The sequence below is a fragment of the Streptomyces sp. SID14436 genome, assembly GCF_010548465.1.
Taxonomy (GTDB): domain Bacteria; phylum Actinomycetota; class Actinomycetes; order Streptomycetales; family Streptomycetaceae; genus Streptomyces.
The window spans coordinates 1-49345 of record NZ_JAAGMD010000119.1; the positions used below are offsets into that span (position 1 = coordinate 1).

The window sequence follows — 49345 nt, forward strand, 5'->3', positions numbered from 1 at the left end:
GCGGCGGTGCCGTCGCGCCGGGCGCGCCGCACCCCGTGCTTGGCGAGCAGACCGTTGGCCACGGTCTGCACCGTCCTGTTCGCCGGTGCGGTCATGCCCCGGGACGTGTGAGGGGCGTACCGGGCCTCGTCCCCGTGCACCGTCAGCCAGCCGGTGAGGGTGCGCATGCTCAGGCCGACGCACCGGGGCCCGAACGCGTGCGCCAGGAACCCGGCCCGGCGCCCGCCCGGCGGGAGCAGCCCCGGCGGCGCGGTGAGGCGCAGCCCGGCCTCGTCGTGCCCGGTGACCCGCACCGGCAGGACGACGGGGTGACCGTCCGCGCCCCGGTAGGCCAGCAGGCGGTGAGGGAGGGGAGCGATCTGCCGGGCGAGCCCCGGGACGCCGACGCGTGGGGCGGTGCCCTTCGCGGGGGGCCGCTGCGGGTCGGGCGGACGGGGCCAGGAGGGGCCCGCGACCGTCATCGGCCCGCGGGCCGAGAGGTCGGGCCAGGTGGCGAGCCGTGCCACGTCGATGTCGACGAAGACCCGCTCCTGGTGGTACTCCCGGAGCAGCCAGTCCCACACCGTCCCCCGCTTGGCCCGGCCGAGGAAGTCCTCGGAGGCGTCCATGACGCGGGCGAGCCGCCGGGCCGAGGGTGACAGGTCGACGGACGCGCTGCCCTGGGCGAGTACGTAGCCGTCGTGGGCGGCGAAGCCGTGCAGGCGTGTGTGGTAGGCGACGGCGACGTGGGGGTCGTGCAGGATCCGCTCCAGCTTCTTCGGGAACCCGAGCGAGGTGGTGAAGCCGACCCTGCCCGTGGCGCGGTCCACGATGCCGACCGGGGAGACGCTGGTGACCACCGCGCCTCCGGCCGGGGTGAGGTAGGCGACCGCGACGGTCAGGTCCCCCGCCATCACCTCGTGCGCCTCGTCGGACCAGGACAGCGGACGTCCGGTCATGAGGTCTCACCCCGCAGGGCGCGCAGGTCCTCGGCCGCCCGGCTGCGCATGGCCGGTACGAGGTCCTGCACCGGTCCCGGCATGTCCGCCAGCATCGACCGCACCTCGGCCGGTGTGCCCGCCTCGTCGAGGAAGCCGATCATCAGGTGCCCGGCCACCGGCGGTGTCGTGACGACCACCTGGTGGGCGAACTCCTCCCACTCTGCGGCGGTGATGCGGTCGCGCAGCACCGGGAACAGGACGGGCTCCTCGTGGGCCAGGTGGTCCCGCACGCTGTCCCGCACCGCCACGGCCGCCTCGCGCAGCACGGGACGAACGTCGTCGCGCAGCCCCGCCCGGACGGGGCCGACCCCGTGCCCGGCCGGCTCCGTGTCGGCGCCGGCCGCCGCCTGGCCACCGGTGGTGAGGTCCACGGCGGCGAGGCGGTCGAGCGCGTCGTCCAGACGGTCGTGCTCCTGGCTGAGCCGGTGGAGCAGGTGCTCCGTCTCCGGTGCGGCGGCCACGATCCGCGGCCACAGCAACGCGTCCTCGGTCTCGTGGTGATGACGCAGGTGCGTCACGACGAACTCCCGCAACTCCGCGAGCCTGCCGGGGTCCGCCGAGGGGCGGTCGACGGCGTCGACGAGCAGGTCCGTGGCCAGCCGGTGGGTCGCGTGGGTGAGCCGTGTCTGCGTGATCGCCGGGGAGTCGGTGGAGTCGGTGGAGTCGGGGGAGCCGGGGGAGTCGGAGGCGTGCCGGACGGTCTCGTTCATGAGGGCCTTTCACATGTGAGGGGGGCGGGTCGATTGCAGGGGCGCAGGGGCGCAGGGGTGCAGGGGTGCAAGGGCGCAGGGGTGGGCGGTTTCTGCCGCGTGGGTCAGACGTCGGCGGAGCGCTTCGCGTCGGGCGGCGCGACGGGAGCCACCGAAGTCACCGGACCCGCCGGACCCGCCGGACTCGCCGGATTCACCGGACCCGCCGGATCCACCGCACCCGCCGGACCCGCCGGATCCACCGAAGTCACCGCACCCGCCGGATCCACCCGACCCCCTGGATCCACCGACGCCCCCGGTGCCACCGAAGCGGTGTCCGGGGCGGTGACGGCCCCGGCTGCCCGGGGGCCGCTCTCGCTGAGCCCGAACCGGCTGTGCACCCTGCGCAGGAAGCCCGGGGCGTACCAGGCCGAGTCGCCCAGCAGCCGCATCGCCGCGGGGACGAGCACACCGCGTACGGCGATCGCGTCGATGAGGATGGCCAGCCCGCTGCCCAGGCCGAACAGCTGCATGAAGCTGATCTCGGCCGTGCCGAACGCGAAGAAGCTCACCGCGAGCAGGGCGGCCGCCGCGCTGACGATGCGCCCGGTGTGCCCGAGACCGTCGACCACGGCGGTCTCGTTGCTCTCGCCCAGGTCGTGCAGCTCCTTGATCCGGCTGGTCACGAACACCTCGTAGTCCATCGAGAGACCGAAGGCGATGCAGAACATCAGCACGGTCATCGACATCTCCATCGGCTGGGCCGTGAAGCCGAGCACGGAGGAGAGGTGGCCGACCTGGAAGATCGCGGTCATGACCCCGAGGGTCGCCGCCAGACTGATCATGTTCAGGACCAGGGCGCGCAGGGGCTGCAGGACACTGCCGGTGAACAGGAACAGCAGCACGAAGGTGGTGAGGACGACCAGGGCCGCGGCGAGGGGCAGCCGGTCACCGATGGAGTCCTTCGAGTCCACGAGCTGCGCGTCGGGCCCGCCCACCAGGGGCTCCGTGCCCGCCGGCCCGGCGACCTCCCGTACCTCGCGTACCAGGTCCTGCGCCTCGTCCGAACGGGGCTCCAGACCGCTCACCACGGTGATCCGCTCGGCGTCGGGCCGGCCGAGGGCGGGTTTGCCGGAGCCGTTCTCCGCTTCCCGCCCGGCGGCGTAGGTGCCCCCGCTGGTCTCGACGCGCTCGACCCCCCGGAGTGCGGCCAGTTCGGTCGCGTACGACTCGAGCGGGCCGGCGGCCACGGGTGCGTCGATGACGACGACGAGCGCCGACTCCTCGTTGCCGTCGAAGTTCTCCCGCAGGGCCGTGGAGACCTGCCTGCTGGCCGTGTCCTCCGGCAGGACACGCTCGTCGGGGACGCCGAAGGTGATGCCCAGCAGCGGGCTCGCGGCCAGCAGCAGGACGGCGAGCACGGGCAGCGCGGTGATGCCGGGCCGCCGCATCACGGTGCGGGCCAGCCGGCCCCAGAACGGCTCCCGCGCACCGGCCCGTTCCCGCTGTCCGGGCCGTCCGGCCCACGGCAGCCGCCCGCTGTTCACGCGGTGTCCGAGGACGGCCAGCAGGGCCGGCATCACGAACAGGGTGGCGAGGGCCGCGATGGCGACGACCCCGACCCCGGCGAAGCCGAACGAGCGCAGGAAGTACTGCGGGAAGACGAGCAGCGCGGCAAGGGCCGTCATCACGGTCGCCGCGGAGAACGCGACCGTCCGGCCGGCGGTGCTCACCATGCGCCGCACGGCGTCGTCCACGCTCGCACCCGCCGCGAGCTGTTCCCGGAAGCGGCTGACCATCAGCAGCGCGTAGTCGATGCCCAGCCCCAGGCCGAGGGCCGTGGTGAGGTTGGTCGCCGAGTTGGCCACGTCGGTGACGTCGGCGAGCAGCGAGAGCTGGGCGAACGAGCCGATGACGGCGATGAGCGCGATCGCCAGCGGAAGCAGGGCCGCGACGACACTGCCAAAGACGAACAGCAGCAGCACCAGGGTGAGCGGAATCGCGATGGCCTCGGCCAGCAGCAGGTCGTCGACCACCTGCTGCGACAGGTCGTTGCCCACGGCGGCGCCGCCACCGGCCCGGACGGACAGCCCGCCCTCGTGCGTCGTGGCGTAGGCGTCGATGACCTTCCCGGCGCGTTCCCGCAACTGGGTCTCGTCACCCTCGACGTGTGCGAGCACCATGGCTTCGCGGCCGTCCCGGGAACGCAGGTCGGGCAGGCCCGTGTCCCAGTACGAGACGACGGCGGTGAGCCCTTCCTCCTTCTTGAGGTCCGCGACCAGGGCCCGGCCGCCTTGCTCCGCGGCCGGATCGTCGACGCTGCCGCGGTCCGTGCGGACCAGCAGGATCAGGTTCGTCTCCCCGCCGAACTTCTCGTCGACGGCCTTCGCCGCCCTGGAGGACTGGGAGGCGGGGTCGTCGAAGCCGCCGCCGAGCAGCTTGTCGAACGCGCCTCCGCCCAGCGCCCCCATCAGCGCCACGGAGGCGACGGCCACGACGAGTATCAGCCGGGACCGGCGGATCGCCAGTTCGGCCAGGCGTTCAAACACGTCACAACTCTCCTTCTGAGCACACCCTTGGGAAGGCGACGCGGGTCGGCCGGACGTCAGAGAGGCCGGCGCGATGCTCCAGGAACGGGGAGCCGTCCGGCCGGTCGGAGGGGCACAGCTGTGCGCGCCCGCCGTCGCCGGACTCGACGCTAGTGACGCGACGGAGATTTGAGCAGTAGTAGATTTACTTGACACTGTCAGATTGCCCGAACGCCCTCTGTGAGGTCACCGCATGCCCGCTGCCGCGCCCCCGCCCGCCCCCTCGTCGCTGCGGCAGCGACGCCGGGCCGTCGCCACCCAGGAGATCGTCGACGCGGCCGAGCGGCACATCGACCAGGAGGGAGCCGCGGCCCTGTCCCTGCGGGCCGTCGCCCGCAGCATCGGCATGACGGCCCAGGCGCTCTACCACTACTTCCCGAACAGGGACGCCCTCGTGACGGTCCTGCTGGCCAAGGCGTACGAGGACCTGACCGACGCGGTGCGGGCCGGCGTCGACGCCGCCGAGGACGAGCCGGACGTGCCGCGCTTCGTCGTGGCGGCCGAGGCCTACCGCCGGTGGGCGGTCACCCACCCCGAGCGGTTCCAGCTGCTCTACGGCACACCGCTGCGGAACTACACGGCCCCCGTCGACGGGCCGACCACGCGGGCGGTACGACAGCTGAGCGCGATCTTCCAGCGCGAACTGTTCGGCGAGTTCAGCGCGGAGCGCCTCGCCGCGGCCGGCCCCGTAGCGCTCTCGCCCGGCCTGCGGGCCCATCTCGAACAGCTGTCAGCGGACCCGGACGCCCTGCCCCCGCCCGCGACCGCGCTCCTGGTGAGCGCATGGGGGCACATGCACGGCCTCGTCGTCCTCGAGGTGTTCGGACACACCTCCTTCATCGGCGAGCACCAGGCCGACATCTTCCACATGGCGATGCGCAACCTGCTGGAGGACGTCCACCGCCGCATCCCCGACGGGGCCGGGAAGGGATGACACCGGCGCTGAGTGTGACGGGGATCACCGACGCCACGGCGACGACTTCTCCCCACCCCGGCAGTCAGACCAAGCACAAGCACGAGCACCGCGAGCACAAGCGCAAGCACCACGAGCATGAGCACGAGCACACAGACACCCGCACGCCGAACCGGAGACGAGGCACCGCATGACCACCAACGCCGCGAAGGGACCCGCCAGTTATTTCCCGTCCATCGAGAAGAAGTACGGGCGCCCGATCGCCGAGTGGAAGGACCTCATCCGCACGTCGCCGCTCACCCGGCACATGGAACTCGTCACCTGGCTCAAGACAGAACACGGCCTGGGCCACGGCCACGCCAACGCCCTGGTCGCCCACACCCTGGCCGAGGACAGCGCCGCCGGGTAGGGCGGGAGGCGGCCCGAGGCGTGTCCCGGGAGAGACCCGCCCCCACCCGACCCGATCGGGCACAGCATGTCGGGTCGGGGGAGGGGCCCGCTTCCTAGCGTGGTGAGCGTCATCAAGGAAGGACACCGGAGTGCTGGACCGCCTCAACCAGATCCTGGAGCACATCGAGGACCGCCTCGACCAGCAGGTCGACGTCGCCGAACTGGCACGCCTCGCGGCCACCTCGGAGTACCACCTGCGCCGGATGTTCTCCGCGCTCGCGGGCATGCCGCTGTCGGAGTACGTACGGCGCCGCAGGCTCACCGTCGCGGGGGCCGAGGTGCTCGCGGACCAGGAATCGCTGCTGGACATCGCGGTGCGCTACGGCTACGGCTCCGGCGAGGCGTTCGCCCGGGCGTTCCGCACGATGCACGGCATCGGACCGGGCGAGGCCCGGCGTACCGGCGCGGCGCTCGTCTCCCAGCCCCGGCTGGCCTTCCGTCTCACCGTCGAAGGGAGCAGCAGCATGCGCTACCGCGTAGTGGACCGGCCCGACTTCACCGTCGTCGGTCTCAAGGCCCGGGTACCCCTGGTGCATTCGGGACCGAACCAGGCGATCATCGACTTCGTCCGCGGCATCGACCCGCACCTGTCGGAGCGCCTGGAGAAGCTGTCCGACCAGGACCCGCGGGGCATCGTCGCCGTCTGCGACGACCTGGACCCGAGCCGCGCCGAGGGCACCGAACTCGACTACTACCACGGGGTGGTCACGTCGGCGGAGGCCCCGGAGGGCACCACGGCGCTGCCCGTCCCGGCCGGCACCTGGGCCGTCTTCACCACCTCCGGACCGGCCCCCGAGGCCATCCAGGAGCTGTGGCGGGACGTCTACACGCAGTGGTTCCCGTCCAACCCGTACCGGACCCGCCCCGGCCCCGAGATCCTGCGCACCCGCCTCTCCGCGGACGGCACGGAGGCCGAGGCCGAACTGTGGCTGCCGGTGGAACGGGAGTGACCGTGCCGGACACCGCCGACGGGCCCCCCGGAGGAGGAACCGTGGCCGGCCCCGGCCGGAACGACGACATCGAGCACCGCGGCCGGGTCGCCCGCGAGGACGCCGGTCACCGGGCCGGCACCGAGGACCGTGACGAGGCCGAGCTCCGCGAGGCGGTCGAGCGGGCCGAACGCGCGACGCGGTCCAGCTGGCGGGTGATGGCCTGGACGACAGGAGTGCTCGGCTGCGCCCTGCTCGCCTTCGTCGTCCTCTGCGGTGTCGCGGTCATTGCCGGTGTCTACGTCGTGATGGCGATGCGCCCCTGAGGAACCGTCACGTAAGGAAACCCAGGGCCGGGCGTGGACCGGGAGGGGAGCCGGTCCTCAACCGCTCTGCCTTCGCGGGTGGTTGAGGACCGGCTCCTGAACGGGCCGTCGGGAACCGCGCGCGCCCGCTCACGAGCTGGTGGCGGTCCCGCACTCCGTGTCGTCCGCCTCCCGCATGCGCGTCTCCATCGACTTGCTCCGGTCGTACGGGTCGACCCGCGGACCGTCCGGCGGGGAGGCGGAGCGCTCGGCGCCGAACGGGGGCTCGTAGTACCCGGTGACGGCGTCGCACCCGCCGTTGGTGGTGTCGGACCGGTACGACACGAGGGAGAAGGTGCCCGGCTCGATGACGACCTTCTCCGGGTCGTCCCAGCTCAGGACGACCTCGCGGCGCACGATGGTGCGCACGATCTCGTCGCTCCCACCGGTGGCGGGACGGACCGGATACACGTAGGTGACGTCCGTGCTCACCTCGAGCGCACCGCGCTCACCCTCCCGGTAGGTGATCCGCCCCCGCGTCTTGACGACGTCCCCGACGAGCCGGACCTTCGACTTCTCGAACCGGCTGAACAGCATCAGCGGATCGTTCTCCCGGCTGGGCGTACGGAACGCGGTCGCCACGTACTCCTGCACGTCCTTCTGGTGCGGATTGAGCAGCGCGATCGCCTTCGTCGGCCGCTCCCCGCGCAGTACGCCGGGGTCGAGACTGGACGCGGCGAGGAAGTCCCGGGTCGTGCTGAGCGCCCGGGCGACCTCGCTCTTGCTCATCCAGCCGGTGGCCCGGGCCTCGGGAACGGTGATCCCGGCGGTCCCGGCCTGCCACCGCGCGGCCGGCGAGCCTCTGAACGGCGCTTCCGGAGTGGGGCGTTGAGCCGCCCGTTCCGTCGGCGGCGCCTCGTCCGGCCGTTCCGACTCGGCGGCCAGCGGCGTGCTGTCGCCGCCCCCGCCCCCGAACCACCCGACGACCCGCCCCGGATCCAGGGCCACGACCAGCAGGGCGGCGGCAGCCAGCAGACCCACGACGTACCAGACCTTGCCGCCCCGCCGCCGGGGCGGCCGGTGGCTGCGCCACGGCTCCGGCGGGCCGGTCTCCTCCCGCAGTCGCCGCGCCACCATCCGGGCACGTGCCGAGGGTTCCTCGGGCGCGCCCGGCGTTCCCGCCTCGGCTTCCTTGAGGAACCGCTCCCACTCCTCGTCCGGTATGGACTCCCCGCCCTTGCCCACGCTGGGCCCCCGCCCTTGTCCCGTAGCCGATCCCGTCCCGGGCCGGGGGCGTGTGAACAACCGCCCCACCGGCCACAGAACATGATCTCCACCCGTGGGCCCACGGCTCAAGGCGCCCATGTGACAGTTCTGCTCCGGTCGGACGGCCCCGGAGAGGGCGCGCCTGACCGGAGCAGGACTCAGGACAGGGCGGACGAGGTGGCCCAGTGGGCCAGGCGGACGACGGGCGAGCCGAGGCCCGCCCCGCCGCCCGCGCCGCTCCTCAGATCCCGGCGAACGAACCCTCCGGGCAGTCCCGCAGCCGCAGCCGGTCGGTGTAGGCGGGGCCGTCGCGGAGCACGGCGAGCCGGGCCCGGGTGACCAGACCCGTGCTCTGATCGTCCGCGTCGCACAGGACGAGGTGGTCGACACGGGCACCGGCCATGAGGGACAGCGCCACCTCCACCGTCATGTCGTCACGGACACGCGGCCCGGACGGGCACCTGCCCTCACCCACGGCCCCGGCGACGGTCCGGGTCAAGCGATCCACTTCACGGTGCTGCGCCTGAGTCGGCGTCATCCTGAGCCTCCTGCGGAAGAGTCGGGCGGGCGGGTGGTGGCGGTCCCGGCGGACAAGGGTGCCCAGGTGCCCGGGCCCTGCTGTGGAGCCGTCAGGCAGCAGAATCGAAGCCCTTGCGCGACGGGGACGACCCGCGGCGCGCGCCCTCGCCTGCCGGCCGACCCTGACCCGTGCGGCCCTGACCCGTCCGGCCCTGACCGGCACGCCCCCGGCGACCGCGGCGACGCTGGGACGACGACGCGCTCCGGGGACGCTCCACGGGCGGCGCCGCGATGACGACCGGGACGCCCGAAGGCGCCTGGGCGCCGGTGATACGGCTCAACTCCTCCTCGCCGGACCGCACCTGGGCGATCCGGGGCGTGATGCCCGCCGCGTTCATCAGCCGGTTCATGTCCCGACGCTGGTCGGGGGTCACCAGGGTGACGACGCTGCCGGACTCGCCGGCGCGCGCCGTGCGACCGCCGCGGTGCAGGTAGTCCTTCGGGTCGGTGGGCGGGTCCACGTTGACGACCAGGTCGAGGTCGTCGACGTGGATGCCGCGTGCCGCGACGTTGGTCGCCACCAGCGCCGTGACCTGCCCGGTCTTGAACTGGGTCAGAGTCCGCGTGCGCTGGGGCTGGGACTTGCCGCCGTGCAGGCCGGCGGCGCGCACACCGCTGTTCAGCAGGTGCTTCACCAGCCGGTCCACGGCGTGCTTCGTGTCCAGGAACATGATCACGCGACCGTCGCGGGCCGCGATCTCGGTCGTCGTCCGGCGCTTGTCCTCGTCGTGCACGTGGAGCACGTGGTGTTCCATCGTGGTGACCGCGCCCGCCGACGGGTCGACGGAGTGGACCACCGGGTCCGTGAGGTAGCGGCGCACGAGCAGATCGACGTTGCGGTCCAGGGTGGCCGAGAACAGCATCCGCTGCCCGTCCGGGCGCACCTGGTCCAGCAGGGCGGTGACCTGCGGCATGAAGCCCATGTCGGCCATCTGGTCGGCCTCGTCGAGGACCGTGATGTCGACGTCGCCCAGCCGGCAGTCGCCGCGGTCGATGAGGTCCCGCAGCCGTCCGGGCGTCGCGACGACGACTTCGGCTCCGGCGCGCAGCGCGCCGGCCTGCCGGCCGATGGACATCCCGCCGACGACGGTGGCCATCCGCAGGCCCACGGAACGGGCGTACGGGGTGAGCGCGTCGGTGACCTGCTGGGCCAGCTCGCGGGTGGGCACGAGGACCAGCGCGAGCGGCTGGCGCGGTTCGGCACGCCGTCCCGCCGTCCGGGCCAGGAGGGCGAGGCCGAAGGCGAGGGTCTTGCCGGAACCGGTCCGGCCGCGGCCGAGTACGTCGCGGCCGGCCAGGGAGTTCGGCAGGGTCGCCGCCTGGATCGGGAACGGCACGGTCACGCCCTCATGGCCGAGCGTGGCCGAGAGCTGCGCGGGCATGTCGAGATCGGCGAACGATTCGACGGCGGGCAGCCCCGGCGTGATCGTCTTCGGCGGCGCGAACTCCCCCTGGAGGGAGCGTCCGGCCGACCGGTTGCCCTGGCCCTTCGAACGGCGCTGACCGCCGCCGGAGCGACCCGCTCCGGAGCCGCCACCGAAACGGGCGTGGGCGCGGGACGTACGAGTGCGTTGCATGCGAAACAAAACCTTCCTTGATGCGGCGCGCACCAAGGAATTCCCGCAGCAGACGAACAGCGCAGAGAATCTCGAGACGAGCCGAATTCGATGGGGGCGGACAGGCCGACCGGGAATGATCACCGATCGGTGGTGCGACGGATTCTGACGTCACACGCCCCGGTAAACATCAGCGAGCCGGGGCCCGCACCCCGAGGGTGCGGGCCCCAGCTGGCGAAAACGCGTGAGTGCCGGTGTGTCAGGCGACGACGATGTTCTCGGCCGTCGGGCCCTTCTGGCCCTGAGCGATGTCGAAGGACACCTTCTGGCCCTCCAGCAGCTCGCGGAAGCCCTGGGCAGCGATGTTCGAGTAGTGGGCGAAGACGTCGGCGCCGCCGCCGTCCTGCTCGATGAAGCCGAAGCCCTTTTCCGCGTTGAACCACTTCACGGTACCAGTAGCCATTTGATTTTCTCCTTCGGAGACGGTGTCAGAAATTCACCGTGTGTGAATTCCTGGTCGCCGTGATGATTACCCCGTCGGAAATAAACCTTCTGGCCAACCACACCTGCAACTGCTATCGACAGTAGCACGGTGCGATCGCCCCTGCACCGTCGATAACCACCCTCCGTCCGTCACCGGGAAATACCCGCCACGCCCCGCACCCTATTTCTCCTGCCGCGGATACAGATATGGCCGGCCGCCGGCCCGCACGTCTCCACCCCGCGGATCCGCCCACAGCGCGCTGACCTCCACACTCACCGGCGCACCCCCCGGCCACCGCCCCCGACGGCCCCCGTACGCCGACGCCGCGGGACAGCGCACGGCGCGACTTAGGTCACACCCGCCGGTGAGGCACGCTGGAGGCATGCGGACCCGACCGGTACTGGTCTACGACGGTGACTGCCGCTTCTGCACGTCGTCGGTCGCAGTCCTCCAACGCCTGCTGCGGGCGGACTGCACCACCACCCCTTGGCAGCACGCGGACCTGACCTCCCTCGGCACCACCGAGCAGCGGGCCACGTACGAAGCCCTGTGGATCACCCCCACCGGGACCGTGTACGGCGGAGCACAAGCGGTGGCCAGACTCCTGCTCCGAGCGGGCAAGGGCTGGGCCTGCCTGGGCGCCCTGCTCACCCTGCCGCCGATGCGCCGGCTCGCACACGGCGTGTACCGCCTCATCGCCGACAACCGAGACCGCCTGCCCGGCGGAACGGCAGCCTGCGCCCTCCCACCCGACCGACGGGGCCGACCGTAGTAAGCGACGACAGGAGAGTCCCAGCCCCACCACCCGGGATGCGTCACTCACCCCGACTCCTCAGTCCTGATCGGCCTCCACGCCCGCCGTATCGCCGATGGACGAACAACTCCCGCCGGCCCGCCCGCCCTGCGCATCCCGCCGTTCCGCCGGCAAGCGCCCCCCCGCGGACCGCTATGCGCCGGGAGCCCGGTACTGAACCTGTTCGGCCCGGCGCAGGGCCTCCAGGGTTTCGTCGACCGTCAGGAGCACAGTCGTCTCGAAGGAGCTGAGCGCACCCCCTCCGCTGATCGCCAGGGCGACCGAGGCCATGGACACGTTGTCCGGCGCCTCCCACAGGTTGTAGCCGTCGTGCGTGCCGAAGGCGTACCAGAAGCCGTGGAGCTTCCCGCCCACGGACTCGATGTACGACCGAGCAGCCTGCGCCCGGTCCTCCGGACGGCTGATCAACCGGGCCCACGTCTCCGGCGTGTAGCTGAATCTCGTCAGGTAGAGCGGCATCGTGTCTCCTCTTCGTCTCTACGAGGGATGCCGTGCCGGGCCGCGGTCACACCGCAGGCGCGCCCTGCGTTCCCCCGATCGGCCGGGAACGGAGACTGACCCCGCCACAGCCGGCGGGTGCCAGCCAGGAACTCGGCTCAGACGTGCCTTCGATCCATGTGAACCCCACGGTGCGAGAGTTGTTGGCGTTGCCTTGTCCGTCTGCGCCGTGGCCACGACGAGCCGACCGCGATCTGCACTGCCGTGTCCGTGATCACGGCGGCAGCTGTGTATGCGCACGCGGAGTCGCGAAAGGTGCATGGCCCGGCACGAGAGGGCTCCAGGCTAGACCCAGTTCGCCCAACCGAACGTGAACTTGTATGCGGCGCGCACGGCGTCCCGCCCTCGGCTCCCTGCCGGAAGCGCCCCGCAGAGAGCGGCAACGAACAGAGCGGCGAAGGCCCCTCCGATGATCGCGCCGGTCCGGGGTGACCAGACCACTCCCACGAAAACGCTCGCGATGACCACGATCACCAAGCCCCAGTGCGCAACGGGCAATTCCACGCGGAACAGGTTGCGCATGGCGCTATGTGATGCCCGCACGTCCAGGTTGTAGCGCTCTCTCGCCGCATCAGGATCGGCGTGCGCCCCTTCCGGCCAATGCTGTTGCCCCGACGTCCTCCGCCCGTCCCGCGTGCCATGAGCCTGGCTGCCGTCCCCTCCGGCGGAGCCTGCGCCCACGACCCGACGACGCCCACCGGAGACTCTTCCCATCCGTCACGGCCCCATATGTCGGTGGCTTCGTCTACCTTCCCATCATGACGCTGAACGAAATCACTCGATCTGCGGTTCTGCAGGCCGTTGCGGAGTACGACCGGCTCGGCCGGGACGCGTTCCTGGAGCGATACGGGTTCGGACCGTCGCGCAGCTACCTGCTCGAGATCGACGGCAAGGAGTACGACTCGAAGGCCATCGTCGGGGCGGCACACGGCTATCTGCCCGGACGGGACCCTCTGGGACGCGACGAGTTCTCCGGCGGCAAGGACCATGCTGCCAAGCTGTTGAGCGACCTTGGATTCGACGTCGTGGTTCGCACGGCGGGCTGATCCCTGAAGGGCATTGAGTTACGTGTTGTGCCGTCCCCGACAGTTCTTCCTGTACGCCTGTGTGTAACCCGGTGATGTCAGCCGCCGGATGTCAACGGAACAGCCCCGGCAAGGGACAGACCTCCAGCGGTTCATCCGGCCGGTCCGCCCATTGCCACCATGTGCCTGCCGGCGCACCGCCAGAGAGAGCGACAGACCCTCCGGCCGTCGTCATCTCGTCGGGCCAGCACAAGACCGCCGGAGTTCGAGGGCTGGTTGCACTCAGGACAGGATGGGGCGCATGCGGCGCACCTTAGCGGAGCTGCGTCTTCGTCCCGAAGCAACTCGGGGGCGCCTGAGCGTGAGCCAAATGCATCCTCACCTGCTGTGATGGCGCGCAGGTGTCTGACACTTCTTCGCTGCTGTCAACCGGCCAGAAGCGGACGTCAAAGGCCCCGGACCAAGATCGGTCCGGGGCCTTTTGGCTGGTGCCCCCGGCAGGATTCGAACCTGCGACACCCGCTTTAGGAGAGCGGTGCTCTATCCCCTGAGCTACGAAGGCATCCGGGCCGCGTGCGTCGGCCCCGTGGTCCGCGGGACCACAGGCGTCAGGGTACCGGATCGGGGTCGGCGGGTGGGCCGGTCGGGGCCCGGGGCGGGGGCTGCGACCGGTACTCGCCGGGGTTCCGGGAGCCGAGGGCGGCGTCCTGTCGCGGCCGGGGTCAGTCGCGGGTGACGCGGATGCGGTAGGTGGGGGTGCTGCTGCCGGAGTCGTCGGCGGCGTCGGCGTTGTCGGCGCCGGTGGCCTCGAGGACGGTGATGCGGATGCCTTCGTGGCGGTCGACGAAGCTCTCGCCGGGGGTGAAGGGGGCGTCGGAGAGTTCGGCGTGGACGTTGGGGCTGCGGGTGCAGCCTCCGCTGTCGCGGCGGGAGTCGTAGACGGTGATGGGGCCCATGCCGGTGTCCACGTTGGCGTCGACCTTGTAGATGAGGACGCCGGGGCGGCAGACGGCCTCGTCGTTGCCGGCCTGGGTGCGGACCTCGACGGCGTAGCCGGACTGTTCGTCGAGGGGGAGGAAGGCGAGTTTCGGGCCGCCGGTGTCGGCGAGGGGGGTGAGGGTGTAGTCCCGGGTGCCGGGGGCGGCCGCGCAGTGGACCTGGTCGGTGTCCAGCCAGCCGAGTTTCCATTTGTGCCAGGCGAGCAGGTCGTTGTTGGCGCCCCAGTCCTCGCTCATGATGTCCCAGTGGCCGACGGCGCCGCCGCCCTCGGCGGTGTAGAGGTCGGGCAGGCCGAAGACGTGGCCGTTCTCGTGGGGCAGGACCCGGTAGCCGGTGCTGTCGTAGGAGCCGGAGCCGTCGTCCTGGCGGGAGTAGACGAAGGAGGCGTTGGCGACGGGGACGCCGTCGGCGGTGGGGGCCTCGGTGTTGCCGGCGAAGGTCACGGACAGGACGGTGTCCAGGGCGGAGGGGCCGGCGTTCGGGGTGACCAGGACGTTCACCATGTCGTACGCCCGGAAGTCCACGCGCGGGTCCGCGGCCTCGACGATGTCGCGCACCAGCCGGCGGTACCCGGGGTCGAAGGGGGCGCCGCGTTCTATGCCGTAGGCGCGGAACGACTTGGGCATCCGCAGCCAGTCGGGGATGGGGATGTCGGAGCGGTAGTCGAGGCGGCCGTAGGAACTGGTGCGGAACCATTCCTGGGTGCTGGGGAAGAACTCGCGGTAGCGGTCCAGGGCGTCTCCCTCGCCGACGGCGTCGGAGAAGTCGATCATCAGGGTGAGGGCGCGGACCGTGCCGGTGGAGCGGGCGTATCCGGGGCCCGTCGGCATGCCCTCGGACATCTGGACGTCGCCGGCGCTGCTGATCAGGCACGGGCCGTGGGCGGAGGAGGGGGAGGGGGCGCTCGGTCCGGCGCCCGCGGTGGAGGTGCCGGGGGAGAGGCTGCCGTTGCCGGCCGAGGTGCCGACGGCGAGGGTCAGGGCGGTGACGGATGCCAGGGCGGCCAGGCGGCGCGGCGATATACGTCGGCTGCTCGGCTGCGGCTGCATGCAGGACCTCCGCTCCACACGGCAGCCGCCGGTCTCCGGCTGCACCCTTCCGATCACCCTGCGTCGTGGGGTGCGCGGGCGCCCGTCGGCAGGGCCGATTGTGTGTTTTTCGAGGTCAGGGGGCGCAGAAGGGGCCGTTCGGGGGAGGGCGGGGGCATGACTCAGAGGTGTGAGCCAGGTCACAGAAAAAGATTTCCCGGGCGGGAAATAAGCGGGGAGTGTTTCCCCGTTTAGACCTGTGTTCGCGTGAAACGGGGAGTCACTCCCCGGATCGCGTCACCGGACCTCGATCGTCAGGAGTGCATCGTGCAGACCGCCCACCCCGTGCAGCGCAAGGTGCCCAGGCCGCGTGCCGACGCCGTGCGCAACCGGGAGCGGATCGTCGCCGCCGCCCGGGAGATGCTCGTCGAGTTCGGTGCGGACGTGCCGCTCGACGACGTCGCCCGCCGGGCCGGCGTCGGCAACGCCACGGTGTACCGCAACTTCCCCGACCGCGACGCGCTCGTGCGCGAGGTCGTCTGCTCCGTGATGGACCGTACGGCGCGGGCGGCCGAGCAGATGCTCGCCGAGACCGGGGACGCCTTCGAGGCACTGGAGCGTTTCGCGCACACGTCCGCCGACGAGCGGATCAGTGCGCTGTGCCCGGTCATCTCGAGCACCTTCGACCAGCACCACCCCGACCTGGAGGACGCGCGCCGCCGCGTCGAGAACCTCGTCGCACAGCTCATCGACCGCGCCAAGGCGGCCGGGCAGCTCCGTGCGGACGTGGAGTTCGGCGATCTGCTGGTCGGCATCGCGCAGTTGAGCCGGCCCCCGGCCGGTACCGCCTGTATGCATGCCGACCGTTTCGTCCACCGCCATCTGCAGCTGTTCCTGGACGGGATGCGGGCGCCCGCGCCCAGCGTCCTGCCGGGCACGGCCGTCACCGTGGAGGACCTGCGCGCCCCCTGAGTCGTCGCCAGTGACCCCGACCCCAGACCCACTCCGTCCGAGTCGTTCCGAGGAGTTCACCCGGGCCGCCCCACCGCAGCAGGTGTGAGGCCCCCACCCCACCTTTCCGCCGTCGTCCGACGGCACCGCCCCGCGGCCGTCCCGGGTCCCTGAAGCCCGGTGGACGAGTCCCTACCCGACCACGCCCTTTTTCCTCCGACGTTCCCTCAGCCGTCTCCTTCGGCCTTCCAGCCGACGATCCCTACGGCGTTGTCCACGTTCCCTACGAGAGTTCCTGCGACATCCCTCTCCCTACGCATCGGCGGCGCGTCCGCGCATCCACGCTTCCGCGCCGCCCCGCAGTTCCGTTACGGCCCTTTCCCTTACGACGTTCCGAAGTGGGTACCCCCATGTCTGAAACAGCCTCAGCAGGCTCCACCGCACCGGCGGGACCGGCGACGCTCCGGGCCGATCCCGGCGCGCCGGACTCCAACCGCTGGAAAGCGCTCGTCTTCATCGCGCTCGCCCAGTTGATGGTGGTCCTGGACGCCACCATCGTGAACATCGCGCTGCCGTCCGCCCAGCAGGACCTGGGCATCTTGGACGGCAACCGCCAGTGGGTCGTGACCGCCTACGCCCTCGCCTTCGGCGGGCTGCTGCTCTTCGGCGGCCGGATCGCCGACCTGTGGGGCCGCAAGCGCGCCTTCGTGCTCGGGCTGGGCGGATTCGCCGCGGCCTCCGCGCTCGGCGGGGCGGCCACCAACGAGGCGATGATGTTCGGCGCCCGTGCCCTGCAGGGCGCGTTCGGCGCGCTGCTCGCCCCGGCCGCGCTGTCCCTGCTCGCCGTGATGTTCACGGACGGCAAGGAGCGCGCCAAGGCCTTCGGCATCTACGGTGCGATCGCCGGTGGCGGTGGCGCCGTCGGCCTCATCCTCGGCGGGTTCCTCACCGAGTACCTGGACTGGCGCTGGACGTTCTTCGTGAACATCCCGTTCGCCGTGGTCGCCGCGGCCGGCGCGTACTTCGTCATCCGTGAGCCGTCCGGCGGGCGCAACCGCTCGCCGCTCGACATCCCGGGCGTCGTGCTCTCCACGCTGGGCCTGGTCGCGCTGGTCTACGGCTTCACCCGCGCCGAGTCCGAGGGCTGGAGCGACGCGCTGACGATCGGCATGTTCGTCGCCTCGGCCGTCCTGCTCATCGCGTTCGTGCTCGTCGAGTCCCGGGTCAGGGCACCGCTGCTGCCGCTGCGCGTGGTGACCGAGCGCAACCGCGGCGGGGTGTACCTCTCACTCGGCCTGGCGATCATCGCGATGTTCGGCCTGTTCCTCTTCCTGACCTACTACCTGCAGATCGTGAAGGGCTACTCGCCGGTCAAGACCGGGTTCGCCTTCCTGCCGATGATCGCGGGCATGGTCACGGGTTCCACGCAGATCGGCGCCCGACTGATGACCCGGGTGCCGCCCCGGCTGCTGATGGGCCCCGGCTTCCTGGTCGCCGCCGTCGGCATGCTGGTGCTGACCCAGCTGGAGATCGGCTCCGCGTACGCGTCCCTGCTGCTGCCCGGGATGCTGCTGCTCGGCCTCGGCATGGGTACGGCGTTCATGCCGGCGATGTCCCTGGCCACCCTCGGCGTGGAGCCCCGGGACTCCGGAGTCGCGTCGGCGATGGTCAACACCTCGCAGCAGGTGGGCGGTGCGATCGGCACGGCCCTGCTGAACACGATCGCCGCCTCGGCGACCACGGCCTACGTCGCCGACCACATCGGTGGCGCGGCCGGACCGTCCCAGCAGCAGCTGGTGCGGATGCAGGGGCTGGTGCAGGGCTACACGAGCGCGATCTGGTTCGCGGTGGGCATCCTGGTGGCGGCCGCCGTGATCGCCCTGGTCCTCGTCAACGCCGGCCGGCCCGGTGACGGCACGATGACGGCCTCGTCGTCCGACCCGGAGGCCGACGCCCTGGAGGGTGCGGCGAAGGACGGGGCGGCGAAGGAGGAGGCGGCGGTACCGGTCGTCATGCACTGACGCGACGCGACGCCGGAGCCCCGTGGCGCGGGCCCCGAAGGGGGCGGCCCTGAGGCATCGGCCCGGAGGCGCGGCCCTGACGCATCGGCCCAGAGGCGCGGCCCTGAGGGGTCAGCCCTGAGGGGTCAGCGCAGCCAGGGGAGGTCCGCTCCCGCTTCCGACGGCTGAAGTCCCTCGGCGATGATCTTCATGATCTCGCCGAGGGACTTCTGCTGTTCCGGGGTGAGCCGGTCGAAGACCGCCTGGCGTACGGCCTCCACGTGGCCGGGGGCGTGCCGGGCCAGCACCTCGAAGCCCTCGTCCGTCAGCACCGCGAACTGGCCGCGCTTGTCGGAGGGGCAGTCCTCGCGGCGTACCCAGCCGTTCTTCTCCAGCCGGGCCACGGCGTGGGAGAGGCGGGAGCGGGTGATCTTCGCGGCCATCGCCAGCTCGGTCATCCGCAGCCGTCGCTCCGGGGACTCGGCCAGCGTGACCAGCAGTCCGTAGTACACGTGCGGCATGCCCGCGTCGCGCTGGAGCTGACGGTCGAGATGGTCCTCCAGGAGGGTGGTGGCGTCGATGTACGCGCGCCAGACGCTCTGCTCGTCGTCGCTCAGCCAGCGGGGTTGCTCGGTGTGCGCCGAGCCGGGTGCCGTTTTCATGTCTCCACTGTACGACGCTTTCCTTGAAAATTAAACGAACTGTGGGTACAGTCAGTGGTGGAAGTTGAGAGTTAAAGCAAGTGTCTGCCGGACGCGGATGCCGAACCGGACAGCGGAAGCCGCATGTGCCGATGCCCGGACCATCGCCGAAAGGAGTCGTCGCCATGACCGCCGCCGCCACCCAGGACCGCATGCCCGCGATCTACCTCAGCCACGGCGCCCCGCCCCTGGCCGACGACCCCGTCTGGCCCGGACAGCTGGCCGCCTGGTCCGCCGACCTGCCCCGCCCGAAGGCGATCCTCGTCGTCTCCGCCCACTGGGAGGAGGCCCCCCTCGCCCTCGGCGCGACCGAGACCGTCCCCCTCGTCTACGACTTCTGGGGCTTCCCCGAGCACTACTACCAGGTGACGTACGGCGCCCCCGGCGCCCCGGCGCTGGCCGAGTCGGTCCGCAAGCTGCTGCGCGCCCCCGGGATGCCCGTGACGGACGTGCCCGACCGCGGGCTCGACCACGGCGCGTACGTCCCGCTCGTCGAGATGTACCCCGAGGCCGACATCCCGGTCCTCCAGGTCTCCATGCCGACCCTCGACCCCGTGAAGCTGATGGAGATCGGGCGCCGCCTGGCGCCGCTGCGCGACGAGGGCGTCCTGATCATCGGATCCGGCTTCTTCACCCACAACCTGGCCGCGCTCCGGCAGGGCGGCATCCCCGCCTGGTCGGCCGAGTTCGACGCCTGGGGGCGGGAGGCGCTGAACGCGCGCGACGTCGACGCGCTGCTCGACTTCACCCGCAAGTCGCCGGCGGGCCTGCTCGCCCACCCGCGCACCGAGCACTTCGCCCCGCTCTTCGTCACCATGGGCGCCGCGGACGCCGCGGGTGAGCTCGGGGAACAGAAGGCCGTGATCGACGGGTTCTGGATGGGGCTGGCCAAGCGGTCGGTGCAGTTCGGCTGAGCCGACCGCCCCGGGGGAGGGCACCCGGGCGAGGGCACCCGGGGCCGTCGGGGGGCCTACAGCTCCTTCTCGTACCAGGCCACGTCCCAGTAGCGGCCGAACTTGCGGCCCACCTCACGGTGGGTGCCGGCACGGCGGTACCCGAAGCGTTCGTGCAGGCGCACGGAGGCCTCGTCGGGGAGGGCGATGCCCGCGTACGCGCGGTGCAGGTCCTCACCCGCCAGGGCGTCGAACAGGGACCGGTACAGGAGCGAGCCGATCCCGCGGCGGCCGGCGTCCGGCGCGACGTACACCGTGGTCTCCGCGGACGTCGCGTAGGCGGGCCGCGTGCGGTACGCGCTGGACGTGGCGTAGCCGAGAATCCGCCCGGCTCCGGCGCCCGTGGCAACCAACAGCCGGTGCGGGCCGTCTACAGGGTGGGAGAGCAGCCAAGGGCGGCGCTCTTCCGGGGTGAAGGGCACGGTGTCGAATGTGATGGCCGTCTCACGCACGTAGTGGTTGTACAGGTCGGTGAGAGCCGCCAGATCACCCTCGGTGCCCGGCCTGACCTGGATCTCCGTCGGTTCCGACGGCATGAGGCCTCCCGCAGTGCGGCGGGACAGGGTACTGCAAGATCAGAAAAATCGAGGGGCAGGTTGGGAATTCTGTCCTGATTCCAGTCGTTGTTTCCTACGGATGCAGGGCACCCGAGCAGAGTCCGAAGAGACCTGGAAGAGGTGTCCGAGCGTCCGCACCACCCGCTGACCTCACCATCGCAAGGGAGCACGCATGGCAACCCGCGCCGTCGCCCGTCGTCAGTCCGCCACCGGCGAGACGGTCGCCGCGGCAGGCAGTGTTCGCGCCCACGGCGGCGAGATCGCCGACCGCGACCTGGTAGGCATGTACCTCGACGAGATCGCGCGCACACCGCTGCTCGACGCCGCCAAGGAGGTCGAGCTCTCGCAGATCATCGAGGCGGGTGTGTTCGCCCGGCAGATCCTGGACGGCCAGGAGGAGAACAAGGTCGGAGCCACCCCCGAGGAGCTCCAGGCCCTGGTCGACGACAGCGAGCGGGCCAAGGACATCTTCATCCGCTCCAACCTCCGGCTGGTCGTCGCCGTCGCGCGCCGTTACCCGCGCAGCGGCCTGCCGCTGCTCGACCTGATCCAGGAGGGCAACGCCGGTCTGGTGCGTGCCGTCGAGAAGTTCGACTACCGCAAGGGCTTCAAGTTCTCGACGTACGCCACGTGGTGGATCCGTCAGGCCATCACGCGCTCGATAGCCGACCAGTCCCGCACCATCCGCCTCCCCGTGCACCTGGTGGAGGAGCTGGGCCGGATCCGTCGGGTGCAGCGCGAGTTCAACCGCGAGCACGGACGGGACCCGGAGCCCACCGAGATCGCCGCCGAGCTCGGTTCCACGCCGGAGCGCGTCACCGACGTGCTCGACTGGGCCCGTGACCCGGTCTCGCTGAACATGTCGGTCGACGACGACGGCGAGACGCAGTTCGGCGACCTCCTGGAGGACACCTCCGCCGTGTCGCCCGAGCAGTCGGTGCTGACGCTGCTGCGCAGCGAGGAGCTCGACGACCTGATCGGCCGTCTGGACCAGCGCACCGCCTCCATCATCAAGATGCGCTACGGCATCGAGGACGGCCGCGAGCGCACCCTGACGGAGGTCGGCAAGGAGCACGGCCTGACGCGCGAGCGCATCCGTCAGATCGAGAAGCACGCGCTGCTGGAACTGAAGAAGCTGGCCCGCGACACCGGCTTCGACGCGGTCGCCTGAGCCCTTCAGCAACGACACGACGCGTCCACGGCGGCCGGCCCGTTCGCCCGGGCCGGTGCCGCCGGAGCGCAAGGTGGCGGAAGGCCGCGCGAACAATGGCGGTTCCGCGCCGCTTCAACTCCCGGGGCTCCGGGAACAAGACCTCCAAGCGCGGGAGTTCGGACCGGGAAGACCTTCGTGGCCCTCTCGGGCCGACGAGGCCGATGACCACGCAACGACGGACCGACACCCACGCGACGACGGACCGACCCACGCACGACGGACCACTGAGCCACGTCCCGGCGCACACCCCCCCCGGCGCCGGGACGCCCCCAGCCGGGCTCGGCGCCCTCCCCCCGGGCGCCGGGCCCGGCTTTTCTTCTGCTCGCCCGGCTCGGCTGGGGGCGCGTCTCCCCGCGCTGAGGGCATGGAAAGCGGGCCACCCCGAACCTGAACCCCGGGGTGGCCCGCCAGATGGCAGATTGTGCCACATGGGCATAGCCTGCCGAGCGTGAGCAGCACCACCCCGACGCCACCGTCCTCCCCGGTTCCACCGGCGTCGCAGAACACCCCGATGCCTTCGCCTTCGCCTTCGCCTTCGCCCTCCCTGACCGAGCGGCGCAAGGCCGAGACGCGTATGACGATCGCCCGCGCGGCGGCCGGACTGTTCGTCCGGCAGGGGCCGCGGGCCACCCGGGCCGAGGACATCGCGCTGGCGGCGGGCGTCGCCCCCCGTACCTTCTACCGCTATTTCGCGACCAAGGAGGAGGCCATCGCGCCCCTCTACGAGACCGGCGCCGGGCGCTGGGTGGAGGCGGTGCGGGCGGCCCCGCCCGAGGAGTCCGTGCCGCAGGCGCTGGAACGCGCGGTGCGGCACACGCTGACGCCGGGCGCGGGGGTGTCGGCGGCCTCGTGGGACTGGATGCGCACGCTGATCCGGCTCGCCGGGTCGGATCCGGTGCTGCGCAGGGTGTGGGCGGAGGTCTGCCAGGCGTCGGACCGGGCCCTGGCCGACGTGCTGGAGGAGCGGGTGGCCGCGCGCCGGGAAGCCCGGGGGCACGTCCCGGCCTCCGATGCCGACAACGTTGCCGTCCGGACCCGGCTGCGGTTCGCCGCCACCGTCGCCGGTGCCGCCGTACGGACGGCCACGGAGGGCTGGGCGTCCGGTGACGGCCCCGCCGACGGCCCGCATGGGCCCGTGGCACTGGCCCTCGCCAACCTGGCCGCGCTACGGCACTTCCCCTGGGACGACGTGGCGGGCACCGGCGGCTGACGCTGACGCTGAGGCTTACGCGGGACCGGTCCCGGGTTCCGCTGCGCCGCCCGTGGCTGACGCGGGACCGGTCGCGGCTTCTGCTGCGCATCCCGTGGCTGACGGGGGACCGGTGGCGGCCTCTGGTCCGAGGCTTGCGGCTGACGGGGGACCGGTGGCCGCCGCTGCTGCGCCGCCCGCCGCCCTCGACATGCGTGCGCCCAACTCACGCACGCAGTCGACCAGTTCTTCCGGCCCGTGCACGGTGAAGTCATGGCCGAGGAGGAGCAGACGGACCGCCATCCACTCCTTGGCGTCCCCCACCGTGGCGCCAAGGCGGCAGCTGTGCTCGTCCTGCGGCTCGGGCGTGCCCAGCCAGGGCGGCAGTTGGGGCGCGACCACGTCGGCCGGGGCGGCGAAGGTGACGTCGAGTGCGTAGGACTCCTGGTGGCGGTGCATCGACCTGCGCAGGTACTCCGCCGCATCGCCGGTGGGCAGCTCGCGCGGTGCGAAGCGCGCCCCGGTGGCGAACGGTTCGCTCACCCGGTCGACGCGGAACGTGCGCCAGTCGGCGCGGTCGAGGTCGTAGGCCACGAGGTACCAGCGCCGCCCGGTCGACACCAGCCGGTACGGCTCGGTCAGGCGCCGGGACTCGGTGCCGTCGGCCGCCCGGTAGGCGAACCGCAGCCGCTCGTGCCCGGCCACCGTGGACGCCATGACGGTCAGCGTCTCAGGGGCGATGTTCGCCCCGTCGCCGCTGGTCAGCGGGGTGGTGGCGGCCTGGAGCGTGCTGACGCGGTGGCGCAGCCGGCCGGGCAGCACCTGCTCCAGTTTCGCCAGCGCCCGTACGGACGCCTCCTCGACGCCCTCCAGGGCGTGTCCGGCGCCCGCGCGCAGGCCGACGGCGATGGCCACCGCCTCCTCGTCGTCGAGCACCAGGGGCGGCATGGCCTTGCCGGCGACCAGCCGGTAGCCGCCCTCGGCACCCAGGGTCGCCTGCACGGGATAGCCGAGTTCGCGGAGCCGGTCGATGTCGCGCCGGACCGTGCGGCGGGACACCCCGAGGCGCTGGGCGAGCTCGCCGCCGGGCCACTCGCGGGGTGTCTGGAGGAGGGAGAGGAGCGTCAGGAGCCGAGCCGGGGTGTCCGTCGTCATGCACGTCAGGATGCCGCAGGACTAGGACATGATCTGGCCTATATACCTCATAGCTTCGGGACATGACCTACACGGACTCCACCTCCGGCTCGCCTCCCGCATCCACCGAGCCCGCTGCTCCGGCGCCCGCTCCCGGCGACCGGCGCCGCTGGTTCGCGCTGGCGATCGTGATGACCGCCGCCTTCATGGACCTGGTCGACGTCACGATCGTCAACATCGCCATCCCGACCATCCAGCGCGACGAGGGCGCCAGCTTCAGCCAGATCCAGTGGATCACCGCGGGCTACGCGCTCGCCTTCGCCGCCGGGCTGATCACCGGCGGACGGCTCGGTGACATCCACGGCCGCAAGCGGATCTTCCTCCTCGGCGTCGGGGGCTTCACCCTCGCCTCGGCGCTGTGCGGGCTGGCCGTGAACCCCGAGATGCTGGTCGCCTCACGGATCCTGCAGGGCGCCACGGCGTCCCTGATGGTGCCGCAGGTGCTGTCGATCGTGCACGCCACCTTCCCCGCGCACGAACGCGGCAAGGTGTTCGGACTGTTCGGCGCGATCGTCGGCCTCGGCGCCGTGTCCGGGCCGCTGCTCGGCGCGCTGCTGACCGAGTGGAACCTGTTCGGTCTCGAATGGCGGCCGATCTTCCTGATCAACCTGCCCGTCGGCATCGCCGCGCTGATCCTGGGCCGCCGCTTCATCTCCGAGTCGAAGGCGCCCCGCGCCCTGAAGCTGGACCTGGTGGGCGTCGGACTGGTGACCCTCGGCCTGCTGATGCTGCTGTACCCGCTCACCCGCGGCCGTGAGCTGGGCTGGCCGCTGTGGGGACACCTGATGATGGCGGGCTCGCTGGTGGTGCTCGCGGTGCTGGTGGCGTACGAGCGGGGCAAGGGCGCGCGGGACGGTTCTCCGCTGATCGAACTGTCGCTGTTCCGGATCAAGAGCTTCGCGGCGGGCATCGCCGTCCAGACGGTGTTCGGCATCGGCCTCGGCGTCTTCTTCCTGGTCTGGACGCTGTACATGCAGGTCGGCCTGGGGTGGAGCGCCCTGCGGGCGGGCCTGACCGGGGTGCCGTTCTCCATCGCCGTCTCGGTGGCGGCCGGCCTGTCGGTGCAGCTGCTCGTGCCGCGCTTCGGGCGGAAGGTGCTCCAGGCGGGGGCGCTGGTGATGGCCGCCGGCGTGCTGCTCTACATCTGGGAGTCCGAGCACTACGGCATGGGCATCTCCTCCTGGCAGATGGCGCTGCCGCTGGTGGTCATGGGCGTCGGCATGGGCCTGATCGTCGCCCCGCTGACGGACGCGGTGCTGTCCGAGGTGCCGCACGCCCACGCCGGGTCGGCCTCGGGGCTGATCAACACGGTGCAGCAGATGGGCAACGCGCTCGGGCTCGGCCTGGTCTCGGTGGTGTTCTTCGGCGTGATCGACGAACGCCTTGCCCGGGGCGAGGTGGGCCCCGCCTTCGCCGACGGGTTCCAGCACGCGCTGGGCTGGGTCGCCGCGGTGATGGGCCTGATCTTCCTGCTGATGTTCGCGCTGCCCGGGCGGCCGGCCCAGCACGTGGACGGCGCGGAGGTGCCGGGAGAGCCGGAGCCCGTCCGGGACGACGCCGCGGCGGAGGACCGGAAGCCGCAGGCGGAGGACCGGAAGCCGCAGTTCGTGCCCTGAGCCGCAGTTCGTGCCCTGAGCCGCAGTTCGTGCCCTGAGCCGGGGAGCGTGACCGACCGGGGCGAGGGGAGCGTGACAGGAGGCGAGGCGACGAGGAGCGGCCTGAGGGCCGGGCACCCACGCGGGATGCCCGGCCCTCCGGCCGTCCGGGCGGCCCCTCGCGTCCCGCCCGGCCGATCGTGCCGTCAGGGAGAAACGGGCATGGCCGGAAGCCCGTTCATGCCCGGTTGTGCCCGAACCTGTTTACTTTCCGGAAATGGAGCCGTACCATTCCTTTCTAAACCACACGTTCGGGCACGGTTCGGAGGTGAGTGGACATGTACGCACCGGAGCGGCAGCAGGCGATCATGCGGCTCGCCCGCGAGAGCGGGCGGGTCGACGTGGTGTCGCTGGCCGAGGAGTTCCAGGTGACCGCGGAGACGATCCGCCGGGACCTGAAGACCCTCGACCGGGCGGGACTGGTCCGCCGGGTGCACGGCGGTGCCATTCCGGTCGGCCGCCTCGACTTCGAGCCGGACCTCGCCGAACGCGAGACGACCGCCGCCGACGAGAAGGACCGCATCGCCAAGGCGGCCCTGGCCGAGGTGCCCGTCGACGGCACGGTCATCGTGGACGCCGGCTCCACGGCCGCCCGGCTCGCCGGCTCGCTGCCGGTGGAGCTCTCCCTCACCGTCGTCACGCACAGCCTCCCCATCGCGGCCCGCCTCGCCGACCACCCCGGCCTCCAGCTGCACCTCGTCGGCGGACGCGTACGGCACCGCACACGCGCCGCCGTCGACGCCTGGGCGCTGCGCGCGTACGGCGAGATCCGCGCCGACGTGCTGTTCGTGGCGGCCAACGGCTTCTCCCCCGAGCACGGGCTCACCACGCCGGACCTCGCCGAGGCCGCGGTGAAACGCGCGGCGATGGCCGCCGCCCGCCGGGTCGTGCTCCTCGCCGACTCCTCCAAGCACGGCCAGGAACACTTCGCCCGCTTCGGCGACCTGAACGACGTGGACCTGCTCATCACCGACAGCGGGCTGAGCCCGGACGACGCCCTCGCGATCGAACGCGGCGGCACGGAAGTGGTACGCGCATGATCCTCACCGTCACCCCCAACCCGTCCCTGGACCGCACCTACGAGGTCCCCTCGCTGGCCCGCGGCGAGGTCGTGCGCGCCACCGGCGAACGCGTGGACCCGGGCGGCAAGGGTGTCAACGTCTCCCGGGCCGTGGCCGCCGCCGGGCAGCGCACTGTCGCCGTCCTCCCGCTGGGCGGCGCACCGGGCGCCCTGGTCGCCCAACTGCTCGACGCGCAGGGCATCGAGGTCGCCCCCGTCCCCGTCGAAGGGCCCACCCGGTCCAACATCGCACTCGCCGAGGCCGACGGAGTCCTCACGAAGATCAACGCGCCCGGGCCGGAACTGACGGCCGCCGAGCAGGAGTTGCTGCTGCGGACGGTGCACCGGCAGTCCGAGGGCGCCGACTGGATCGCCTGCTGCGGCAGCCTGCCGCGCGGCCTGGACCCCTCCTGGTACGCCGAGTTGGTCACCCGGGCGCACTCCGCGGGGGTGCGCATCGCCCTGGACACCTCCGGCCCCGCCCTGCTCGCCGCCCTGCGCGGACAGCCGGACGTGGTGAAGCCCAACGCCGAGGAACTCGCCGAGGCCGTCGGCCGCCCGCTCGCCACGGTGGGCGACGCGGCCAAGGCCGCCGGAGAACTGCGGGAGATGGGCGCCCGCGCCGTCCTCGCCAGCCTCGGCGCCGACGGGCAACTGCTGGTGGACGCGGACGGCACCTGGTTCGGCACCGCCCGCGTGGAGACCGTCCGCAGCAACGTGGGCGCGGGTGACTCCTCGCTCGCCGGATTCCTCATCGCCGGCGGGCGCGGCCCGGAGGCCCTCGCCTCCGCCGTCGCCCACGGAGCGGCGGCCGTCCAGACCCCGGGCAGCGTGATGCCGTCACCGGGCGACCTGGACCCGTCGGCCGTCACGGTCACCGCCGACGTCCCGGCCGACCGCCCGCTGAAGGAGCCGGTCACATGAACCCGTCCGACGTGGCCGCCGTCCCGCTCGCCACCCCCGTCCGTCCCCCCACCCCCTTCTCCCGCCCCCCGTTCCCTGCCTCCCCCCACCGCATCCCCGTCCCCTCCCCCGCCCACGGCACCTCCCGGGCGATACGCGTGCGAAGGAGCCCGCGATGAGCGACATGATCACCGCGGACCTGGTCGACCTCGACCTGTCCGCCGACACCAAGGAAGCGGCGGCCCGTGCCCTCGCCGAGCGCATGGTGGCCCTGGGCCGGGTGACCGACCTCGACGGCTTCCTCGCCGACGTGGCCGCCCGCGAGGCCCAGATGCCCACCGGCCTCGACGGCGGCATCGGCATCCCGCACTGCCGCAGCGAGCACGTCACCGAGCCGACGCTGGCCTTCGGGCGCACCGCGGGCGGCATCGACTTCGGCGCCGCGGACGGCCCCGCCGACCTGATCTTCCTCATCGCCGCCCCCGCGGGCGCGGACGACGCCCACCTGACGATCCTGTCGTCGCTGGCCCGGCAGCTGATGAACACCGAGTTCACGACCGCCCTGCGCGAGGTCACCGACCCGGCGGGCGCGGCGGCCCTCATCCGCGGCGACGCGACCCCGGCGACGGCGGACGCGGCCGCACCGGCGACCCCGGACGCCCCGGACAGCCCGGCGTCCGCAGACTCCGTGGCGGCTTCGGCGGCGGCCTCCGCCGAAGCCGCCACGGCCAACGACGCCAAGGACGCCGACGACACCAAGGGCGCCAAGGGCGGCACCGACGCCAGCAACGCGACCGCTTCCGGAGCGGGCGCCGACACCGGCCCCGACAGCTCCGGCCCGCGCCCCTTCCGGATCGTCGCCGTCACCTCCTGCCCCACCGGCATCGCCCACACCTACATGGCCGCCGAGTCCCTGGAGAACGCCGGCCGCGAGGCAGGCGTGGAGGTCACCGTCGAGACCCAGGGCTCCGCCGGCTTCACCCGGCTCGACCCGGCGGTGATCGAGGCGGCGGACGCCGTGATCTTCGCCCACGACGTCCCCGTCCGCGAGAAGGAACGCTTCGCCGGCAAGCCGACCGTCGACACCGGCGTCAAGGCGGGCATCAACCGCCCCGCCGAGCTGATCTCCGAGGTCCGGCGCAAGGCCGAACGCGGCGAGGTCACCGCGCCCGCCGCGGCCGACGGCACGCCCGTCGAACGCGGCGGCGAGTCCGGCGACGGCTACGGCACCAAGCTGCGCAAGTGGCTGATGTCCGGCGTCAGCTACATGGTCCCGTTCGTCGCCGCGGGCGGTCTCCTCATCGCCCTCGGCTTCGCCATCGGCGGCTACGAGATCAACGAAGCGCCGTCGGTGATGGAGCACTTCCTGTGGACCGAGGCGGCCAGCTGGGGCGCCCTGCTCTTCCAGATCGGCGGCGTCGCCTTCGGCTTCCTCGTCCCCGTCCTGGCCGGCTACATCGCCTACGGCATGGCCGACCGGCCCGGCCTGGTGCCCGGCTTCGTCGGCGGCGCGATCTCCCTCACCATCAACGCCGGCTTCCTCGGCGGTCTGGCCGCCGGTCTCATCGCCGGTGCGGTGGTGATCGGGATCCAGCGGGTCCGGATCCCCACGGCACTGCGCGGCATCATGCCGGTGGTGGTGATCCCGCTGATCTCCTCGGCGGTCGTCGGCTTCCTGATGTTCGTCGTCATCGGCAAGCCCATCGCCGAGGCGCAGAAGGCCATGACCGACTGGCTCAACGGCCTCACCGGCACCAACGCCATCCTGCTCGGCACCCTCCTCGGCCTGATGATGTGCTTCGACCTCGGAGGCCCGGTCAACAAGGTCGCCTACACCTTCGCCACCGCCGGCATCGCCGTCGCGAGCCCCAGCGACTCCGCCATGAAGATCATGGCCGCGGTGATGGCGGCCGGCATGGTCCCGCCGCTGGCGATGGCCCTGGCCACCACGGTCCGCGGCAAGCTGTTCAACCGGACCGAGCGGGAGAACGGCAAGGCCGCCTGGGTCCTGGGCGCCTCGTTCATCTCCGAGGGTGCGATCCCGTTCGCGGCGGCCGACCCGCTGCGCGTCATCCCCGCCTCCATGGTGGGCGGCGCCGTCACCGGCGCCCTGTCCATGGCCTTCGGCGCGACCCTGCGCGCACCGCACGGCGGCATCTTCGTGGTCCCGCTCATCGGCAACCCGCTCCTCTACCTGGTCGCCATCGCCGCCGGAGTCGTCGTGACGGCAGCCCTGGTGATCCTGCTCAAGGGCCTGCGCAAGCCCGTCCCGGGCGCAGCCACCGAAGGCGCGAGCGGCGACGGTGCGGCTGCCGCGCCGGCCCGGCCGGAGCAGCCGGTGGCCGCCTGAGGGCAGCCGAGGACGCGGCGGGCCCCTGAGGGTTCGGGGGTATTCATCCCGACTGCGAGATAGCTCACCATCATCACGGTCCGGGGCCATAAGCCCCGGACCGTGGTGTGTACTGGGCCGCATGCCTGAGCACGACGCGATCTTGAAGGTGACGGGCCGGACCGCCCTGACCCTGGCAGCCGTGGCCGCCGTGGGCTGCGCGGCCGGCCTGGCCACCGTCCTGCGCCGTCGCGCCGGAGCGGTACAGGCGCGGACGCGGTTCCCGGCGCGCAGGAAGACCCGCACGAGAAACGGCAGGCCGCCCGCGCCCTGTCTGCTGAACCCCGGGCGCGCGCGACCGTGGTCGCTCCCGGCGGTGCCCCGGCAGCGGCAGACGGGCCCACCAGCGGAAGCCGTCACCCTCAGCCCGGCGGAACGCGCCGCCTTCGCCGGCCTCGTACGCCGCCTCACCGGCCACGACGACTGACCCGGCCACGCCCCTCACCGGGCGGTGTCCGCGCCCAACGGGGCGGCCGGTAACGCCGCTGACCTGCAGGGCCGCCCGCGCTGCTCCCGCGGGGACCGGCGCCCCGACAGGGAGCGGCAAGGCTGCGGCCGGACCGGGCCCGTGCCGCCTACGGGACCTGCGCCGCCCGGCGCTCCATCGCGTCCCGCGCCGCGTCCTCCGTCACGTACACCTCGCACATGTGCCGCCCGTCGGGTGTGGCCGTGTGCTCGACCTCCCACAGGGAGACCTCGGCGCCGTCGTGCAGCAGGAACGCGTGCTCGTACAGCGAGAAGCACAGACCCGACCGGCCCGAGTACGACGGCCGGCCGAACGCCTGCGTGATCTGATGCGCGAACGCCGTCCGCAGCAGCGCCGCCGTCCGGGAGTCCGGCCGGTCCGCGTTCTCCGCCCGGCGCAGGAGACGGCGCGCGTGGTCCGCGGAGTCGTCCGGCACGTACGCCGGCCGGGGCGCGGGCACCGACGACAGCTGCACCGTCACCGGGAGCTCGAACTCCGGGGCGTCCGGCGGAAGCGGCAGCCGGGCGGTGGCGGTCCGCAGCTCCTCCTCGTCCACGTACACCTCGTGCTGCGGCTCACGGCCGGGGGCCGTGTTGTGCACCAGCTCCCACAGCGTGAGCGCCGAACCGTCGGCGAGCAGCCAGGTGTGGCGGTACGTCTCCCGGTGCAGGCCCGCGCTGTGGTGCGCGGAGTGCAGCGAGCCGTCGTGCGCCAGCGCGCAGTCCAGCCGAGCTATCGTCTCGTCCGGCAACTCGAACGAGTTCAGGGCACGGCCGAGGAGGCGCGCGAGGTGCTCCTCCGGAGACTCGGGCGAGTCGGACGGTTCGTACGCTGCCGTCTCGTACGGAACGCTCAAGGTTTCTCCCGGCGTTGCTGCATGTCACCTTGTGGGTGCATACCGTAGCCCCTCGGTCGGACATCATGTCCGGGAACCGAGAAAACGTGCGCAGGGAAAACGGGCGGGCCACGCGAGAAATTCCTACCCGGCCCGAGGGAACGTCAAAACTTCCTGCTCAGTGGGCCGTTCCGCCGACACATCCACGGCACGGCGTCAGACCGCGCTGCCCACGACCCACTCGCCCCACCCCATGTTCCAGCCGTTGAGGCCGTTGTCCGGCGCCACCGTGCTGTCGGGCGAGTTCTTCACGACCACGACGTCCCCGACGAGGGAGTTGTCGAAGAACCACTTGCCGGGCGTGCTGCCCCCGGCGCCCCGCACGTCCGCCAGCCCGACACAGCCGTGACTGGTGCCCTCCCGGCCGAACGGCGGGTTGCCCTTGTTGTACCAGTAGTTGCCGTGGATGAAGGTGCCGCTGCCGGTCAGCCGCATCGCGTGCGGCACGTCCGGGATGTCGTACTCGGAGCCCATCCCGACCGTCCGGCTGTTCATGCGGGTCTGGGTGAACTTCTCGGAGATCACCATCTGCCCGTTGTAGGTGGTGTGCTGGGCGTCGCCCGCCGAGATCGGCACCGACTTGACGGTCCGGCCGTCCCGGACCACCGTCATCGTCTGGGCGTTCACGTCGACGGTGGAGACCTGCGACCGGCCGACGGTGAAGGTGACCGTCTTCTTCTGCACACCGTGCACGCCGTCGGCCCCCTCGACACCGTCCAGGTCGATCTTCATCGTGACCTTGGAGCCGGCCTTCCAGTGCTCCTGGGGCCTGAAGTCGAGGCGCTGCGCGCCGAACCAGTGCCCGGCCACCTCCTGGCCGCTGCTCGACGTGACGGTGATGTGCGACTGCACGGCCTTCTTGTCGGTGATCGCCTTGTCGAAGGTGAAGGACACCGGCATGCCCACACCGACCGTGGTGCCGTTGTCCGGGGTGTACGTGCCGATGAAGCTGCCGTCGGACGTGACGGTGGTGAAGCTGGAGTCGGCCACCGCCGTGCGGCCCTCACGGTCTTTCGCCGTCGCCGCTATCCGGTACTTCGTCCCGCGCTCCAACTGCTTCCCGGGCTTCCACGCGGTCCCGTCCGGCGAGATCGACCCGGACACCGCCTCTCCCGAATCCGCCACGGTCATCTTCACGTCCGTCAGACTGCCCCCGCTCACCTTGACGCCGGTGGAGTTGATCGACGCGCCGGTCGAACCGTCCTTCGCCGAGATGGCTATCCTCGCGACGGACACGTCGGCTGACTGCCGGCCGCCCTTGCCGTCGCGGTCGCCGTCGGCCTGGGCGCTGCCACCGCAGGCCGTGAGGGTGAGGGCGCCGACGATGAGGGCGGCACCGGCCACCAGTGCGCGCCGTGCTGTGTTGTCCGGCCTTGTCACGGGCTGCTCCAGATGCGAACGATGCGGGTGATCCACTCCGTACGCGCCGTACACGGGGTAAGCGGCGTACGCGAACGAAGAGGGGACCCGCGCCCGCCCGGGTTCCAGCCGGGCGGCATGAGAACGGTGCCGTGACAGAACCGGGACATCGGAGCTGGGGCAGCTACGGGGGAGGGGGCCTCCCCCCTCCCCCCACCCCTCCCTCCCCACCCCAGCCCTCCCCTCCGCCCCTCCCGCACCCACCCACCCAGCCGGCACCCACCCCAGTCGTCCCGCCCTCCGGCCCCCTCGCCCACCACTGCCCCGTCGGCTCCCCCTTCGCTCTCCTCCCCTGTGCCCGTGCACCTACGTCGTCCCGTACAACTCCCCGTAGGACGGCCACGCTCCGCCCGGGCCGTCGACGGAGCCGGCCAGGCGGACCGCTCGGACGATCGCGCGGGTGACCGTGTCCGCGCCGGCCGCGAGGATCTCGTTGAGCGCCAGCGGGTCGGCCGGGTCGAGGGTGCGGGCGCCCGTGGCCATCGCGAAGACCGTGTCGCCGTCGCTGAGCAGGTGCACCGGCCGTACCGCGCGGGCGATGCCGTCGTGGGACGTGCCGGCCAGCTTCTGGGCCTGCGCCTTCGTCAGGACCGCGTCCGTCGCCACGACCGCCAACGTGGTGTTGAGCGGCGGCGGCGCGCTGCGCTCGGCCAGCGCCTCCAGCCGCTGGAGCGCGGACCGGTGGACGTCGGGGTCCGGGTAGCGCACCCGGCCCGCGAACAACTCCCCGTACAGCACCCCTGTTTCCGGATCGACGACCGAGCCCGCGGCGTTGGCGACCACCAGTGCGGCCACCGTGATGCCGGACTCCAGCACCGTGGCGGCGGTGGCGACACCGCCCTTCAGCTGCCCGACCACCGCTCCCGTCCCCGCGCCGACGCACCCCTGGGGGACCGGCGACCCCGGTTCGCTCGCCGAGGCGGCCTCGACGGCGGCTCGGCCCGTGGCCGCGTCGGGACGTGCCCCGAAGTCGCCGCCCCGGCCCAGGTCGAAGACGCACGCCGCCGGCACGACCGGCACGACGTGCCTGGGGTCGGGGCCGACACGCACACCGCGTCCGCGTTCCTCCAGCCAGGCCATCACCCCGGACGCGGCGTCGAGCCCGTAGGCGCTGCCGCCGGTCAGGACGATCGCCTCGACCTTCTGCACGAGGTTGCGCGGATCGAGCGCGTCGGTCTCCTTGGTGCCGGGACCTCCGCCGCGCACGTCCACCGCGGCGACCGCCCCGTCCTCCGGTGCGAGGACGACCGTGGTGCCGGTGAGTGCGCCGTCGCCGGTGCGCGTCGCGTGTCCGACCCGCAGACCGGTCACATCCGTCAGAGCGTCAACTGTCATGGCGCCAGTCTGGAGCAGGCATCGCGCGGCCCACCGCAGCCCGCCGGAGCCCGCTGCGGGCCGCGCCGTCCGGCACCGTACGGCCGGAGTGGCCGGCGTGGCCGGAGTCGTACCCTGGAGGCATGAGCAACGCCCCGGATTCCGCGCCGCGCGAGCCGAAGCCCGCGCTGGTCTTCGACGACCCGCTGGACCAGCAGTCCTCGGACGACACGGACCGCGGGTGGGGCGAGCGGCCGTCCGGCGACAGCGCGGCGGACCTGAAGCGCTTCCTCGACGAGAAGCCGCCCCACCACATCTGACCCGTCGGCCCGCACCAGCCGGGGGCCACCGCCCTCGGCCTCGCCTCGGCCTTCGCCGGGGTGCCGAGTGCGCACGCTCCGGCCTGCCGGGCCGGGCCCCGCAGCTCAGCGCTCGCTGTGACCCGAGCCCCGCTGCGACACGAGGGCGTCGCGGATCTCCTTCAGCACCTCCAGTTCGGAGACCTCGATGACCTCCTGCGTGCCCTCCTTGGCCTTCCGGCGGGCCTCCACCCGGGCCAGGTACTTGGCCATGGGCAGTACCATCAGGAAGTAGACCACCGCAGCGGTGATCACGAACTGCAGTGTCGCGCCGAGGACCGAGCCCCACAGGATCCTGACGCCCGTCGCGGCGTCGCCGCTGCCCTCGCAGGGGCCCTTCAGGCACGAGCTGTAGCTGTCCAGATTCTGTGTGCCGAACGCTCCGACGAGCGGGTTGATGACACCCTTCACCACCGCGTTGACGATGTTCGTGAAGGCGGCGCCGATCACCACCGCTACGGCCAGATCGACGACGTTCCCCCGCATCAGGAAGGCCTTGAAGCCCTGCCAGATGCTGGAATCCTTCTGCTCGCTCAACTCGGGGCCTCTTCTCGCGTACGCGGTCCGTGGAACAAAACGCTCCGCAACCTACGTCAACGCCGTGTCGGCCTGTCCAATCGGGTCGCTCGTACGAGGTATCCGCCGCTGCCCCGGGGCTCGAAAAGGCACAGTTCAGCACAGTGTTCAGCACAGTGTCACCGCCAGCCGTGCCGTCGAGCTCGCACCGACGAGCGCGGCCGCGGTGGCACGCGGCACCGACAGGACCACCAACGCCCCGCCGTTCACCCCGCCGTTCACCCCGCCGCTCATGGCGTCGGCCCCGCCGCCGGTCCCTTCGGTCCCTTCAGTCCCGTCCGCGTCGTGCAGGGGGTCGTCGGGGACGTCCGTCACCCGTGCCCCGCGCGCCAGTACACGGGCCTCACCGCCGGCCGGCCGCTCCTCGGCGGCGATCACGTCGACCCGGTCTCCCGGGCGCAGCAGCCGTACCGTGGCCGCGTCGGCGATCCGCACCGGAGCCATGACATACGCGCCCGAGCGCCGCTTCCGTACAACCTCGGCATTCGCTGCGGCGGCCGGACGGGCGGCGGCCGACTCGTCGGGACGGTCCCGGGACTCGTCCGTCTCCCGCGGGCCGGCCGCCACGAGCGCGGCAGCCGTGACGGCGAGGCCCGCCGCGACGGCCCGCCTCCGGTGCGCGGTGAGCCTGCCCGGGCGGAGAAGTCCCGCGCGCACCCGCACCGGAGCGAAGTACGGCACCTCGCACGTCGGCGGCACATCGGCACCGGCGCTGTGCGGCACATCGGCACCGGCGCTGTGCGGCACGTCGGCACCGGCGCTGTGCGCTACGTCGGCACGGGTGCTGTGCGGTACGTCGGGCCCCGGAGGGCACGCAGACGCGGCAGCGGTCCGGAACGCGGCCGGGGGACAGCGCACGAACGGGGGAGACGCGGACGGGGGACGGGACGACAGCGACGACACGGGATCACCACCTGTGACGAGGGACCGGCTTGCGATCCCCACGATGGCGTCTGCCGCCGAAGTCCACCTGGGCCTGTGGACCAGCACGGACCTGTGGACAACCCCGTCACCCGAACGAGAGCCTCACTTCCCGCCGAGCCCTCGCCCCCGTGGGCCCCCACGAGCCCCCGCCCCCCACGAGCCCCGCCCCCGCCGAGCCCTCGCCCCCCCGAGGGCTTTCCCCCTACGGCAGCGCGATCCCCGGGTCCATCCCGCCCAGCGCGGACGCGCAGAGGCACTCCCGTTCCTCCTCCGCGGCCGGCAGCGCCGCCACGGTGTCGAAGAGGACGCCCCGCAACCGGTCCACGTTGGCCGCGAACACCCGCAGTACCTCGTCGTGGGAAACGCCCTCGCCGGTCTCCGCGCCGGCGTCGAGGTCGGTGACGAGGGCCATGGAGGTGTAGCAGAGCTCCAGCTCACGGGCGAGCGCCGCCTCGGGGTGGCCGGTCATGCCCACCACGGACCAGCCCTGCGCCTGGTGCCACAGGGATTCCGCGCGGGTGGAGAAACGCGGGCCCTCCACCACCACCAGGGTGCCGCCGTCCACCGGCGCCCAGTCCCGCCCGTGCGCCGACTTCAGGGCAGCGGCCCTTCCGGTGGGGCAGTAGGGGTCGGCCAGCGACACGTGCACCACGTTCGGGATCGTGCCGTCGGGCAGCGGAAGCCCGTCGAAGTAGGTGCCCGCGCGGGACTTCGTCCGGTCGACGAGCTGGTCCGGCACAAGCAGCGTGCCCGGCCCGTACTCGGGGCGCAGGCCGCCCACCGCACAGGGGCCGAGCACCTGGCGTACGCCGACGGAGCGCAGCGCCCACAGGTTGGCCCGGTAGTTGATGCGGTGCGGCGGCAGGTGGTGCCCGCGTCCGTGCCGGGGGAGGAAGGCGACGCGCCGGCCGGCGACCTCACCGATGAAGAGGGAGTCGCTGGGCGCCCCGTAGGGGGTGTCGACCTCGACCTCGGTCACGTCGTCGAGGAACGAGTAGAAACCCGAGCCGCCGATCACGCCGATGTCTGCGGTCACGGTCGGCGGGGTCGCCGCCTGGGGAGCGTTCACCTTGTTCGCCATGCTCCGCACCCTAACGGCCCCCCGGCCCGCCGAACCGGCCCAGCGGCCCCCGGGACAGCCCGCCGAACCGGCCCAGCGGCTCCCGGGACAGCCCGCCGAACCGGCCGTAAGGCGGCCCGCGGCCCGAAGCCCGAAGCCCTCAGCAGAGTGAGAACCGGCCGGGAGCCGAACGCCGTACACCCCGTCGCCATCGGACGACGGGGTGTACGGGCGGAGCCGTGAGAAGACTTACGCGGCGGTCGTGCTCGCCGAGCTGCCGGAGCCCGACGACCCCGACGACGAGCTCGAACCCGAGCCGGACGTCGAGGAGGACGACGACGAAGACGAAGAAGAACCGGAGGAGGAGGACGAGGAGGAGTCGGAGGACGACTTCGACGCCGGCGAGCTGCTCGACGAGGAGCCGCGGCTGTCATTGCGGTAGAAGCCGGAGCCCTTGAAGACAATGCCCACCGCCGAGAACACCTTCTTCAGGCGGCCCTGGCAGTTCGGGCACTCGGTGAGGGCGTCGTCGGTGAACTTCTGCACCGCCTCGAGGCCCTCGCCGCACTCGGTGCACTGGTACTGGTAGGTCGGCACTGTCTTCCTCCTGGCACTCTCACTCGATGAGTGCTAACGACGGTCCATAGTGACGTATTCCGAGGGATCAGTCCACTGCGACGGGCGCGCGGTGACCCACGCCACGTGCGACGGTGCGCCCGCGCGGGGCCGGGACCAGCCGTGACCGGAGGGTCAGCAGCGTCATGAGGGCGAGCAGTGTGCCCGCCATCGGGACGAGGAAGCCGGCGCCGTCCCAGAGCCGGTCCTCCAGCTGCCCGGCGACCGTCACCGCGGCCGCCTGCCCGAGGGCCACGGCGCCGGTGAGCCAGGTGAACGCCTCGGTGCGGGCGCCGGCCGGGACCAGGTCGTCCACCAGGGTGTAGCCGGTGATCAGGGCGGGTGCGATGCACATGCCGACCAGGAGTCCGAGCCCGGCCAGCAGCAGCGCCGAGTCGGCGGTCCACAGGGCGGAGGCGGTCAGCGCGAGCGCCGCGTAGCCGAGGAGGAGCCGGCGCTGGGGTGCCGTCTTCCAGGCGATGGCCCCGCAGGCGATGCCGGCCAGCATGTTGCCCGCGGCGAAGACGCCGTACAGGACGCCGTTGAGGGCGGGCCGGTCGATGGACTCGGAGAAGGCGGCCAGCGACACCTGCATGCCGCCGAACACGGAGCCGATGCCGAGGAAGGTCACGATCAGGACCCGTACGCCGGGCACGCTCAGCGCGGAGGCGTGCCGCACGCGCGTGCGCCGGTCGGCGGCGACCTCGGGCTGGGTGCCCTTCTGGGCGGCGAACAGCAGGCCGCCCACCAGGGTGAGGGACGCCTCGGTGAGCAGTCCGGCGGCCGGGTCGACGGTCGTGCACAGCGCGGTGGCCAGCAGGGGGCCGACGACGAAGGTGAACTCGTCGGTGACCGACTCGAAGGCCGCCGCCGTGTTCATCAGCGGGGAGTCCTTCTTCAGCTTGACGCCCCAGCGGGCCCGCACCATGGGCCCGACCTGCGGGACGGACGCGCCCGTGGGGACCGCGGCGAGGAACAGCACCCACAGCGGGGCGTCGGCCAGCGCCAGGACCGTCAGGGTCACACCGGACAGGGTGTGCACCAGGACACCGGGCACGAGGACGGCGCGCTGCCCGTGGCGGTCGGCGAGGCGGCCGCTGTAGGGGGCGAAGAGGGCCATGGACACGCCGGTGACGGCGGCGACGGCGCCGGCCGCTCCGTAGGAGCCGGTGGTGTGCTGCACCAGCAGCACGATGGAGAGGGTGAGCATGGCGAACGGCTGGCGTGCCGCGAAACCGGGGACCAGGAAGGTCCAGGCGCCGCGGGTGCGCAGCAGTTGGCCGTATCCCGGGCGGGAGGTGGCCGCCGACTTCTCCGACGAGGTGACCGTGGATGCCACGGCCCGTGCCTTTCTGCCGCCTGGTAGCGCAGGCCCGCTGAGGGGCGCGCCGAGAGCTGTCCTCTTGCGCTGACTGCGGTAGATACCGGTGCCACAGCTCAGGGCGTGCCGGCCGCCATACGGTCGCGCCAGCTCTGCATCAGGCAGAGTTGGTTCGATCTGGGTGTCCCTGCATGGTACAGGGATCAGGGGATGCGATGCCTGTGAAACGGAGCACCATCAGGCCGTATGCCTGTGAATGACGGGGGGCCTTCCTCGCTGGTTGGGCTCCGGGCCGTCGCTGGTTGGGCTGCGGACCGTCGCTTGCCGGGCTCCGGACCGTCACCGGCCGGGCTCCGCGTCGTCGTCCGTGCCCAGCCAGCCCGCCAGCTTGCCGCCGCGGCCGACCGCGCGCAGGCGGCGTTCGGCGGCGTCGCGCACCGCGTCGGTGGCGACGACGAGGAGTTCGTCGCCGCGCCGCAGCACGGTCGCCGGCGAGGGCACGAACGACGTGCCGTCGCGGACGACCAGGGTGACGGCGGAACCGGCCGGCAGGCGCAGCTCGGCCACCTCGACGCCGTGCATCCGCGAGCCCTCCGGGATGGCGACGGACAGCAGGTGGCCGCGCAGCCGCTCCAGGGGCGCCGACTCGATGCCGAGGTCGGCGGCCTCCGGGCCGCTGCCCAGGTGCAGTCTGCGGGCCAGCCACGGCAGCGTCGGCCCCTGGATCAGCGTGTAGACGACGACCAGGACGAAGACGATGTTGAAGATGCGGTGGCTGCCGTCGACGTCCTGCACCATCGGGATCGTCGCCAGGATGATGGGCACCGCGCCCCGCAGTCCCGCCCACGACATCAGGGCCTGCTCCTGCCAGGGCACCCGGAAGGGCAGCAGGCACAGCACGACGCTCAGCGGGCGGGCGACCATCGTCAGGGCCAGCCCGATGAGCAGGGCGGGCACGATGTCGTCGCCCAGTTCGTGCGGGGAGACGAGCAGGCCGAGCAGGACGAACATGCCGATCTGGGCGATCCAGCCGAGCCCCTCGGCGAAGCCGCGGGTGGCGGGCCAGTGCGGCAGTCCGGAGTTGCCCAGCACCATCGAGGCCAGGTAGACGGCGAGGAAGCCGCTGCCGTGCACGATCGCGCCGGTGGCGTAGGCGGCGACGGCGATGGCGATGACGGCGATGGGGTAGAGGCCGGAGGCCGGCAGGGCGACGTGGCGCAGTCCCCAGGAGCCGAGCCAGCCCACGGCGAGCCCGATGGCGGCGCCGATGGCCAGCTCCAGCGCTATCTCGCCGACCAGGACGTACCAGTGCTCGACCGGGCCGGCCGTGGAGAAGGAGACGACGAGGATGACCACCGGGGCGTCGTTGAAGCCGGACTCGGCCTCCAGGGTGCCCGTCACGCGGCGGGGGAGCGGGATCCTGCGCAGGACGGAGAAGACGGCCGCCGCGTCGGTCGAGGACACCACCGCGCCGATGATCAGCGCCTGCCGCCATTCCAGCCCGACCAGGTAGTGCGCGGCTGTGGCGGTGACCCCGACGCTGACCGCGACCCCGGCCAGGGCCAGGGCGGAGGCGGCCGGCAGGGCGGGTCTGCATTCCGACCACTTCGTGCTCAGGCCGCCCTCGGCCAGGATCACGACCAGGGCCGCGTACCCGATGACCTGCGTCAGCTCGGCGTTGTCGAACTGGATGCCGCCGATGCCGTCCTGGCCCATGGCGATGCCGATGCCGAGGTAGACGAGCAGGCTGGGGAGCCCGCTGCGTGAGGAGAGGCGGACCGCCGCGACGGCCACGATCAGGACGAGCGAGCAGATGAGCAGCAGCTGGTTGAGGTGGTGGACAGTCAGCGGCCGTTCCCTTCCCTGACGCGTGCGCACCGCGCGCGGACTCACGTGTGTCGCGCGCGGGACCGGGCCCTGCTGCCACGGCAGACTACTTCGTTACCTTACCTAAGTCTTGACGTGTTCTTGACGCCCATCGCGGCATGATCGAACGTCCGTCCGGGCTGGTTCCCGACTCCGCGTCAAGTGGCGCGGGGTCCTGCGCCTATCGTTGCTCCAGCGCTCAGTTAAAAGCACAGCCCGACCTGCCGCTCGCGTAAGGACAGCAAGGACAGCGATGCCCACCGACACCATTGCCGCCACGGGTCAGCAGGCCGGTACGCCCGGCCGGAAGAAGGGGCGCAAACTCCGCCTCATGGCGCTCGTGCTGGTGCTGGCACTGATCGGCGGTGTCGCCTACGCGGCGTACTGGTCCGTCAGCACCGTGCGCGCCTCCTTCCCGCAGACCGAGGGCTCCCTCACGCTGCAGGGCCTGTCCAAGCCCGTCGAGGTCAAGCGCGACGGCAACGGCATCCCGCAGCTGTACGCCGACTCCGACGAGGACCTGTTCATGGCGCAGGGCTACGTCCAGGCGCAGGACCGGTTCTACGAGATGGACGTGCGCCGGCACATGACGTCCGGCCGCCTGTCGGAGATGTTCGGCGCGGGCCAGGTCGACAACGACGCCTTCCTCCGCACCCTGGGCTGGGACCGGATCGCGAAGGAGGAGTACGAGAAGAAGCTGTCGCCCGCCACGAAGAAGTATCTCGACGCGTACGCCAAGGGGGTCAACGCCTACCTCGACGGCAAGGACGGCGAGGAGATCTCCCTGGAGTACGCGGCGCTGGGCTTCACCAACGACTACGAGCCCGAGCCCTGGACCCCTGTCGACTCGGTGGCGTGGCTGAAGGCGATGGCCTGGGACCTGCGCGGCAACATGCAGGACGAGATCGACCGGGCCCTGATGACGAGCCGCCTCGGCCCGAAGCAGATCGCCGACCTGTACCCGGAGTACCCGTACAGCCGGAACAAGCCGATCATCGCCGAGGGCCAGTACAACGAACTCACGGGAGCCTTCGAACAGGGCGGCGACAGCACGGGCGGCACCGGCACGGGCACCGGAACCGGAACCGGTACGGGCTCGGGCGTGGGCGGCGCACCGGACGGTACGGGCACCGGTACCGGTACGGGCACCGGTACCGGTACGGGCACCGGAACCGGCTCCGGCGTCGAGGGAGCGCAGGGGGCGGGCGGTGACGGCACCGGGCTGGAGGGCCAGCTCGCGGGCCTGCAGGAGGTCCTGAAGGACCTCCCCACCGCGGTCGGCGTCAACGGCGACGGCATCGGCTCCAACTCCTGGGTGGTGTCCGGCCGGCACACCATCACCAAGAAGCCCCTGCTGGCCAACGACCCGCACCTGTCGGCCTCGCTGCCCTCCGTCTGGTACCAGATGGGCCTGCACTGCCGCAGCGTCTCCGCCTCCTGCCAGTACGACGTCACCGGCTACACCTTCGCCGGCATGCCCGGCGTGGTCATCGGCCACAACGCGGACATCGCGTGGGGCCTGACCAACTCCGGCGTCGACGTCACCGACCTTTACCTGGAGAAGATCACCGGCGAGGGCTACCAGTACGACGGCAAGGTGGTGCCGTTCGAGAGCCGCGAGGAGACCATCCGGGTCGCCGGCGGCAAGGCCCGCAAGATCGTCGTCCGCGAGACCAACAACGGGCCCCTGCTCTCCGACCGCTCCGACGAACTGGTGAAGACCGGCAAGAAGGCCACCGTCGAGACCGCCGCGCCCGACCGGGGCGACGGCTACGGCGTGTCCCTGCGCTGGACCGCGCTGGACCCCGGCCGCACCATGGACGCCGTCTTCGCCATGAACCGAGCGAAGAACTGGGACGACTTCCGCGAAGCGGCCACCCTCTTCGAGGTGCCCTCGCAGAACCTCGTCTACGCGGACACCGACGGCCACATCGGCTACACCCTGCCCGGAAAGATCCCCACCCGCGCGAAGAAGCACGACGGGTCCGTCCCGGCGCCCGGGTGGAACCCGGAGTACGAGTGGACCGGCTGGATCGAGCAGGACGCCCTGCCCTACGAGTTCGACCCCAAGCGTGGCTACATCGTCACCGCCAACCAGGCCGTCGTCGACCCGGACGCCTACCCGTACACCCTCACCACCGACTGGGGATACGGCGCGCGCAGCCAGCGGATCAACGACCTGATCAAGCTGAAGATCAAGGACGGCGGCAAGATCTCCACGGACGACATGCGGCAGATGCAGCTGGACAACCACAGCGAGATCGCCCGCAGCCTGGTGCCGGACCTGCTCAAGATCGACACCGAGGACCCGGACGTCCGCGAGGCGCAGAAGCTGCTGGAGGGCTGGGACTACACCCAGGACGCCGACTCGGCCGCGGCGGCCTACTTCAACTCCGTCTGGCGCAACATCCTGAAGCTGGCCTTCGGCCACAAGCTGCCCAAGGAGCTGCGCGTCGAGGGACAGTGCCTGTGGGTCGACCCGGTCAACACCACCGGACCGGCGGACGAGGCGCAGAAGGTGCGCGAGTGCGGCCAGCGCTCGGCCGACCAGGCGCAGCCGGACGGCGGCGACCGGTGGTTCGAGGTGGTCACCACCCTGAAGAAGGACCCGGACAGCGACTGGTGGTCCACGCCCGAGCGGGGCACCCGCCCGGGCGCCGACAAGAACCGTGACGACCTGTTCAAGCGGGCCATGATCGACGCCCGCTGGGAGCTGACGGCCAAGCTGGGCAAGGACATCGACACCTGGAGCTGGGGCCGGCTGCACCGGCTGTTCCTGAAGAACCAGACGCTCGGCACCGAGGGTCCCGGCGTCCTGCGCCGCGCCCTCAACCGCGGGCCCTGGAAGCTCGGCGGCGGCGAGGCCACGGTCAACGCCACCGGCTGGAACGCCGCCGGCGGCTACGGGGTCGTGTGGGTCCCGTCGATGCGGATGGTGGTCAACCTCGACGACTTCGACAAGTCCCGGTGGATCAACCTCACCGGCGCCTCCGGACACGCCTACAGCGCCCACTACGTCGACCAGACGGACAAGTGGGCCAAGGGCGAGCTGCTGCCGTGGGCGTACTCGTCCGAGGCCGTCGACGAGAACACCGAGGACACGCTGACGCTGGAGCCCTGACCCGGCCCGGCCCGAAGCGGCCGCCACGCACACGCGCGTGGCGGCCGCTTCTCCGTCCCCGTGGCGCGCGCCGCCCCGTCCTCGCTGCGCGCGTCCCGTCCCCCGCTGTCACCGACCGGTCCCTCGGCCAGGACGACGCTGCCCGGCCCGGCCCGGCCCGTCTCGGCCCGGCCCGGCCTCAGCCGAAGCGCCGTACCCCCGACGGGGTCACCGCCGCCCGTACGGGCCGGTCGTGGGGCTCCTCGGGCACCCGCGCGACGACCTCGCCGTCGTACAGCAGCACCACGAGCGCCGGGTCCGCGCCCCCGCGTTCCAGCCGGGCGAGGACCCGGTCGTAGGAGCCGCCTCCGCGGCCCAGCCGCATCCCGCGCGCGTCGACGGCGAGGCCCGGCAGCAGGACGACGTCCGCCTCGGTGACGGCGTCCGGGCCGAGTCGCGGCCCCGCCGGTTCGAGGAGGGTCATGCGTCCGCCGCCGTGCCGGACCGGGGTGAGGGAGTCCGCGCCCTCGTAGCGTCCCCAGTCCAGGTCGTTGTCGGGCAGGAGCGCCGGCAGCAGCACGCGCACGCCCCGCGCGTGCAGCGCGTCGAGCAGCGTGAGCGTGCCCGGTTCGCTCCCGACGGAGACGTACGCGGCCACGGTGCGCGCCTGCCGGAGCTCGGGCAGTGCGTCTGCCTGCCGGGCGAGCGCGGAGGCGGCCACCCGGACGTCATCGGCCGTCAATCCGTTTCTCACCGCGAGGATTTCCCGCCGAAGGGTGCGTTTGTCAGGGTCGTTGGCGCGACGGTTGTATCTCAAGGTTGTCCCTGTCCTGTTCCAATATGTTCATATGAGCAGGAAGTAACCGGAGGTGCAGATTCCCTGCAAAGGCAGCGGATATTGTGGCGGCCATGTCTCAGTCACACCCTCGGATCAGCAAGGCTGTCATCCCGGCAGCAGGCCTCGGCACCCGGTTCCTGCCGGCCACGAAGGCCACTCCCAAGGAGATGCTGCCGGTCGTCGACAAGCCGGCGATCCAGTACGTGGTCGAAGAGGCCGTCGCCGCCGGCCTCGACGACGTCCTCATGGTCACGGGCCGCAACAAGCGCCCGCTGGAGGACCACTTCGACCGCAACTACGAACTGGAGTCCGCCCTCGAGAAGAAGGGCGACGCCAACCGGCTGGCCAAGGTCCAGGAGTCCAGCGACCTGGCCACCATGCACTACGTCCGCCAGGGTGACCCCAAGGGTCTGGGACACGCCGTGCTGTGCGCCGCCCCCCACGTGGGCGACGAGCCCTTCGCCGTGCTCCTCGGCGACGACCTGATCGACCCGCGCGACCCCCTGCTCCAGCGCATGATCGACGTCCACGCGCAGCACGGCGGCAGCGTCGTCGCCCTCATGGAAGTGGCCCCCGAGCAGATCCACCTCTACGGTTCCGCCGCCGTCGAGGCCACCGAGGACGCCGACGTCGTCCGGGTCGGCGGTCTGGTCGAGAAGCCCGACGCCGCCGACGCGCCGTCCAACTTCGCCATCATCGGCCGCTACGTCCTCGACCCGGCCGTCTTCGAGATACTCCGCAAGACCGAACCGGGCCGCGGCGGCGAGATCCAGCTGACCGACGCCCTCCAGCAGCTCGCGGCCGACGAGGGGGTCGGCGGCCCGGTGCACGGCGTCGTCTTCAAGGGCCGCCGCTATGACACCGGCGACCGCGGCGACTACCTGCGTGCCATTGTCCGGCTCGCGTGCGAACGTGAGGACCTCGGCCCGGACTTCCGGACCTGGCTCCGCCGTTACGTCACCGAGGAGATGCAGCAACGTTGAGCACCGCCGCGCCCCGCACCGCAGGCCCGGACCACCTCTGGTCGGTGGACGAGCACCTGGACGACATTCTCGGCACCGTCCGTCCGCTCGAGCCCATCGAACTGCACCTCCTCGACGCCCAGGGCTGCGTCCTGGTCGAGGACGTCACGGTGCCGGTGTCCCTGCCCCCGTTCGACAACAGCTCCATGGACGGGTACGCGGTGCGGGTCGCGGACATCGCGGGCGCCAGCGAGGAGTACCCGGCGGCCCTCGAGGTCGTCGGCGACGTCGCCGCGGGCCAGGCCGACCTCCTGCACGTCGGCCCCGGCCAGGCCGCCCGCATCATGACCGGCGCCCCGCTCCCGCCGGGCGCCGAGACCGTCGTCCCCGTCGAATGGACCGACGGCGGCCTGGGCGGCGGCCCCGCCACCGGGATGCGGGCCCGCAGCCTCGCCCCCGAGGGCGCCACCGGACAGGTCCGCGTCCACCGGCCCGCCGCGGCACGCGCCCACGTGCGCGCCGCCGGCAGCGACGTCAAGGCGGGCGACCGTGCCCTGACCGCCGGCACCGTCCTCGGCCCGCCGCAGATCTCCCTGCTCGCGGCCATCGGCCGCGGCACGGTGCGCGTGCGCCCCCGCCCGCGCGTGGTCGTGCTCTCCACGGGCAGCGAACTCGTCCAGCCCGACGCGGAACTGCGCCCCGGACAGATCTACGACTCCAACAGCTTCGCCCTCACCGCCGCCGCCCGGGACGCCGGAGCGATCGCCTACCGGGTGGGGGCCGTCACCGACGACGCCGCGACCCTGCGGGACACGATCGAGGACCAGCTGGTGCGGGCCGACCTGATGGTGACCACCGGCGGCGTGAGCGTCGGCGCGTACGACGTGGTCAAGGAGGCCCTGTCGTCCGTCGCCGACGAGGACGAACCGGGCAGCGGCATCGACTTCCGCAGGCTGGCCATGCAGCCCGGCAAACCGCAGGGCTTCGGCTCCATCGGCCCCGACCACACCCCGCTGCTGGCCCTGCCCGGCAACCCGGTCTCCTCCTACGTCTCCTTCGAGCTGTTCGTCCGCCCCGCCATCCGCACCCTCATGGGCCTCACCGACGTCCACCGGCCCCGGACGCGCGCGACCCTCACCGCGGACGGCCCGCTGACCTCGCCGAAGGGCCGCCGCCAGTTCCTGCGCGGCCGGTACGCCGACGGCGCGGTCACCCCGGTCGGCGGCGCCGGATCCCACCTGGTCGCCGCGCTCGCCCGGGCGAACGCGCTGATCGTCGTCCCCGAGGACACCGAGTCCCTGGAGCCGGGCGCCACGGCCGAGGTGGTCCTGCTCGGCTGAGCACCCCGGGTTGGCGGTACCGTGTCGCGCACAGCAGGCCCACGCGCCGCACCGCGACGGGCCCGGACCGGGAGCGCCACACGATCATGACCGTGCCTTCCCGGGGGGACACCCCCGGACCCTCCGAGCAGCGCCGTCTGACGCACATCGACGAGGCGGGCGCCGCCCGCATGGTCGACGTCTCCGGCAAGGACGTCACCGCGCGCACCGCCCGCGCCACCGGCCGCGTCCGCGTCTCGCCCCGCGTCGTCGAGCTGCTGCGCGGCGAGGGCGTCCCCAAGGGCGACGCCCTGGCCACCGCCCGGATCGCGGGCATCATGGGCGCCAAGCGCACCCCCGACCTCATCCCGCTGTGCCACCCCTTGTCGGTGTCCGGTGTGACACTGGACCTGTCGGTCGCGGACGACGCCGTGGAGATCGCGGCGACGGTCAGGACGACGGACCGCACGGGCGTCGAGATGGAGGCGCTCACCGCGGTCTCCGTCGCCGCGCTCACCGTGATCGACATGGTCAAGGCGGTCGACAAGGAGGCGGTCATCACGGACGTGCGGGTCGAGGAGAAGACGGGCGGCAGGTCCGGCGACTGGAGCAGGGCATGACCCCCGGCGCAGCGGCCGGTGACACGGCGCCCGCGCCGTACCGGGCGCTGGTCGTCACCGCGTCCAACCGGGCCGCCGCCGGCGTCTACGCGGACCGGGGCGGCCCGCTGATCGCCGACGGCCTGCGCCGGCTCGGCTTCACCGTCGACGGCCCGCAGATCGTCCCCGACGGCGACCCGGTGGAGGCCGCGCTGCGCGCGGGCGCCGACGCCGGGTACGACGTCGTCGTGACCACCGGGGGCACCGGCATCTCGCCCACCGACCGCACCCCCGAGGCCACCCGGCGGGTCATCGACCACGAGGTGCCCGGCATCGCGGAGGCCATCCGCGCGTACGGCCGCGAGAAGGTGGCGACGGCCGCGCTCTCCCGCGGCCTCGCGGGCGTGGCCGGCCGCACGCTGATCGTCAACCTGCCCGGATCCAGCGGCGGGGTGAAGGACGGTCTCGCCGTGCTCGAACCGCTGCTGCGGCACGCCGTCGACCAGTTGCGCGGTGGTGACCACGAGCGGCCCGGCGCCCGGAGCGGGGGTGCGAGCTGAACCGCCCCTCCTGGCCCGTGGAGCTGGTGGACGGCGACATCGTCCTCCGGCCGATAAAGCTGCGCGACCAGCGGGCCTGGCGTGAGGTCAACCGGCGCAACCGCGACTGGCTGCGGCCCTGGGAGGCGACCATCCCGCCGCCCACGCCGTCCGGCCCCGTCGTCCACCGGCCGACCTACCGTCAGATGGTCCGCCACCTGCGGACCGAGGCCAACGCGGGCCGCATGCTGCCGTTCGTCATCGAGTACCAGGGCCGCCTGGTCGGCCAGTTGACGGTCGCCGGCATCACCTGGGGCTCCATGTGCTCGGGCCACGTGGGCTACTGGGTGGACGAGGCGGTGGCCGGGCGCGGGGTGATGCCGACGGCCGTGGCGATGGCCGCCGACCACTGTTTCCGCACCGTCGGTCTGCACCGCCTGGAGATCTGCATTCGCCCCGAGAACGGCCCCAGCCGCCGGGTCGTCGAAAAACTCGGATTCCGCGAGGAGGGGCTGCGGCCCCGCTATCTCCACATCGACGGAGCCTGGCGCGACCATCTCGTCTTCGCCCTCACCGCGGAGGAGGTGCCCGACGGCCTGCTCGCCCGTTGGCGCCGGTCACGCGACCGGCAGACCCGGCCCGGCGCGGCCGGGGGGAGCGCGGAGAGCGGAACACGCCACCCGGGTATCCCGCACCGCCCCGGTAATTGAATAAATGTTCGAAATTGATCGGGTGGTGACCGTCTCCGGGCCCGGAATTCCCGGGTCGGGCGGTCCGCTGATCGCATCGGTCACAAGAAAAGTTCGAAATATCAGCCAGATCGTGCGACACACCGGCTCAATTGGCGGATGGCCTCACGCAAACCCCTCTACCGTGTGAGACGTGAGCAGCAGCGGCCTCATCTACGCAGTCATCGTCGGGGCCTGGGCCGCCTACTTGGTGCCGATGTGGCTCCGTAGGCAGGACGAGCTGAACGAGGCCCGTCCGACGGAACGCTTCAGCACCGCCATCCGATTGCTGTCCGGACGGGCGGGCATGGAGCGCCGGTACGCCAAGGACCTGCGGGCGCGCTCTTCCGGCGAGGAGGAGCACAGCGTCCACGACCCGGACGCGGTCACCGACTCGGTGGACGTCCGGGCCTTCGCCGTGTCCCGGACCCGCCCGCAGACCCGGGTGCCCCTCCCCGAACCGACCGACCGCCCGCCCCACGAGCAGGCCGACGCAGCCGACCGCCCCGCCCCGCAGGGACGGCGCGCCCCCGGCGCGGAGCGCGGCCCGGTCCCGCCCGCACGCCGGGAGGACCGG

The 49345-nt window shown here is 72.2% G+C and carries 46 protein-coding genes, 1 tRNA gene and 1 pseudogene; 24 read left to right on the forward strand and 24 right to left on the reverse strand.

Going from position 1 to position 49345, the window contains the following annotated elements; translation table 11 throughout:
- The 3 genes from G3I53_RS04345 to G3I53_RS04355 all read right to left on the reverse strand — a co-directional run.
- Window positions 1-938, reverse strand: a 938-nt coding sequence (locus G3I53_RS04345; RefSeq protein WP_164438034.1) for a hypothetical protein, incomplete at its 3' end; no start/stop codon positions are given.
- Window positions 935-1690 carry a hemerythrin domain-containing protein gene (locus tag G3I53_RS04350; RefSeq protein WP_164337934.1) on the reverse strand — a complete coding sequence of 252 codons (756 nt, stop codon included), beginning with the start codon at window positions 1688-1690 and terminating at the stop codon, window positions 935-937. The genes G3I53_RS04350 and G3I53_RS04345, both read right to left, overlap by 4 nt.
- Before the next feature lie 104 nt (window positions 1691-1794).
- On the reverse strand, window positions 1795-4218 hold the full coding sequence (locus G3I53_RS04355; RefSeq protein ID WP_164337933.1) for an MMPL family transporter: 2424 nt from the start codon (window positions 4216-4218) through the stop codon (window positions 1795-1797).
- 232 nt (window positions 4219-4450) lie between these two features.
- Here G3I53_RS04355 and G3I53_RS04360 point away from each other — a divergent pair, with 232 nt between their 5' ends.
- The 4 genes from G3I53_RS04360 to G3I53_RS04375 all read left to right on the forward strand — a co-directional run bounded on the left by G3I53_RS04360 (window position 4451) and on the right by G3I53_RS04375 (window position 6875).
- Complete coding sequence (locus tag G3I53_RS04360; protein WP_164337932.1) at window positions 4451-5191, forward strand: TetR/AcrR family transcriptional regulator; 741 nt, start codon at window positions 4451-4453, stop codon at window positions 5189-5191.
- Window positions 5192-5360: 169 nt separating this feature from the next.
- Window positions 5361-5579, forward strand: coding sequence for a DUF4287 domain-containing protein (locus G3I53_RS04365; RefSeq protein WP_164337931.1), 219 nt, complete (start codon window positions 5361-5363; stop codon window positions 5577-5579).
- A 130-nt stretch (window positions 5580-5709) separates the two neighbouring features.
- Window positions 5710-6570 carry an AraC family transcriptional regulator gene (locus G3I53_RS04370; protein WP_164337930.1) on the forward strand — a complete coding sequence of 287 codons (861 nt, stop codon included), beginning with the start codon at window positions 5710-5712 and terminating at the stop codon, window positions 6568-6570.
- A 41-nt stretch (window positions 6571-6611) separates the two neighbouring features.
- Window positions 6612-6875, forward strand: a complete 264-nt coding sequence (locus G3I53_RS04375; protein WP_164337929.1) for a hypothetical protein — start codon at window positions 6612-6614, stop codon at window positions 6873-6875.
- A gap of 129 nt (window positions 6876-7004) precedes the next feature.
- On the opposite strand, the gene G3I53_RS04380 is transcribed toward G3I53_RS04375, so the two are convergent.
- The 4 genes from G3I53_RS04380 to G3I53_RS04395 all read right to left on the reverse strand — a co-directional run bounded on the left by G3I53_RS04380 (window position 7005) and on the right by G3I53_RS04395 (window position 10718).
- Complete coding sequence (locus tag G3I53_RS04380; protein WP_164337928.1) at window positions 7005-8099, reverse strand: hypothetical protein; 1095 nt, start codon at window positions 8097-8099, stop codon at window positions 7005-7007.
- 262 nt (window positions 8100-8361) lie between these two features.
- Window positions 8362-8550, reverse strand: coding sequence for a hypothetical protein (locus G3I53_RS33605; protein WP_239063550.1), 189 nt, complete (start codon window positions 8548-8550; stop codon window positions 8362-8364).
- Between the two features lie 199 nt (window positions 8551-8749).
- Window positions 8750-10276 (reverse strand): DEAD/DEAH box helicase, encoded by a 1527-nt coding sequence (locus tag G3I53_RS04390; protein ID WP_164337926.1) that lies wholly within the window; start codon window positions 10274-10276, stop codon window positions 8750-8752.
- Window positions 10277-10514: 238 nt separating this feature from the next.
- Window positions 10515-10718: a cold-shock protein gene (locus tag G3I53_RS04395; protein ID WP_019329653.1), complete on the reverse strand. Its 204-nt coding sequence runs from the start codon at window positions 10716-10718 to the stop codon at window positions 10515-10517.
- 403 nt (window positions 10719-11121) lie between these two features.
- Here G3I53_RS04395 and G3I53_RS04400 point away from each other — a divergent pair, with 403 nt between their 5' ends.
- Entirely contained in the window at window positions 11122-11511 is a 390-nt protein-coding gene (locus tag G3I53_RS04400; protein ID WP_164337925.1) for a DUF393 domain-containing protein, read from the forward strand.
- Window positions 11512-11685: 174 nt separating this feature from the next.
- Here G3I53_RS04400 and G3I53_RS04405 read toward each other — a convergent pair whose 3' ends face one another.
- Complete coding sequence (locus tag G3I53_RS04405) at window positions 11686-12012, reverse strand: GYD domain-containing protein (RefSeq protein WP_164337924.1); 327 nt, start codon at window positions 12010-12012, stop codon at window positions 11686-11688.
- Between the two features lie 324 nt (window positions 12013-12336).
- A complete protein-coding gene (locus tag G3I53_RS04410; RefSeq protein ID WP_203592503.1) occupies window positions 12337-12573 on the reverse strand; it encodes a hypothetical protein in 237 nt (78 codons plus the stop codon).
- Between the two features lie 236 nt (window positions 12574-12809).
- On the opposite strand from G3I53_RS04410, the gene G3I53_RS04415 reads away from it, so the two are divergent.
- Window positions 12810-13097, forward strand: a complete 288-nt coding sequence (locus G3I53_RS04415) for a hypothetical protein (RefSeq protein WP_164337923.1) — start codon at window positions 12810-12812, stop codon at window positions 13095-13097.
- A gap of 465 nt (window positions 13098-13562) precedes the next feature.
- On the opposite strand, the gene G3I53_RS04420 is transcribed toward G3I53_RS04415, so the two are convergent.
- Window positions 13563-13638 (reverse strand) — tRNA-Arg (locus G3I53_RS04420).
- A 160-nt stretch (window positions 13639-13798) separates the two neighbouring features.
- Window positions 13799-15124 (reverse strand): M6 family metalloprotease domain-containing protein, encoded by a 1326-nt coding sequence (locus tag G3I53_RS04425; protein ID WP_164337922.1) that lies wholly within the window; start codon window positions 15122-15124, stop codon window positions 13799-13801.
- 306 nt (window positions 15125-15430) lie between these two features.
- Here G3I53_RS04425 and G3I53_RS04430 point away from each other — a divergent pair, with 306 nt between their 5' ends.
- The gene (locus G3I53_RS04430; RefSeq protein WP_164337921.1) at window positions 15431-16075 is read left to right on the forward strand and encodes a TetR/AcrR family transcriptional regulator; all 645 of its coding nucleotides are present in this window, start codon (window positions 15431-15433) and stop codon (window positions 16073-16075) included.
- Between the two features lie 389 nt (window positions 16076-16464).
- On the forward strand, window positions 16465-18075 hold the full coding sequence (locus tag G3I53_RS04435; RefSeq protein WP_164337920.1) for an MFS transporter: 1611 nt from the start codon (window positions 16465-16467) through the stop codon (window positions 18073-18075).
- Between the two features lie 125 nt (window positions 18076-18200).
- Here the strand turns inward: G3I53_RS04435 and G3I53_RS04440 are convergent, their stop codons facing one another.
- Window positions 18201-18716 carry a MarR family transcriptional regulator gene (locus G3I53_RS04440; RefSeq protein ID WP_164337919.1) on the reverse strand — a complete coding sequence of 172 codons (516 nt, stop codon included), beginning with the start codon at window positions 18714-18716 and terminating at the stop codon, window positions 18201-18203.
- 191 nt (window positions 18717-18907) lie between these two features.
- On the opposite strand from G3I53_RS04440, the gene G3I53_RS04445 reads away from it, so the two are divergent.
- Window positions 18908-19669 (forward strand): class III extradiol ring-cleavage dioxygenase, encoded by a 762-nt coding sequence (locus G3I53_RS04445; RefSeq protein ID WP_164337936.1) that lies wholly within the window; start codon window positions 18908-18910, stop codon window positions 19667-19669.
- A gap of 56 nt (window positions 19670-19725) precedes the next feature.
- On the opposite strand, the gene G3I53_RS04450 is transcribed toward G3I53_RS04445, so the two are convergent.
- Window positions 19726-20244 (reverse strand): GNAT family N-acetyltransferase, encoded by a 519-nt coding sequence (locus G3I53_RS04450; RefSeq protein ID WP_164337918.1) that lies wholly within the window; start codon window positions 20242-20244, stop codon window positions 19726-19728.
- 193 nt (window positions 20245-20437) lie between these two features.
- On the opposite strand from G3I53_RS04450, the gene G3I53_RS04455 reads away from it, so the two are divergent.
- Together G3I53_RS04455 and G3I53_RS04460 are read left to right on the forward strand one after the other, a co-directional pair.
- Window positions 20438-21436 carry a sigma-70 family RNA polymerase sigma factor gene (locus G3I53_RS04455; RefSeq protein ID WP_164337917.1) on the forward strand — a complete coding sequence of 333 codons (999 nt, stop codon included), beginning with the start codon at window positions 20438-20440 and terminating at the stop codon, window positions 21434-21436.
- 616 nt (window positions 21437-22052) lie between these two features.
- Window positions 22053-22688, forward strand: a complete 636-nt coding sequence (locus tag G3I53_RS04460) for a TetR/AcrR family transcriptional regulator (RefSeq protein WP_164337916.1) — start codon at window positions 22053-22055, stop codon at window positions 22686-22688.
- Window positions 22689-22703: 15 nt separating this feature from the next.
- Here G3I53_RS04460 and G3I53_RS04465 read toward each other — a convergent pair whose 3' ends face one another.
- Window positions 22704-23822 carry a YafY family protein gene (locus G3I53_RS04465; RefSeq protein ID WP_164337915.1) on the reverse strand — a complete coding sequence of 373 codons (1119 nt, stop codon included), beginning with the start codon at window positions 23820-23822 and terminating at the stop codon, window positions 22704-22706.
- A gap of 170 nt (window positions 23823-23992) precedes the next feature.
- On the opposite strand from G3I53_RS04465, the gene G3I53_RS04470 reads away from it, so the two are divergent.
- The 5 genes from G3I53_RS04470 (at window position 23993) to G3I53_RS04490 (ending at window position 30295) form a co-directional block, all read left to right on the forward strand.
- A complete protein-coding gene (locus G3I53_RS04470; protein ID WP_239063553.1) occupies window positions 23993-25477 on the forward strand; it encodes an MFS transporter in 1485 nt (494 codons plus the stop codon).
- Window positions 25478-25794: 317 nt separating this feature from the next.
- Complete coding sequence (locus G3I53_RS04475) at window positions 25795-26556, forward strand: DeoR/GlpR family DNA-binding transcription regulator (protein WP_164337913.1); 762 nt, start codon at window positions 25795-25797, stop codon at window positions 26554-26556.
- Window positions 26553-27500: a 1-phosphofructokinase gene (pfkB, locus tag G3I53_RS04480; RefSeq protein WP_164337912.1), complete on the forward strand. Its 948-nt coding sequence runs from the start codon at window positions 26553-26555 to the stop codon at window positions 27498-27500. Before G3I53_RS04475 ends, pfkB begins: the two co-directional genes overlap by 4 nt.
- Window positions 27501-27654: 154 nt before the next feature.
- Window positions 27655-29829, forward strand: coding sequence for a fructose-specific PTS transporter subunit EIIC (locus G3I53_RS04485; RefSeq protein WP_164438035.1), 2175 nt, complete (start codon window positions 27655-27657; stop codon window positions 29827-29829).
- Between the two features lie 121 nt (window positions 29830-29950).
- Window positions 29951-30295, forward strand: a complete 345-nt coding sequence (locus tag G3I53_RS04490; protein ID WP_164438036.1) for a hypothetical protein — start codon at window positions 29951-29953, stop codon at window positions 30293-30295.
- Window positions 30296-30443: 148 nt separating this feature from the next.
- Here the strand turns inward: G3I53_RS04490 and G3I53_RS04495 are convergent, their stop codons facing one another.
- The 3 genes from G3I53_RS04495 to G3I53_RS04505 form a co-directional block, all read right to left on the reverse strand.
- Complete coding sequence (locus G3I53_RS04495) at window positions 30444-31190, reverse strand: DUF6227 family protein (protein ID WP_164337880.1); 747 nt, start codon at window positions 31188-31190, stop codon at window positions 30444-30446.
- A 195-nt stretch (window positions 31191-31385) separates the two neighbouring features.
- A complete protein-coding gene (locus G3I53_RS04500; protein WP_164337881.1) occupies window positions 31386-32609 on the reverse strand; it encodes an Ig-like domain-containing protein in 1224 nt (407 codons plus the stop codon).
- A 345-nt stretch (window positions 32610-32954) separates the two neighbouring features.
- The gene (locus G3I53_RS04505) at window positions 32955-33983 is read right to left on the reverse strand and encodes a P1 family peptidase (protein WP_164337882.1); all 1029 of its coding nucleotides are present in this window, start codon (window positions 33981-33983) and stop codon (window positions 32955-32957) included.
- A gap of 122 nt (window positions 33984-34105) precedes the next feature.
- Here G3I53_RS04505 and G3I53_RS33175 point away from each other — a divergent pair, with 122 nt between their 5' ends.
- Window positions 34106-34282 carry a hypothetical protein gene (locus G3I53_RS33175; RefSeq protein WP_192235592.1) on the forward strand — a complete coding sequence of 59 codons (177 nt, stop codon included), beginning with the start codon at window positions 34106-34108 and terminating at the stop codon, window positions 34280-34282.
- A gap of 105 nt (window positions 34283-34387) precedes the next feature.
- Here the strand turns inward: G3I53_RS33175 and mscL are convergent, their stop codons facing one another.
- From mscL to G3I53_RS04535, 6 genes are all read right to left on the reverse strand, one after another.
- Entirely contained in the window at window positions 34388-34858 is a 471-nt protein-coding gene (mscL, locus tag G3I53_RS04510) for a large conductance mechanosensitive channel protein MscL (protein ID WP_164337883.1), read from the reverse strand.
- Between the two features lie 147 nt (window positions 34859-35005).
- Complete coding sequence (locus G3I53_RS04515; protein WP_343240554.1) at window positions 35006-35644, reverse strand: hypothetical protein; 639 nt, start codon at window positions 35642-35644, stop codon at window positions 35006-35008.
- 379 nt (window positions 35645-36023) lie between these two features.
- On the reverse strand, window positions 36024-36902 hold the full coding sequence (locus tag G3I53_RS04520) for an S-methyl-5'-thioadenosine phosphorylase (protein WP_164337884.1): 879 nt from the start codon (window positions 36900-36902) through the stop codon (window positions 36024-36026).
- Window positions 36903-37130: 228 nt separating this feature from the next.
- Window positions 37131-37478: an FmdB family zinc ribbon protein gene (locus G3I53_RS04525; protein ID WP_164337885.1), complete on the reverse strand. Its 348-nt coding sequence runs from the start codon at window positions 37476-37478 to the stop codon at window positions 37131-37133.
- Between the two features lie 67 nt (window positions 37479-37545).
- Complete coding sequence (locus G3I53_RS04530) at window positions 37546-38835, reverse strand: MFS transporter (protein ID WP_164337886.1); 1290 nt, start codon at window positions 38833-38835, stop codon at window positions 37546-37548.
- 321 nt (window positions 38836-39156) lie between these two features.
- Entirely contained in the window at window positions 39157-40695 is a 1539-nt protein-coding gene (locus tag G3I53_RS04535) for a potassium/proton antiporter (RefSeq protein WP_164337887.1), read from the reverse strand.
- Window positions 40696-40936: 241 nt separating this feature from the next.
- Between G3I53_RS04535 and G3I53_RS04540 the strand changes: the two genes are divergently transcribed.
- On the forward strand, window positions 40937-43804 hold the full coding sequence (locus tag G3I53_RS04540) for a penicillin acylase family protein (protein ID WP_164337888.1): 2868 nt from the start codon (window positions 40937-40939) through the stop codon (window positions 43802-43804).
- A 178-nt stretch (window positions 43805-43982) separates the two neighbouring features.
- On the opposite strand, the gene G3I53_RS04545 is transcribed toward G3I53_RS04540, so the two are convergent.
- A complete protein-coding gene (locus tag G3I53_RS04545) occupies window positions 43983-44600 on the reverse strand; it encodes a 5-formyltetrahydrofolate cyclo-ligase (protein ID WP_164337889.1) in 618 nt (205 codons plus the stop codon).
- A 92-nt stretch (window positions 44601-44692) separates the two neighbouring features.
- Between G3I53_RS04545 and galU the strand changes: the two genes are divergently transcribed.
- The 6 genes and pseudogenes from galU to G3I53_RS04575 all read left to right on the forward strand — a co-directional run.
- Complete coding sequence (gene galU, locus G3I53_RS04550; protein WP_164337890.1) at window positions 44693-45604, forward strand: UTP--glucose-1-phosphate uridylyltransferase GalU; 912 nt, start codon at window positions 44693-44695, stop codon at window positions 45602-45604.
- On the forward strand, window positions 45601-46923 hold the full coding sequence (gene glp / locus G3I53_RS04555) for a gephyrin-like molybdotransferase Glp (protein ID WP_164438037.1): 1323 nt from the start codon (window positions 45601-45603) through the stop codon (window positions 46921-46923). The genes galU and glp overlap by 4 nt, the downstream gene beginning before the upstream one ends.
- Window positions 46924-47009: 86 nt before the next feature.
- Window positions 47010-47522 carry a cyclic pyranopterin monophosphate synthase MoaC gene (gene moaC / locus G3I53_RS04560; protein ID WP_164335881.1) on the forward strand — a complete coding sequence of 171 codons (513 nt, stop codon included), beginning with the start codon at window positions 47010-47012 and terminating at the stop codon, window positions 47520-47522.
- The gene (locus tag G3I53_RS04565; RefSeq protein WP_164438038.1) at window positions 47519-48061 is read left to right on the forward strand and encodes a MogA/MoaB family molybdenum cofactor biosynthesis protein; all 543 of its coding nucleotides are present in this window, start codon (window positions 47519-47521) and stop codon (window positions 48059-48061) included. Before moaC ends, G3I53_RS04565 begins: the two co-directional genes overlap by 4 nt.
- A 17-nt stretch (window positions 48062-48078) precedes the next feature.
- Entirely contained in the window at window positions 48079-48750 is a 672-nt protein-coding gene (locus G3I53_RS04570) for a GNAT family protein (protein WP_343240555.1), read from the forward strand.
- Between the two features lie 172 nt (window positions 48751-48922).
- Window positions 48923-49345 (forward strand): annotated as a pseudogene (locus G3I53_RS04575) (hypothetical protein); the annotation flags it as partial.

Bases quoted from the DNA above. Each gene is read 5' to 3' on its own strand.
- G3I53_RS04350 (WP_164337934.1), bottom strand. From the start codon at position 1,690: ATGAACGAGACCGTCCGGCACGCCTCCGACTCCCCCGGCTCCCCCGAC.
- G3I53_RS04360 (WP_164337932.1), top strand. From the start codon at position 4,451: ATGCCCGCTGCCGCGCCCCCGCCCGCCCCCTCGTCGCTGCGGCAGCGA.
- G3I53_RS04365 (WP_164337931.1), top strand. From the start codon at position 5,361: ATGACCACCAACGCCGCGAAGGGACCCGCCAGTTATTTCCCGTCCATC.
- G3I53_RS33605 (WP_239063550.1), bottom strand. From the start codon at position 8,550: ATGACGGTGGAGGTGGCGCTGTCCCTCATGGCCGGTGCCCGTGTCGAC.
- G3I53_RS04390 (WP_164337926.1), bottom strand. From the start codon at position 10,276: ATGCAACGCACTCGTACGTCCCGCGCCCACGCCCGTTTCGGTGGCGGC.
- G3I53_RS04395 (WP_019329653.1), bottom strand. From the start codon at position 10,718: ATGGCTACTGGTACCGTGAAGTGGTTCAACGCGGAAAAGGGCTTCGGC.
- G3I53_RS04400 (WP_164337925.1), top strand. From the start codon at position 11,122: ATGCGGACCCGACCGGTACTGGTCTACGACGGTGACTGCCGCTTCTGC.
- G3I53_RS04405 (WP_164337924.1), bottom strand. From the start codon at position 12,012: ATGCCGCTCTACCTGACGAGATTCAGCTACACGCCGGAGACGTGGGCC.
- G3I53_RS04410 (WP_203592503.1), bottom strand. From the start codon at position 12,573: ATGCGCAACCTGTTCCGCGTGGAATTGCCCGTTGCGCACTGGGGCTTG.
- G3I53_RS04415 (WP_164337923.1), top strand. From the start codon at position 12,810: ATGACGCTGAACGAAATCACTCGATCTGCGGTTCTGCAGGCCGTTGCG.
- G3I53_RS04425 (WP_164337922.1), bottom strand. From the start codon at position 15,124: ATGCAGCCGCAGCCGAGCAGCCGACGTATATCGCCGCGCCGCCTGGCC.
- G3I53_RS04435 (WP_164337920.1), top strand. From the start codon at position 16,465: ATGTCTGAAACAGCCTCAGCAGGCTCCACCGCACCGGCGGGACCGGCG.
- G3I53_RS04440 (WP_164337919.1), bottom strand. From the start codon at position 18,716: ATGAAAACGGCACCCGGCTCGGCGCACACCGAGCAACCCCGCTGGCTG.
- G3I53_RS04445 (WP_164337936.1), top strand. From the start codon at position 18,908: ATGCCCGCGATCTACCTCAGCCACGGCGCCCCGCCCCTGGCCGACGAC.
- G3I53_RS04450 (WP_164337918.1), bottom strand. From the start codon at position 20,244: ATGCCGTCGGAACCGACGGAGATCCAGGTCAGGCCGGGCACCGAGGGT.
- G3I53_RS04455 (WP_164337917.1), top strand. From the start codon at position 20,438: ATGGCAACCCGCGCCGTCGCCCGTCGTCAGTCCGCCACCGGCGAGACG.
- G3I53_RS04460 (WP_164337916.1), top strand. From the start codon at position 22,053: ATGACGATCGCCCGCGCGGCGGCCGGACTGTTCGTCCGGCAGGGGCCG.
- G3I53_RS04465 (WP_164337915.1), bottom strand. From the start codon at position 23,822: ATGACGACGGACACCCCGGCTCGGCTCCTGACGCTCCTCTCCCTCCTC.
- G3I53_RS04470 (WP_239063553.1), top strand. From the start codon at position 23,993: ATGACCGCCGCCTTCATGGACCTGGTCGACGTCACGATCGTCAACATC.
- G3I53_RS04475 (WP_164337913.1), top strand. From the start codon at position 25,795: ATGTACGCACCGGAGCGGCAGCAGGCGATCATGCGGCTCGCCCGCGAG.
- pfkB (WP_164337912.1), top strand. From the start codon at position 26,553: ATGATCCTCACCGTCACCCCCAACCCGTCCCTGGACCGCACCTACGAG.
- G3I53_RS04485 (WP_164438035.1), top strand. From the start codon at position 27,655: ATGAGCGACATGATCACCGCGGACCTGGTCGACCTCGACCTGTCCGCC.
- G3I53_RS04490 (WP_164438036.1), top strand. From the start codon at position 29,951: ATGCCTGAGCACGACGCGATCTTGAAGGTGACGGGCCGGACCGCCCTG.
- G3I53_RS04505 (WP_164337882.1), bottom strand. From the start codon at position 33,983: ATGACAGTTGACGCTCTGACGGATGTGACCGGTCTGCGGGTCGGACAC.
- G3I53_RS33175 (WP_192235592.1), top strand. From the start codon at position 34,106: ATGAGCAACGCCCCGGATTCCGCGCCGCGCGAGCCGAAGCCCGCGCTG.
- G3I53_RS04520 (WP_164337884.1), bottom strand. From the start codon at position 36,902: ATGGCGAACAAGGTGAACGCTCCCCAGGCGGCGACCCCGCCGACCGTG.
- G3I53_RS04540 (WP_164337888.1), top strand. From the start codon at position 40,937: ATGCCCACCGACACCATTGCCGCCACGGGTCAGCAGGCCGGTACGCCC.
- galU (WP_164337890.1), top strand. From the start codon at position 44,693: ATGTCTCAGTCACACCCTCGGATCAGCAAGGCTGTCATCCCGGCAGCA.
- moaC (WP_164335881.1), top strand. From the start codon at position 47,010: ATGACCGTGCCTTCCCGGGGGGACACCCCCGGACCCTCCGAGCAGCGC.
- G3I53_RS04565 (WP_164438038.1), top strand. From the start codon at position 47,519: ATGACCCCCGGCGCAGCGGCCGGTGACACGGCGCCCGCGCCGTACCGG.